Source organism: Acidobacteriota bacterium, from assembly GCA_004299485.1.
Taxonomy (GTDB): domain Bacteria; phylum Acidobacteriota; class Terriglobia; order Terriglobales; family SCQP01; genus SCQP01.
On sequence record SCQP01000002.1, the window covers coordinates 225134 to 282804 of the forward strand.

Consider the following 57671-nt stretch of genomic DNA (forward strand, 5'->3'; position numbering starts at 1 on the left):
ATGCCGCTGGGTTAGAGGCGCGCGGGCGCTTCGGGCTTGGCCGCGGCGGTCTTGGCCTCCGGGGTGTTCTCCCAGGCATCATCAGGCGCGACGCCAGGGTCGAACCAGATCGGCCTCGTCTCACCCTTCCAGGAGACAAACTCCTCGTGGCAGTGGAAGCGAACAATCCGGTTGATCTCGTCGGTGCCCTCCCGGTTGAGGTGCGCGTATAACGGGCGCTCGTGATGGTGTGAGATGAGTATGGCGCGATGCGAGCCCAAGGGCAGGATCACTTCGATTGCCTTTTGCGCAAGTCCAGGGCTTCGGAAAAAGGGCGGTCGCTTATACGCTTCCGGGTTCCACCAGACGCAGGGTTGGTCTGACGTAATGAAGCCGAGCTCGTCGCGTGTGGTTACAACCGTCATCGCCATTGGAAAAGGAGCTCCGGCAGCATTTTCAGAGTCGTGGCGAGATGCACCTGCGGCGCGGCTTGGATTAGCTCATCCAATTCTGAAGTTGCTACCGTGCCGGCTCCGCGGGCTTTTGCGAGGGCGGCAGTTTGATCCCGGAGGCGTGTAAGATTGTCGCGCCAGTGCTCTCCCGCTGCATAGGTGCGTGCGCACATCGCCGCTGCAAAGGTGCACAACCGCGCGCGGTCGTGATCCGTCAGCTTCTCGTAACGGCGCACCCTTGAAAGGACACCGACAAAATCGCCTTCCAGCCTTGAAAGCGTCTCCTCAAGGACCAGCTCCCGCTGACCGTTCGGAAGAGTAATCGTGTAGCGATCGGTTGCGGTGAAGGATTTTTCCGGTGAGCGATTTTTTATTGCTGGTCCGTCCTTCGAAATGTGCCAAACGTATGGCGAGTGACCGGCGGGAGTTTTCGGATCGCACCAAGCCTTCAGGTAGCACTTCGGAATCGTGTGTTGTTTGGAATGGGGCGGCACGCGCAGAATCTCTCACCGTTTGTTGCGTCGTTCTGTATTACGCGTGATCCAGGCTGAAAGCGCAGGCTCCTCGAGATCACCGCTCGCTAAGGACTCGATGACGCGGATGGCGTCGAGTTGGTCGGCGTTCAACTGGCGGTCGTTGATCGCGAGGAATACGCCAATAGCAAGAAATGCAGCGCGCTTGTTGCCGTCGACGAAAGGATGGTTCCTGGCCAGGCCATAGGCGTAGCAGGAGGCCAAGTCGGCGAGAGAGCAGGTGGGTCGATAGGCCTGCATGTTTTGGGGGCGGGCAAGAGCGGATTCGAGCAGGCCGTGATCGCGAACGCCGCGTGCACCGCCGAAGGTAGCGATGCTCTCTTCGTGCAGGAGCAGCAGAGTCTTCGCACTTAGCCAGTTTGGTTCGCGCCTCATTTGGCGAGGGCTTTGAAGGTTTCGCGATACTCCCTCATGAACTGCTGGCCGGCTTGCAACTGGGCTTCGATGGCCGGGTCGTAGGGCGTGAGGAGATAACCCTCGGGCGTCTCAATGGCGTACAAGGTGTCGCCCTTGCTCACCTTGAGGCGGGAGAGCATTTCCTTTGGAATGACCGCGCCAGTCGAGGTCCCGACTGTAGTCAATTTGAGAGCCGTCATACGTATGCTTATTATAATGCCGATGCGAAGCGGGTGCGTATCTGATAGCGGGTGGCGGGAGGGGTGTTGGGGACGGTCTCGTAGAGGTTGAATCCGGAGGCAGTCCAGGTGGCGGGTGCGAAGGGAGTGAGTTGGTCGGGGCGCTGGCCGGGGCGCAGGCGGGCGAGGCTGATGTGCGGGGTGAAGGGGCGCGGATCGGGCGCGAGGCCGAGAGCCGCGAGGCGCGTGCTGATCTCGCCGGCGAGCGCCGTCAGCGGCGGCGAGGGCGCGATGCCGGCCCAGAGGACGCGTGGGCGGCGGAGATCGGGGAAGCCGCCGAGGTGCGTGAGCTGGAGCGGGAAGGGCGGCCAGCGAAGATCGGCGAGCGCGGCCTCTAGCTCGCGAACCCGGGCGTCCGGCCAGGCGCCGATGAAGCGCAAGGTGAGGTGCAGCGCCTCGGGCGCCTCCCAGCGAATAGCCGGCGTTGCTTGCTTCCAGGTCGAAAGGGCGGTGCGCAATTCCTCGCGGTTGGCAGGAATTGCGAGGAACAGCCGCATCGTCTAGCGCTACGCTTTCGGCTTCCAGCGCAGCACGGGATTGCGGGCAGCAGCGACTTCGTCCAGGCGGCTGATTTTGGTGGAGTGCGGCGCGCCGGTTACCAGTTCGGGCTGGGTGCGGGCTTCTTCGGCAATGGCGTGCATGGCGGCCAGGAATTCGTCCATTTCGCGCTTGTTGATGCTCTCGGTGGGTTCGATCATGAGCGCGCCGCGCACCACCAGCGGGAACGAAACTGTATAGGGATGGAAGCCGTAGTCAATCAGGCGCTTGGCGATGTCGCCGGTATGCACGCCCTGCGGCGCCTGGTTGGCGTCGCTGAAGATGACCTCGTGCATGGAGGGCGTGGGGTAGGGAAGCGCGTAGTCGGCTTCGAGCTTTTTGCGGAGATAGTTGGCGTTGAGCACGGCATCATCGGTGGTCTGCTTGAGGCCGTCGCAACCGTTCGCCATGATGTAGGCGAGGGCGCGGGTGAACATGCCGAAGTTTCCGTAAAAGGCGCGCACGCGGCCGATCGAGCGTGGCCGGTCGTAGTCGAGCGCAGGCGCGCCATCGGACTTGCGCGTCAGGACTGGAATCGGCAAATAGGGTTCGAGTTCCTTGCGCACCGCGACCGGGCCGGCGCCGGGACCACCGCCGCCGTGGGGCGTCGAAAAGGTCTTGTGCAGGTTGAGATGCATGACGTCGACGCCGAAATCGCCGGGCCGTGCGCGGCCGACGAGGGCGTTCATATTGGCGCCATCCATGTAGAGCATGCCGCCGCGCTCGTGCACCAGCGCGGCGATGCGCTTGATGTCGGGCTCGAAGATGCCGAGGGTGTTGGGGTTGGTCAGCATCAGCGCCGCCACGTCGCTGGTCATGAGCTGATCGAGGCTGGCCATATCGACCGTGCCGGCGGCGTTGGATTTGAGGTTGGCGACCTGATAGCCGGCAATGGCAGCGGTAGCGGGGTTGGTGCCGTGAGCCGAGTCGGGGATAAGGACTTTGCGGCGGGCGTCGCCGCGTGCGGCGAGGGCTTCGCGCACGAGCAGAATGCCGGTGAGTTCGCCCTGCGCGCCGGCGGCCGGCTGTAGGGTGAGCGCCTCCATGCCAGTGATTTCCAGCAGGTAATCGGAGAGCAACTGCATGATGCGCAGCGCTCCGCGCGAGAGCGACTCGGGCTGCAAGGGATGGCCGTCCCCCAAGCCCTCGATGCGGGTAACGTGCTCGTTGACGCGGGCGTTGTACTTCATGGTGCAGGAGCCGAGCGGATACATGCCGGTATCGACGCCGTAGTTCCAGGTGCTCAAGCGGGTGAAGTGACGGATGACTTCCAGCTCGCTAAGTTCAGGGAAATCCTGGATCTCGGTGCGCGTTTGGGCAAGCGGAGCAGCGGGCACGTCGAGCGAGGGGAGCTGGTAGCCGCGCTTGCCGGGTGCGGAGACTTCGAAGAGTAAGTCTTCGTTCTGGACAATGTGCCGGGAGGCTCGCGTTCCGGCGGCGATGCTGGTTTCGGGCGCAGTGATGGAAGCAGTTTCAGACATGGCTTAAAACAGAGACGAGGCGGTCAAGACGCTCGCGAGGAATGATCTCGGTGGCGCAGACTAAAAGGGCTTCGCCCAGCTCGGGGTAGTCGCGCGTGAGCGGGAGGCCGGGAATGAGTTGATTGCGGTACAGCTCGGGCTCGAGTTGGGCGAGCGGGCGCGGTAGCTTCACGACGAATTCGTGGAAGCGCGGAGCCGGGAAGAGAACATCGAGTCCTGCCTGAGCGCACGCCTGCGCCAGGTAGGCTGCTTTGGCGTGGTTCTGCTCGGCCAGCTCGCGCAGGCCTTGTTTGCCGTAGGTGGCCATGAAGATGCTGGCCATGAGGGCGCACAGCGCCTGGTTGGTGCAGATGTTGGAGGTCGCCTTTTCGCGGCGGATGTGCTGCTCGCGGGTGGACAGCGTCAGCACGAAGCCGCGTCGGCCTTCACTGTCGTGCGCCTCCCCGACCAGCCGGCCGGGGATTTGGCGGACGAATTTTTCGCGGCAGGCGAGAATGCCGGCGTACGGGCCTCCAAAGCCGACCGGAATGCCAAAGCCTTGCAGCTCCATGGCGACGATGTCGGCGGCGGCTGGCGGCGGCAGCACGCCGAGCGAAACCGGGTCGGCGATGACGGCGACCAGCAGTGCCCCGTGGGCGTGAGCGATTTCCGCGGCGGCGTTCCAGTCTTCGATGGTGCCAAAGAAGTTCGGACTCTGGATGGCGACGGCGGCGGTGGCGTCGGTGACCGCGGCACGCAGCGCGGTCAGGTCGATGCGGCCGTCTTTGCTGTAGCCGATTTCGGCGATGGGGAAATGGCGGTTCCGCGTCAGCGTGGCCAGCACCTGCCGGTACTGCGGATGCACGCTGCGGGCGACCACCAGGCCCTCGCGGCCGGTGATGCGTGCGGCCATCAGGCAGGCTTCATTGAGCGCGGTCGAGCCGTCGTACATGCCGGCGTTGGCGACTTCCTGGCCGGTGAGCTGGCAGATCATGGTCTGGAATTCGAAGATCGACTGCAGCGTGCCCTGGCTGATTTCCGGCTGATAGGGGGTGTAGGCGGTGAACCATTCGCCGCGGCCGATGAGATTGTCGAGGTGAGTGGGACGGAAGTGCTGGTAGGCGCCGGCGCCCAGGAACGACGTAAAGCCGGGGGCGTTGTCGCGTGCGGCCTGCTGGAACCAGGCGATGATGTCGGCCTCGGCGCGGCCGGTAGGGATGTGCAGCGGGCGCTCGAGGCGGCAATCATGGGGAATCGAGGCAAACAGCTCGTCGGCCGACGACAAGCCTATCTCATCCAGCATTTCCTGCCGGATGGCATCAGAAGTTGGCAAGTACCGCATGGGTTTAGTGCGCCGCCTCGGCTACGAACTTTTCATACGCGGGCGCGTCCATCAGCTTGTTGACGTCGGCGGGATCGCTCAGCTCCATCTCGACCATCCAGGCCGCGCCCTGGGGGTCCTGGTTGAGGAGTTCGGGCTTCTTCGCCAGCTCATCGTTGATGGCCTTCACCTTGCCGGCGATCGGGGCGTAGACCTCCGAGACCGCCTTGACGGATTCGACCGTGCCCAGCGCGTCGCCGGCTTTCAGCTCAGCGCCGACGGCGGGTAGCTCGACGAAAACGATATCGCCCAGTTGGTTTTGGGCGAAGTCGGAGATACCTACCTTGGCGGTCTTGCCGTTGGGTGCAACCCATTCATGTTCTTTGGTATAGCGATAATTGCTCGGGTAAGCCATGATCGTTCCTTTACCTAACGCGCGCGCTTATAAAAGGGCAGCGGCACCTGTTTGGCCTTGACGGTGCGTGCCCGGATTTGAATTTCAATGCCCGCGCCGGGCGAGGCCAGCTCGACCGGCACGTAGGCCATGCCGACGTTGCGGTTCTGGCCGGGAATGGGGCCGCCGCTGGTGACGTGGCCGACGGGTTTGCCGCCGATCAGCACCGGATAGCCTTCGCGGCCGATGCCGGGTTCGGTCATCTCGAAGCCGACGAGCTTGCGGCGGATGCCTTCCTGCTGTTGCTTCTCGATGACGGCCTGCCCCAGGAATTCGGGCTTGTTCAACTTGGTAATCCAGCCCAGGCCGGCTTCGAGCGGCGTGGTGGTGTCGTCAATTTCGTGGCCATAGAGCGCCATGCCGGCTTCCATGCGCAGCGTATTGCGGGCGCCCAGGCCGCAAGGCAGGATGCCCGAGCTCTTGCCGGCTTCGAGCAGGCCGGTCCAGACCTTTTCAGAGTGTTCCGGATCGAAGTACAGCTCGAAGCCATCTTCGCCGGTGTAGCCGGTGCGGGAGATGATGCACTCCACACCCAGGACCTTGCCGATGGTGAACCAATAATATTTGATCGGCGCCAGGGCAATCGAGGTCAGCGGCTGCAGGATGGCCAGCGCGCGCGGCCCCTGAATGGCGAGTTGCGTGTAGCCGTCACTGACATTGTCGACCTGCGCCTGAAAATGGTTTTGGGCGAGGATGTAGCTGAAGTCCTTCGTGCAGTTGCCGGCATTGACGACCAGCCAATAATGCTCATCGGTGAACTTGTGGACCAGCAGATCGTCCACAAACGTGCCTTGGGCCGTCATCAGGCCGCTGTACTGGGCCTGATCCAGGCTCAGCCGCGAGGCATCATTCGAGGTGACGTGCTGCACCAAGGCCAGCGCTTCGTGCCCGCGCACCGCCAGCTCGCCCATATGGCTCACATCGAACAGGCCGGCGCGCTCGCGCACGGCACGATGTTCAGGGATGATGCCGCTGTATTCGACGGGCATGTCCCAGCCGCCGAACTCGGTCATTTTGCCGCCCATCTGGCGGTGCATGGCGTTGAGCGCGGTTTTGCGGATGGGTGAAGTCGCGGGTGCGGGCGTGTCGCTCAATCAGCCTCCTGGCGGAATTTGTACGTTAGCATGGAGAGTGGCTCCTACACCAGAACCAGCCCAGGCAACGGCAGCCAGCACGGCGGCCTACGCCGCGCGGTTCCCGCAGTTGAGCCGTACCTACCATTTTCGCAAACTTCGGCTGCCGGGACAAAGCGAACCCGTCCAGGTTTCCTCGCTCGGTCTTGGCACCTACCTGGGCGCGCCCAACGATGCCACCGACGCCGGCTATGCCGCCGCCGTGGAAGCCGCTCTGGCGGGCGGCATCAACGTCATGGACACCGCCATCAACTACCGCAATCAGCGCAGCGAGCGGGCGATCGGCCGGGCGCTGCGTGCCACCGGCATTGCGCGGGGCGAGGTCTTCCTGTGCTCCAAGGCTGGCTACCTGGCCGAGAATGCGGCGCTGCCGCCGGGCTTGATCCGGCCCGGCGAGCTGGTGGGCGGATGCCATTGCATGGCTCCGGTATTTTTGGCGCATCAGTTGCAAACCAGCCTCGAAAACCTGGGCGTCGAGGCGCTGGATGTGTTTTACTTGCACAACCCGGAAACCCAGCAAGCCGAGCTCAGCCGGGAAGAGTTTTACCGGAGGGTGCGGGCGGCGTTTGAATTGTGCGAGAAGCAGGCGGCGCAGGGGCGGATCCGGGCGTACGGCGTGGCCACCTGGAGCGGGCTGCGGGTGCCTCCGGACGAGGCGAACTATCTGGATCTGAACCGCATGGTCGGGATCGCCAGGGAACTGGCGGGCGAGGAGCACCACTTCCGCTTTGTGCAACTGCCCTTCAATCTGGCGATGCCCGAGGCCTATTCGCTGCTCAACCAGGTGGTCGACAAACCGCCGTATGTTTCGGCCCTCAATGCCGCCTTCCGCCTCGGGCTGCACACGATGGCTTCGGCCAGCCTGATGAATGGCCGCCTGCTGCCGCTGCCCGACGAGGTCAAGCAGCATTTGCAAGGGTTTTTACCGCCGGCCGCGAGCGATGCGGAGCTGGCCTTGCAGTTTGTGCGCTCGACCGCCGGGGTGACGACGGCGCTGGTGGGCATGTCGAATCCGGCGCACGTGACCGCCAACCTGCGCGCCGCGGCTGTTGCCCCCGCCCCGCCGTCGCAAATTGCCAAGCTGCTGCAACAATAGGCGGCGGTTTCGCTCCCGCGCACGCCTCCAGCACCTCCTCTGGGGCATGCGATGCAGGCTGTAAACTGTAAGCTGTAAGCTGTAAGCTGAGTCGCTTATGCTCCTGAAAAAAGAACGCTTGTTTACTCCCGGCCCCACCGCGCTGCTGCCGCAGGCCCAGGCGGCGATGGCGGCCATGGCTCTGCACCATCGCACTAACGAGTTCCGCGCCTTGTTCAAGACCACGCGCGAGCGCTTGCAGAAGTTTTTGGGCACAAAAAACGACGTCATTCTGCTGACCGCATCCGGCAGCGGCGCGATGGAATCGGCGGTGACGAATCTGGTGTCTCCGGGCGAGCGCGTGCTGGTGATGTCGGCGGGAAAGTTTGGCGAGCGCTGGCAGAAAATTGCCAAAGTCTACGGCTGCAACATCGACCTGGTGCAGTTGCCCTATGGCGAGAGCTTCGGCGCCGAGCACGTCAAGGGCCGGCTCAGCGGTGCGAACGCCGCGCAGGTGCTCATGGTGCAGGCGAGTGAGTCGTCCACCGGCTGTAAGCACGACATTGCCGCGATCGCCCGGGCCGCACGCAAGGAGAATCCCAACGTGCTGCTGCTCATTGACGGCATCACCGGCGTGGGCACGCAGCCGCTCGACATCGACGCCTGGGATTTGGACATCGTGATCGGCGGCTCGCAAAAAGCCGTGATGATGGCGCCCGGCCTGGCCTATCTGAGCGTCAGCGAGCGGGCGTGGAAGGCGATGGAGTCCTCGAAGACGCCACGCTTCTATTTCGATCTGCGCAACGAGCGCAAATCCCAGGTGAACGGCGAAACCTGCTTTACGCCGGCCATCGGGCTCGTGGCCGCATTGAACGCCGCGCTGGAATACATCGAGAGCATCGGCGGCTGCGCGGCGCTGGTGGCGAATGCCGAGGCGCTGGGCGCGGCTACGCGCGCAGCCTTGGAGGCGCTGGGGCTGAAGCGCTTTGGCAATGGCGCGCCCTCGGGCGCACTGACTGCAATCGCCATGCCAGAGGGATTCGATTCCGGGCTGGTGATCAAGGCGCTGCGCGAGCAGTTTGGCACTGTGGTGGCGAACGGCCAGGGCGAGATGAAGGGCAAGATGATCCGCGTCGCCCATCTCGGCTATTACGATTTCCCTGAGTTGCTCTCGGTGGTGGCGCAGTTGGAGATCATCCTGGCGCAGCTCGGCCAGTTCGATCATGCTAAGCTGGGCGCCGGTGTGCGCGCGGCGCAAACCTACTACCTGGCCCAGCATAAAGCGGCAGGCGCAAAGGCGTAACTTCATATGAAAGTCGTCGTTCCGGAGAAGATCTCTGCCCGTGGGCTGAAGGTGTTCGAAGACGCGGGTTTTCAAGTGGCGCAGTTGACGCCGGCCTCGGTGGCGAGCGGCGAGCTGGCGCGCGAGCTGGCCGACGCGGAGGCGCTGGTGGTGCGCTCGGCGGTGAAGGTGACGCCGGAAATTATCGCCGCCGCGCCCAAGCTGCGCGTCATCGGCCGCGCGGGCGTGGGCGTCGATAACGTCAACGTACCCGCGGCTACGGCGCGAAAGATCGTGGTGATGAACACGCCGGGCGGCAGCTCGGTCGCGGTGGCGGAACTGGCGCTGGGGTTGATGCTGGCGCTGGCGCGGCACATTCCACGCGCGGACGCCACCATGCACGCCGGTCAGTGGGAAAAGAAATCGTTGCAGGGCACGGAACTGATGGATAAAACGCTCGGCCTGATCGGCTGCGGCCGCATTGCCCTAGAAGTCGCCAAGCGCGCGGCGGCGTTCGGGATGCGCGTGCTCGCCTATGATCCAGCGCAGCCCATGGAGGCGGCGCGGCAGGCGGGCATCAGTTTGGTGGACTGGGACCAGTTGCTGTCGCAATCGGACTACCTGAGCCTGCATCTCTCGCTCACCGAAAGCTCCCGCAACCTGCTCAACGATGCCGCTTTCGCCAGGATGAAGCCGGGCGTGCGGATCATCAATTGCGCCCGCGGCGAGGTCATTGATGAAGACGCGCTGCTGCGCGCCCTGCAATCCGGCAAAGTGGCCGGCGCGGCGATTGACGTTTACCGCAAAGAGCCGCCTCCGCCCGACGCGCCGCTGCCGCATCATGAGCACGTGATTGCCCTGCCGCACATCGGCGCCTCTAGCGAAGAAGCGCAGGAACGCGTGGGCGTCGCCATCGCCGAGCAAATCCGCGACTACCTCGTTCAAGGCACCATAAGCAACGCCGTCAACGCCTAGAGCGGTTTTAGCATCGCTGTAGCCAGGCGGACCGATCCGACTGCGGCTTCGACACCAGGAGAAGCCGCACGCACCTCGCCGGAGCGAGCCACACCTACGCTAAAACCGCTCTAACCTCCGCCTGGCGCCGCCGGGCCTGCACCCGGTGGCTGGAAGGCGACGGCGAAAAACTGGTTGAATGGATGCTCGACCGGCAGCTTGGAAAAGTTCTTCAGCCCCGCCGCGGCCGTCACCTTCGCGATGTTCCCGGCGCCCATACCAGCGCCATATCCGGCGCCGCCGGATGCCAGCGAGCAGGTCATGCACTGTAACATGCTCACCGAGTAAAACAACTTACCGATGGAATTGATGTTGTCCTCCACCCGGTCGGCCATATTCGGCTCGATGATGAACCAGGTTCCGTCGGCTTTGAGGGCGCCGGCGACGGCGCGTGCCGTGCCTTCCGGCGAATGCATATCGTGCAAGCTGTCGCAGGTCATGATCAGGTCGAACTCGTGCGTCTGCGGAAGCGCATCCGAGGCGCGCAGCTCGAACCGGAGGCGTTCGCCGAGACCCGCCGCCTGAGCTTGCTGGTTGGCATACTGCACGGCCGGTGGGTAGCTGTCGAAGCCCACAAAGCTGCTGCGCGGAAATGCGCGGGCCAGTTCCAGCAACGCCCGCCCGCGGCCGCAGCCCACGTCCGCCACTCTGGCGCCAATCTGCAGTTTGCGGTGTACCTCGGGCATGGCGGGAATCCAGGCCTGGGTCATGAAGTTGGCGTAGCCGGGACCAAACAGCCGCTCCGTACCCTCGAACGTGTCCTGGCTGAAGTCGCTGTACGGAACGCCTCCACCCTGGTGCATGCACTCGCGCAGCTTGGGAAGAAGCCGGTAATGGTCGGGAATCATCTGCGACATGCCGCCGACGAATGCCGGACTGGTTTCGTTGGCCAGCACCATGGCCCGTTCTGGCAGCAGCCAGAGCTTGCCGCTCGCCGGATCGTACGACAGATAGTCGGCGGCGACCATCGCCGCACTCCACTCCCGCAGGTAGCGCTCCTGCAGGCCGGTGGCCTTGGCCAGCTCGGCTACCGTCATCGGCCCCTGGCTGGCGATCGTTTTGAAAAGGCCCTCGCGGTCGCCGAGATAGAGCAGCGGCCCGGACATCGCCGCCGCCAGATCTCCCACCACCTTGAGGCAGAAATCATGAACTTTGTGTAGATCGGCGGGAGCCGCCGCCTTTCCGGCTGAAAGATCAACTGGGGACGTGGACACGCGTGCACCTCCTGGCAAACATATCCTTAGCATATATAACGGATTGAGACCTGCGTCAAGCTCCTGCGCAGGCCGGAGTTGCCCCTCAGCCGAACTTACTGATTCTGCCCTCGCCGCGCCGCTCGCGGCTTCGGGGAGCTAGTGTATCGCGGCGGTGGTGACGGCGTGGGCGGCGGGGCCGGGGAGATCCTTTTGCATGGCAGCAATCACCGCGCCCGGTTCGGTGACCGGCGGGTTGTCGAGGTACTTGCCGAAAAAGACCAGATAACGGCGCCAGCGGTCCTGAATGTGGCGCGGCTCGACGAAGCCGTGATGCTCGCGCGGATAGGTGATGAACTCGACCGGTACGTGCCGGTCGCTGAGGGCACGGTAAAACTCCTGCTGCTGCGCAATGGGTACGCGATGATCCTGCAGGCCGACCATGATCATAGTCGGGGTGGTGACGTTTTCAACGTACTTCATGGCGGAGTGGTCCCAATACTCGGCGCGATCGTCCCACGGATCTTTGTTGCCGAAAAACATTTTCAGGTAGTTGGGGATGTCAGTCTCGGAATAAAACGGATACAGATCAGGCAGGCCCGCGCCCGGCGAGATCGCCTTGAAGCGGTGCGTCTGGGTGTCGATCCAGTAGCTCATGTAGCCGCCGTAGGACCAGCCGAACTCGCCCATGCGGTTCGGATCCACCCCGCCTTTGGCGAGCAGTGCGTCGACGCCGCTCATGTCGTCGTGGTAGTCGCCGCCGCCCCAGTCGTGGAAGTTCAGCGTGGCGAACTTGAGGCCGCGCCCGCTGGAGCCGCGGAAGTTCGGCTGCAGCAGCAGGTAGCCGTTGGCGGCGAAAACCTGATCCTGCGCGCTGAAGGCCAGCATCGAGGCGCCGGTGGGGCCGCCGTGCGGGTTTAGCAGGAACGGGTACTTGTGCCCGGCACGGAAGCCGGCCGGTTCGGTCACGATGCCGTCAATCTCAAGGCCGCCCACTGAGCTGGTCCACTTTACGACGGTGGTGTGGCTGAGGGCGTACTGCGCGAGCCAGGGATTCTGATCGGTGAGGTTCTGCAGCGTCGCGAAGTCGAGGCTGGAGCGGAAAACCTCGCCCGGATGCATCGGGTCGGTCCAGATGCCGATGGCGAAGTGGCCGTTTTTGCTGATGCCGCTGACGCGAACCACAGCCGCCTGGTGACTGAGGCGCTGCACCTGGCCGCTGGCAAGGTCCACGGAGAAGACCGCCATGTCTTCGCGATCGCCGGTATTGAAGTAGATAGTCTTGCCCCCCGGCGCCCAGATCGGCGTGTCCATGCCGAGCGCGAAATCGGCGGCAATCTGACGTGGTGCGCCGCCCGTGGCCGGCACCAGATACAGGCCCGGATGTACCTGCGCTTCGACTTCGTGGTCGCGCGGGGCGGCCAGGAATGCGATCGTGTTGCCGTCGGGCGAGAAGCGGGCGTTCTGGGTGATTTCATCCTTAGTCACCAGGCGGTGCACTTTGCCGGTGGCGACGTTGAGCACGCGCGCGGTGGGATTGCTGCCATCGTTCAGCGAGGGCGTGGGATGAGTAGTGAAGACAATTTGGCGGCCATTGGGCGACCAGTGCGGGTCACTCACCGTGTAGTTGCCATCGGTAAGCTGCCGGGCTTTGCCGCTGGCGATATGCCACAGCCAGAGCTGGGAGAGCGGAAAATCGTGGTCGACCACGGCGGCATCGTTGTGCTCCTTCAGGTCGAGCACATGCGCCGGGTCCGGCTTCGGCCCGGCCACAAGCAGCAGTGATTTGCCATCCGGCGAGAACTCGAAGCCATGCACGCCTCCGGGCAAATCGGTGACCGCCCAGGCCGCGCCACCGTTGAGGTACATGAACCAGACCTGAGGTTTGGCCTGTTCGCCTGTGCCCGAGTTCCGGATAAAGGCCAGTTTGGTTCCGTCGGGCGACCAGCGAACTTGGGAGGCGCTTTGATCGCCGCGTGTGTACTGGCGCGTGGCGCTCGCCGGGCCGTCGGCCGGTGTCACCCAGATCTGCGAGACCGGCTTCCAGGGCTTGTCCTTCGGCTCGAGCGTGGTGCGGACCTCGTAGGCCACTTTCTCGCCATTGGGTGACAGTACGGGCGAGGAGACGCTCGCCAGCCGCAGCGCGGCTGCAGTGCCGAAGAGTAGCTTACCGTTGGCGGCGCGCGCGGGCATTTGCGCGGATGCGGCAACAGCAAAAACGGCGACAACGAGAGCGGTAGTGAGCGTGCGCATAGATCTTCCTTAAAAGCCCCGGCCGGGCGAGGGTTTATGGTGCGGGAAAGGCGTATCGAGTTGCGAAACGTTCCACAAAAACGCGGCCAGCACGGCTGCGCCCTGGTTAGCCTGCTTGGCGTCAACCATCTCGAAGGTATCGATCTGCGAATGGTGTTCCTCGCGGTAATGCGCTTCGGCCTGAACGGCAAGGAATGCCGGGATGCCCTGGCGCTGGAAGGCGACGTGATCGGAAGCGCCGAAGTACTCGGTGCTGATGGGCTGCAAGGCGAAGACCTCCTTTAGCGGTTGGTACACTTGCGAAAGCTCGGGCATGGCGTTGTAAAAGCCTTCGATGGGGATGGACTCGATGCAGCCGGTGCCCACGTCGTCAATCAGCACCGCATCGGTCTTGGGCATTTCCGCAAGGTGGTTTTTGACGAAGGTATCGACCCCGACGCCGCCTTCTTCTTCGCCGGTGAAGAGGATGAAGGTGAGCGTGCGCTTCGGTTTCCAGCCGAGCGCGCTCAAAATGCGTGCGGCCTCGAGCGTAGCCATGGCGCCGGTGCCGTTGTCCACCGCACCCTGGCCGAGATACCAGGAGTCGAGATGGCCGCCCACGATGACCTGCTGGTCAGGCCACTCGGTGCCGGGAATTTGCGCGACGGTGATGGAGGCCGGCTCGGGCCCGGCGCTGAACGTGCCGCCGAGGTTCACCGTCATGCGCGGGTGGTTATGGTAGTTGTGGATCATGCGGTAGAGCAGGCTGTAGTCAGCGTGGCCAAGCGTGGCCGTGGGCACTTGCGAGGGCGCGTAACGGCCGGCGCCACCGATGGAGAACAGACCCCAGGGTTTGCCGCTATCGCGGATAACGACTGCCGCGCCCGCCAGCGGATTCGGTCCGCCGCTCATCATGGCGCGGAACTCGGCCATGCGGCGCTGCATGGCGGCGTAGTCGGGCACGCCCGTGGGCGGCATGATGACGGAATCGTAGGAATTGGGGAACTGCGCGTCCGGAGCGACATTGCGGCTGTTGGGCGGACCTTCGAGCACGATCGCGCCCTTGATGGCAGCGGGATCGACCGGATCGCCGGGGTTGTAGATTACGACCGGGCCCGTGACCGGGCCATCTGTTGATTTGCTCCAGCCTTCCGCGGCAATTGGGATGACTTTGTGCCAGGGGCTGAGGAGCACCGCCGTCGCGACGCCCGGTGTCCAGGAGTGCGCGACGTGGGTGGTTTCCAGATGCGCCTTTAAGCCGTATTTGCGGAACATCTCCAGCGTCCACTGACTGGCGTGCTGCATGTTCGCGCCGCCGGTGAGGCGCGGACCGATCTCGGTGGTGAGGTACTCTTCGTTCTGCATCAGTTGCGAATGGGTGTGGTTTTCGGCTTGAATCGCCAGATCGGCCTTTTCCATGGCATGTAGGTACCGTTCCTGGGCAGGCGTCATCGCCGGGCGTCCAAATTGCGCGCTGGCGGCGACCGCGAACGCGGTGGCAAGGGCAGCGGTATAAAGGGTGCGCATGAGCAGCATCATACCTTTGGTCGCAACCGAAACGCTATAATTGGGGATTCATTTATGGCGCTCGATACCGAGATTTTTGAACAGCGGCAGGCCAAGCTGGCCGAGCTGGCGGCGCAGGGCGGGGAAGCCTATCCGCACCGCTTTGCCTTCAGCCATACCGTGCCGCAAGTGCTGGCAACGTATGGCGAAACCAGCGGCGAGGCGCTCGAGGGCGAGCGCCCGGAGGTCAAGATCTGCGGGCGCCTGATGACCTTCCGGCCGCACGGTAAGGCGGGATTTGGCCACCTGCAGCAGGACGGCACGCAACTGCAGATCTATGTCCGCCAGGATGCCGTCGATGAAGCCTCGTTCACGCTCTGGAAGTCCCTCGATCTCGGCGATTTGATCGGTGTTGAGGGCTATTTGTTCCGCACGCGCACGGGCGAGCTGACCGTGCATGTCACCCGCGTCAAGTTGCTGGCCAAAGATCTGCTGCCGCTGCCGGAAAAATGGCACGGCCTCACCGACGTGGAGGCGCGCTACCGCCAGCGCTACCTCGACCTGCTGGTGAACCCGGAGGTACGCGAGATCTTCTTGAAGCGCGCCAGGCTGGTGGCTAGCTTGAGGGATCTATTCCATCAGCGCGGATACATTGAAGTCGAAACCCCGATGATGCAACCGCTCGCGGGCGGCGCTACGGCGCGGCCCTTCAAGACGCACCATCAGGCGCTCGACATTCCGCTGTATCTGCGCATCGCCCCCGAGCTGTATCTGAAGCGGCTGGTGGTTGGCGGCATGGACCGGGTGTTTGAGATCAACCGCAACTTTCGCAACGAGGGCATCTCGACGCAGCACAACCCCGAGTTCACCATGCTGGAGTTCTATGAGGCCTACAGCGACTACAACGTGCTCATGGACTGGAGCGCGGAGTTGCTGGCGGAAGTGGCGCGCCAAGTGGCCGGCAGCGAGAGAGTCAGCTTCCGTGGTGCCGAGGTGGATTTCGGCAATTTCCGGCGCCTGAGCCTGCGGGATGCAGTTCTGGAGTTCTGGCCGGCCGAGCGTGGGCCCAAGCCGCGCCGCGAGGAGCTGGAGGGCGCGCAGGCGGTTGAGCTGTTCGAGCAGGTGGCCGAGCGGCATCTCGTGCAGCCCACGATCATTTACGATTTTCCAATCGAAGTCTCGCCGCTGGCCAAGAACAAGCCGGACGAGCCGGCCTGGGTCGAGCGTTTTGAGATTTATGCGGGCGGTATGGAGATTGCCAACGGCTACAGTGAGCTGAACGATCCGGAAGAGCAGCGTCGGCGCTTCGAGCAGCAATTGGCGGCGCGCGAACGGGGCGATGAAGAGGCTCATGTGCTGGACGAGGACTACGTCCGCGCCCTGCGCTACGGCATGCCGCCGACGGCAGGCGAAGGCATCGGCATTGACCGGCTGACGATGCTGCTCACCGGCGCGCCTTCGATCCGTGACGTGATTCTGTTCCCGCTGCTGCGGCCGGAGAGCGAGCGTGCCTGACGATTTTCTGCAGCAGGTCAGTGAACGCGTCCTGGTGAGCGACGGCGCCATGGGCACCATGCTCTACGCGCGCGGCGTCTTCATCAACCGCAGCTACGACGAGTTGAACCTGTCGCAGCCGGCGGTGGTGAAAGAGATCCATCTTGCCTACGCGCACGCAGGCGCGGAGATCATCGAAACCAACACCTTCGGCGCCAGTCCGATTGCGCTCGAAAAATACGGCCTGCGTGAGAAGGCCGCGGCCATCAATCGCGCCGGCGTCGCCCTGGCGCGCGAGTGCGCGGGCGATGCCTGGGTGGCGGGGGCCATTGGACCGCTGGGCGTGTATCTCGAGCCGCTCGGCAAGCTGAGTTTTGAGGAAGCGCGCGCGGCCTTCCGCGAGCAGGCCGCGGCGCTGGCGGAATCCGGCGCTGACCTGCTGATGCTGGAAACCTTCGGCCAGGTGAATGAACTACGCGAAGCGATTTTCGGAGCGCGCGACGCCTGCAATCTGCCCATCGCCGCGCAGATCACCATTGACGACGAGGGTCGCGCGCTCGATGGCACCCCGGCGCAGGAAGCCGCACGGCGCATGCACGACTGGGGCGCCGACATCATCGGCATTAACTGTAGCGGCGGCCCGGTGGGCATGCTCGAAGCGCTCGAAGCCATGGCGCGCGCTACCACGCGCCCGCTGATTGCGCAGCCGAACGCGGGCAAGCCGCGCAACGTCGAGGGCCGCAACCTCTACATGGTGTCACCCGAGTATCTGGCCGATTACGCCCGGCAATTCATTACTGCCGGTGCCAAAATCGTCGGCGGCTGCTGTGGCACCACGCCCGAACACATTAAATGGATTCGAAATTACGTGCGGTCGACCACCCCCGGCCGCCGCCGCGTGCAGGTGAATACGGTGGCCAAGCCGGACGCCGAAGAGCGCAAGGTCATTCCTGCGGCGGAACGCTCGGCGCTGGGACGCAGGCTGGCCGAGGGCAAATTCGTCACGCTGGTCGAGATTCTGCCGCCGCGCGGCAGCGACGCTACCAAGGAACTGGAGAGTGCAGCCTTTTTCGAGCAGCATGGCGCCGACGCCATCAACATTCCCGATGGCCCGCGCGCCAACGCCCGCATGAGCAATCAAGCGCTGGCGCTCATGCTGCGCTCGCGGCTGCAGATCGAGCCGGTGCTGCACTACTGCTGCCGCGACCGCAACGTCATTTCAATGCAGTCGGACCTGCTCGGCGGCTATGCCCTTGGCCTGCGCAACCTGATTCTGATCACCGGCGATCCGCCCAAGCTCGGCAATTATCCCGATGCGACCGCGGTGTTCGATGTGGATGCCATAGGGCTGGCGAACCTGGTGAGCAATCTGAACCGCGGCCTCGATCTCGGCGGTAATGCGGTCGGCGGGCAGACGTCGTTTTTGATTGGCGTCGGCGCCAATCCCGGCGCGCTGAATTACGAGGAAGAGCTGCGCCGCTATCGCTTCAAGGTGGAAGCTGGCGCCGACTACATCGTGACCCAGCCGGTCTTCGACCTCGAAGTCATGGAACGCTTTCTGCATGACACCGAGAGTCATCGCCGTCCCTTGCTCGCCGGCATCTGGCCGCTGACCAGCGCCCGCCAGGCCGAGTTCATGCAGAACGAGCTGCACGTGCAGATTCCGCCCGCGGTGCTGGAGCGCATGCGTGCCGCGCGCACCGCCGAAGCCGCCAAGGCCGAAGGGCTGGCGATTGCACAGGAGATGGTGCGGGCGCTGCGCGGTAAAATCGCTGGTATCCAGATCAGCGTTCTCGGCCGCAATCAGGCCGGCGCGGTGCTGCTCGCCACCGCCCAGGAAAATACGGCCGCGGCATGATTTACCCCGACTGGCGCGCCTTTCTGCCCCGGCGCGAGGAACTGCGCCGCGCCGGCCTGAAGCTGGTGTTCACCAACGGCTGCTACGATCTCCTGCATCCGGGCCACCTGCGCACCCTCGCCACGGCGCGCTCCTTCGGCGATGCGCTGCTGGTAGCGATCAACGCCGACGCCGAGGTGCGTGCGTCCAAGGGCCGCAGCCGCCCGATCATTCCTGGGCAGGAGCGTGCCGAAGTTCTCGATGCCCTTGAATTCGTTGACTTCGTCACCTTCTTCGACGACCCCACACCGCTGACGCTGATCACCGCCCTGCTGCCCGACGTGCTGGTCAAGGGCGCGGACTGGGGTCCGGGCGCCGTGGTGGGCGAACCCGAAGTCCTCGCCGCCGGCGGCCGCGTCGAGCGCATCCCCCTCGCCCCCGGCTACTCCACCACCGCCCTCATCGCCCGCGCCCGGCAGACCGCCGGACGCTAGCCGAGCCAGCCGGCAAGATCGGATTGTGTCGCGCGTGCATCGTGCAATATCTTCGCTACGATTCCGCGGCCAAGATCTTCACCGCGGTGCACCGGAACGGTTGCGGTTCGACCATCGGGATGCCGAAAGAACCTGTGGCTTCCCCGCTGGCGGGCCTGGCGGAAACCGAGGCTCTCCAGAAACGCGACCATTTCACTGGGACGAACGGCCCGGAGGCGACTCAAGCATTGACCTCGACCTGCTCTAGCGCGACAAACTTCATGGCGGGCGCGTCCTGTTCCGCCAGGCAGAGAGCGATCACCTCGCGTATGCGCGGCGCCAGGGCGGATAGAGTCCGCGCCTGCGTATAGCAACTCGGGATCGACGGCACGCTGGCGACGAAGTAGCCATCTTCGTCCTGCTCGATGACAACGGTGAATTGCCGCGCCTTGCGCTTCGTTCCAACCTTGCCCATGGCGTGATTATAGCAATGGAATCCGACGTACCGGGGCCGGCATCAAGAGCTACATTGGTAGACACTCGGGTCGTGGTTTGCTTAAAATGAGCCGAGCACGCCTGCGCGCCGTAGCGACCGTGGTGCGTGTGTAGCACGCAATGAACCGCGCACAGGCCACCCCCGGTACAAACGCTCGCGGTGCAAACCCGCTCGCCTGGGCATTGGGCAACCTCGTCCACCTCCCTGCCGCTAATGGCGTGAGGTTCGGCGGGGTCGCCGGTAAGGTCGCTTACATCGCTCTCGGATGCCTCGTAGCCGTCGCGGTCGTGGCTTGGAGGCGCGGTGTTGATTTGTACGTTTTTGGGACGATTGTGGTCATCTTGATCTTCGGGTTTTTGGTGTGCAGTAAGATACTTGCGTTTGCCCAGGCGAACCCGGAGCTCGCTACGCTAGAGGGCGCGGAGATTCTTCGCTGGCAAGAGCAGTCGATAGCTGCCAAGGGTCTCCCCCAGCCCCCTGCCTCCCTGCCAGTCGAGGGAAAGCTCTTGCAAGCGAGCTCGACCAAAGAAATCACGTAAATGCCACGCTATTACCACATCAGCTACATCCTGCCGCCAACTGTGGACCCGAAGGCCGTCGAGTCAGCGATCAACCAGCAGTCGCTGGATTGGCTGCGGTACACAGGCAATTGTTACGTCGTGTGGACTGATGCAGACGCGAGCATGCTCGCCGGCGCTCTCATGACAGTTCCCGGAATGAGCGCGGGAAATTTTATGGTTTTCAAGATGGACATGAGGGCTGATAGCTTCGGGTATCTGCCGAACTGGATTTGGGAATGGCTCCAAAAGGATCGCACGGTTAATCCGTTTGAGTCTTGGAAGCTGCCACCGCCGCCCCCGTTTGTCGAGCAACCCCCACAAAAGTGAGCCGATGCTGGCTGCGCGCTATTCCTGACGCAGGGCTTGCTGGGGGTCGAGGCGGGCGGCACGGAGGGCCGGAGCCAAGCAGGCCAGGATGGTCAGCGCCACAAGACCTGCGGCGGTGAGAGCGGCGAGCGCGGGCGAAAAGCCGCTGAGGCCGGAGACCTGATGGGCGAGGGCGCGCTGCAGCAGCCAGGCGGCGATGGCCCCCAACATGACGGCGGCGAGGGCGAGCCTCAGGCCTTCGCGCAACACGATGCCGAGCAGTTGGCCCTGCGAGGCGCCGAGCGCCATGCGCAGGCCAATTTCGCGGCGGCGCTCGGCCACGCCGTAGGACATCACGCCGTAAATGCCGACCGCGGCCAGCGCCAGCGACGACGCTGAAGATGGCGCTATTGGCGCCAATTCCCAGCGGCAGGGCGAGGATGGCGATGACGCTGACGAGCGGAGTTTTGCGCAGCACGCGCAGCGCGTAGACTACGTCCCTCATATCCGTGGCCTACGCGCACGCCCGTCCCTTAGTTTCGTCTCAAGCGGAGCCGGGGCAGGGGGCCTCCGGCGCAGTGGGCTCCCGGCCTTAATAGGGAGCGGGCCGCGGCGGCAGCGTCGCGCTGGGTGCCCGCGATCAAGGCTATAGTCCCGATTCAGCAGCTCCGGGCAGCGAGGGTCTCCGAGGCGCGCAGCAGCCGCTCACGATGCTGCGGCCCCAGCGCCGCCAGATACGGCAACAGGGCCTGGACGAAGGCGTCCTCAACGATGCGGACGTTGCCCAGATTTGGCTCCAGCAGGCGCGCCACGCTGGTCTCCATCGCCGTGGCCATGCGCTCCAGCGAGGTGAGCGTGGGCGTGGCCTTGTCGTTCTCGATCTTACTGACGTAGGTGCGGGGCACGTGCATGCGCTCGGCCAACTGGCGCTGGCTCAAGCCGCGGCGCTGGCGCCACAACCGGATGGCTCGCGCCACGTCGGGTACGGGGATGCCGGTGGCCTCGGCGGTCTCGATGCCGGGCTCCAGCTCGTCATGAGCCTTGGAAATATGCGCCACGACCGGCTCCGGTTCCGGGACCGCATCGAGCGATTCGTGGCAGCGGCGGCACAGGCTGTTTTGGGTGCGGAATTGCACCAATTGGCATTGGGGGCAACGCAACACTTCGCGCGGGTCTGCGAATCGACCGGCACTAAAAGCCGAAGCAGACACCGATGTGTCTGTCTGTGGGGCGTTGTCCAGAACGGCAGCTAAATTGGTTCCCATGCAAGGATGGGAGAACAGCCAGAGCGAGACTAGAATGTCGTGTTAGGCCGGCAGAGTCAAGAAGAAAGTGATCAGTGGCCGGGGGCCAGGGTCCAGTTGGACTCGACGGCTTGAAAGACCCCTGACAGCGCTGAGTCCAATTGGGCGGGGTCGGCGCCGCCGGCTTCGGCGAGCTCGGGACGGCCTCCGCCCTTGATGCCCGGGAGGGCCTTGAGAATCGCTCCCGCAGGCAGCCGGGGCGCTAAATCCGGCGTGACGGCTACGATCAGGGCGAATTTCTCGCCCTGCACACCGCCGAACGCGACCACGCCGCTGCCCAACTTCTGCCGCGCCTGGTCGGCCAGCACGCGCATTTCGGCGCGGTCGAGATCGTCTACGCGCTGGGTGACTACTTTGATTCCCTGAATCTCGCGCTGCTGGCGTGCCGCGCCGGCGCCGCCTGCTGCCGCTTGCATTTTCAGACGCCGAATCTCCGCCTGCGCCTGATGCAATTGGTCGAGCGAGCGTTCGGCCGCGGCAACCAGTTCCGGTTCGGTGGTGTGCAGCAGGGCCGTCAACTGGTGCACGCGTTGGCTCGCCGCCTGGGCCAGTTCATACGCGCCCAGGCCGGTGACGGCCTCAATACGGCGGATGCCGGCCGCGACGCTGGTCTCGTAAACAATCTTGAACAGGCCGATGTCGCCGGTGTGATGGGTGTGCGTGCCGCCGCAAAGCTCCTGACTGAAGCCGGGCACCGTGACCACGCGCACCTGCTGCTGATACTTTTCGCCAAACAGCGCCATCGCGCCGGTGGCCAGGGCTTCGTCGAGCGGCATGATCCGCGTCTCGACCGGCGCGTTTTTGAGGATCTCGGTGTTTACCAGCCGTTCGATCTCTTCAAGCTGTGCGGGCGAGATCGGGGTGAAGTGGGTGAAATCAAACCGCAAGCGGCCCGGCTCAACCACCGATCCGGCCTGCTTCACGTGCGTTCCCAATACCTGCCGCAGCGCCGCGTGGAGCAGGTGCGTGGCCGTATGGTTGCGCCGGGTGGCGTCGCGGCGCTCGACGTCGACCATGGCCTCGACGTGCTCGCCGGGTTGCAGCGTCTGTTTGGCGCGAATGCGATGCACGTTCAATCCGCTGACGGGCGCATAGGTATCGAGTACCTCGGCCGCCAGGCCAGCGGCGGTGGTCCAGATGCCACGATCACCAATCTGGCCGCCGCTTGCGGCATAAAAGGGCGTGTGATCCAGTACGGCTTCGAGTTCCGCGCCCGGCTCGGCGCTCGCGACCGGCTGGCCGTCGCGCAGCAGCGCCCGAATGGTCGCGTCGGGGCTATCGGTCGATTCGTAGCCGTCAAAGCGGGTGCGCCCGGCGGCCACCAGCTCTTGGTACACGCCGCTGGCGCTCGCCTGTTGGCCACCTTTCCAGCTCGCCCGCGCGCGCTCGCGCTGTTCCGCCATGGCGGTTTCGAAACCGGCCTCGTCAATACAGAAGTGCCGCTCGCCGGCGATCTCGCGGATCACATCCAGCGGCAATCCGAAGGTGTCGTACAGCCGGAAGGCTTCGGCGCCTGCCAGCCGTTTCGGATCGGCGGCGAGCGATTTTTCCAGCTCGTTCAGCGCCAGCGCCAGCGTATGGGCGAAGCGGTCTTCTTCCGCCTTGAGCACTTCAGCCACGCGCGCGCGGCTGTCGTTCAGCTCGGGATAAGCCGGCGCCATTACATCCGTCACTGTGCCGGCCAGTGCATACAGAAACGCCTCTTCGAGCCCTATCGTCCGGCCGTGACGCAGCGCCCGGCGGATAATTTTCCGCAGCACATAGCCCCGCCCTTCATTCGCTGGCAGCACGCCATCGTGAATCAGGAACGTCGACGCGCGCGCATGATCGGCCAGAATGCGAAGCGCGATGTCGCTTTTTTCCCCGACGCCATAGCGCACGCCGGCGCGTTCGCCCGCGGCCGCGATAATTGGCTGGAACAAGTCGGTATCGTAGTTGCTGATCTTGCCCTGCAGCACGGCAGCGAGGCGCTCCAGCCCTGCTCCGGTATCGATCGAGGGCCGCGGCAGCGGCGTCATCTTGCCACTGGCATCGCGCTCGAATTGCATGAAGACCAGGTTCCAGATCTCGACGTAGCGGCCGCAGTCGCAGGGAAAGCGGCAATCCTTGTGCCCCTGCTCGCTGGCCTCGGGACCCTGATCATAGTGCAGCTCCGAGCATGGCCCGCACGGCCCGGTATCGCCCATGGCCCAAAAGTTTTCCGTCGCGCCCAGCCGGAAGACTTTATCCGCTGGCAGGCCAATCTTCTGCCGCCAAATCGCTTCGGCCTGGTCGTCGTCTTCGTATACGGTGGCGTACAAGAGTTTTTCGGGAAGGCCAAAGTCCTTGGTCAGCAGCTCCCAGGCAAAAGGAATCGCTTCATCTTTGAAGTAGTCGCCGAAGCTGAAATTGCCCAGCATCTCGAAAAACGTGTGGTGCCGATGCGTGAAGCCGACGTTCTCAAGATCGTTATGCTTGCCGCCGGCTCGCACGCACTTCTGCACCGAGACCGCACTCACGTAATCGCGCTTTTCCTGCCCCAGAAACACGTTCTTGAACTGGTTCATCCCGGCATTGGTGAACAGCAGCGTCGGATCGCCCTGCGGCACAAGGGATGAAGAGGGGACGGCGCGGTGTCCGCGTGCCTCGAAAAATTCCAGAAAGCGCCGCCGGATTTCGGTGCTGGAAGGCATAAGTTAACAGTTTACAGTTTACAGTTCACAGCAAAACGCCCCGATCTGCACAGGGACCGGGCCGTTGTCGCTGAATTGAGCGCCACGCGGGTGGCGTGGCGCAGCCACGCCAGGCTCCGCGCAGTCAAATGTTTACGGCTGTGAACTGACCGTCACCGGTGCCAGCTTGTTCTGCTGCAGCAGGGCGTTGAAAGCCACGATGTCCTTGGCCTGCAGCTCCCGCCAGGCGGCGAGCTGGGCATCGAGTTGGCTGCGCAGAAGGCTGTAGACCTCAATCGAACCTTGCTGCGGCGCGCAGGTGCATTCTTCGACGCGGCCGCCGAGAACAGCCAGCTTGTTGTCGAGCATGATGGGAAAGTTGAGCGGATCCTCCCCGCTCTTGTTATCGAGATTGCTGATCTTGTAAATCGCCGTGTGCAGCTTGCCGTGCAGCAAGTTGCCCGCTGCCTGCACCGAAGCCGGCGCCGAGGTGTCGACCCGCGCGATCTGAGTTTGCAGGGCCAGCATCTGCCGCACCGCGCCCCAGGCTTGGGTCAGGTCGTGGTTGATCTTTACCGCCAAATCCCACTGGGCGACCAGATCGGCATGCGTGGCATGCAGGCGGGGATCGAGCGTCACCGTCAGCGGTTGGCTGTACGATTGCCCGTCCACCGTCAGCTTCACCGTGTACTCGCCGGTCGGAACAATAGGCGTGACGCCGCCGCGCGCGCCCCACAGCACTTCGCCCTTGATCGGCTCGGGCGCGGTCAGCGCCTCCAGGTTCCAGGTGAAGCGGTTGAAACCCTGCTTATTGGGTACGGTGACGCCGTGCCGGAAAAAGCGCGCGAAGCCGCCGCGTTCGCCGCCGCTATTGGCGCGCGGTTTGGGGTTGTTGGCGCTGCTGAAGCTCTTCATCACTTCGCCCTGCGCGTTGGTGACGGTGATTTCTACCGGCCCTTGCGGCGGCTGCGCGAGGTAGTAGTCAATCACGGCCGGTCCGGGAGGGTTCTGCGCCACGCTGCCGCCGCGCTCAAAGAAGTCGAAGCCGCCGCCAAAGGTGCGTCTGGCCGGCTCGGGCTTAAATAGCGTCGCCTGCGTTGAGGCAGTGGCCGGTTTCCATTGCCGCAGCGGCGTGATGTCGTCCAGGCTCCAGAAGGCGCGGCCGTGCGTAGCCAGCACCAGGTCGTTGTCATGCACCTCGAGATCGCGTACGGAAACGTGCGGCAGGTTCAACTGCAGCGGCTGCCACTGCGCGCCGTTGTCGAAGCTGACGAAGACGCCGCGCTCGGTGCCGGCAAACAGCAGCCCTTTGCGCACCGTGTCGGGCGCAACTTTCTGCACGTAGTAGCCGTCGGGAATGCCGTTGGTGATCTTCGTCCAGGTCTGGCCGCAATCGTCGGTGCGGTAGGCGTAGGGCGCGAAGTCATCGAGCTTGTTGCGCCGCGCAGCCACGTAGGCTGTGCAGGCCGCAAAGGGTGACGCGGCGATGTTGCCGATTTTGGCCCACTGGTGATCGGGCGCTTTGAGATCAGCCGGCGTCACGTCGCTCCAGTTCTTGCCGCCATCGCGCGTGATGTGGATCAGGCCGTCGTCGCTGCCCGCCCAGAGGATGCCTTTTTGCACCGGCGAGACGGCAACCGAGAAGATGACGTCATAATATTCGGCGCTGGTGTTGTCCTGCGTGATTGGCCCGCCGGAGGAGATCTGCTTCGATTTGTCGTTGCGGGTTAAATCCGGGCTGATGATCTGCCAGTGATCGCCCATGTCCGTGCTCTTGAACAGCATCTGCGCGCCATAGAAGACCACATTGGGATTCCAGGGTGAAGTTGCAATCGGCGCCGTCCACTGGAAGCGATATTTCATGTCAATGTCGCCGTGGCCCATGGGGTTATCGGGCCAGGGGCCGATGGGCACCGACAAGCCCATCTTCACGTTGTAGCGCGACATGTCGCCGTCATAGGACTCGCCATAGACGATATTCGAGTCATTCGGTTTGGGTACCAGCCAACCGCTCTCGCCGCCGGAGGCGCCGTACTGATCCTGTGGGCCAATGAAGCCATGATTGGTGCGGCTGGCGATGACCACCGAGCCGGCATCCTGCTTCTCGCCGTAGAGGTGATAGTTCACGTCGTTGTCGGTGGCGATGGAATAGAACTGGCCGGTGGGCTGGTTCAGATTGGTCGACCAATTCTTGCCGTTGTCGAGTGAAATGAAAGCGCCTTCGTCCGAGCTGGTGATGAAGTGCGTCGGAGTTTCGGGATCAATCCAGAAGCCGTGGCTATCGCCGCCATGAATCGTCTTGAATTTCACCCCGCCATCGGTCGAACGGTACAGGCCCGTGTTCTCGACATAGACCATATCGTTGCTCTTGGGATCAGCAAAAATATGCGTGAAGTACCAGGCGCGCTGCCGGTACTGGTCACTGTCATTCACCAGCTTCCAGGTGGCGCCAGCGTCGTTCGATACATACAAGCCGCCGTCCTTGGCCTCTATCAGCGCATAGACGCGCTGACCGTTCGGCGCAGCGGCTACGCCGATTTTGCCCCACACGCCACCCGGCAAGCCATGGCCGGCGACCTGGGTCCAGGTGTTGCCTCCGTCAATCGACTTGTACAGGCCGCTGCCCGGGCCGCCGCTATCGGCGCGCCAGGGCAGGCGGACGAACTGGTACAGCGCGGCATAAAGAATCTGCGGATTCTGCGGATCGAAGACAACATCCACGCCCCCGGTCTTGTCGTTCTTGTACAGGACCTTCTCCCAGGTTTTGCCACCGTCGGTGGTGCGGAAAATGCCGCGCTGGGCGTTCGGGCCGGAAGCGTGCCCCATCGCCGCCACGAACACGCGGTTCGGATCGTGTGGGTCGATGACGACGTGCGCGATGTGCTGGGTGTCGTCGAGGCCGATGTGCTCCCAGGTCTTGCCGCCATCGGTGGATTTGTACATGCCGTCGCCGTACGAGATGTCATTGCGCAGGCAGGCCTCGCCGGTGCCGACATAAATTGTGTTGGGGTCGGAGGGCGCGACTTCGAGCGCGCCAATCGACTGCACCGGCTCGCGGTCAAACAGCGGCTTCCAGCTCTTGCCGGCGTCGGTAGTCTTCCACACTCCTCCATCCACCGAGCCGAAGTACCAGACGTCGGGGTTGCCGACCACCCCGCTGACCGCCTCGGTACGCGCGCCGTTATAGGGTCCGACCAGGCGATAATGCAGGTTCGCCAGGACTTGATTGATGCCGCCGCCCGATTGGGCGTGAGCCGGTAAAGCCCGGGTTCCCATCCAGCCCGCAACCGCGAGTGCTGCTCCGGCCGCCACACCCATGACAATGTTTCGCTTCATGATCGACAGGTCCTCCTGGACAGAAACACCGCTCCAACATCCTATTCCAGACGCGGGATTCAGGAAACAGGATTTTACATCCAACGCCGTCCTCTTTCGAACGCACAAGGGGGAGCCGGCCAGCGGGAGGTGTGGGGCGCAGCCCCGCGTAAAGGCGGCGAGAGCCGCAAACAGGTTTTTGCATCCAAGGCGAACATGGCGAAATCAGCAAGTGTCATCGTAATTACCGGGGCCTCAGCCGGCGTGGGCCGTGCCACTGTACGTCACTTGGCCGGGCCCGGCGTCAAAATCGGCCTCATTGCGCGCGGCAAGCTGGGCCTCGAAGCCGCTCGCTCCGAAGTGGAAGCCGCTGGCGGAACCGGCATGGTCCTGCCCACGGATGTCGCCGAGGCCGCCCAGGTGGAAGCTGCCGCGCAGCGCGTGGAGGATCACTGGGGCCCTCCCGATGTCTGGATCAACGACGCCATGACCTCGGTATTTTCGCCGGTGAAAGAGCTCCATCCCGACGAAATTCACCGCGTCACCGAGGTCACCTATTTGGGCACCGTCTACGGCACCATGGCAGCGTTGAAACGTATGTTGCCGCGCAATCGCGGCGTCATCATCCAAGTCGGCTCGGCGCTGGCCTATCGCGCCATCCCGCTCCAGGCAGCTTACTCCGGCGCCAAGCACGCCGTTCAGGGCTTTACCGAGTCGCTGCGCTGTGAGCTGCTGCACGACCATAGCCGCGTGCGCGTAACTATGGTGCAAATGCCGGGGCTGAACACGCCCCAGTTCGACTGGGTGAAAAGCCGCTTGCCTCATCGCGCGCAGCCGGTGCCTCCAATCTACCAGCCTGAAGTCGCCGCCCGTGCTATTGCGTTTGCCATTCGTCATCCGCGCCGCGAAGTTCTGGTGGGCGGGTCCACCGTCAGTGCGGTTCAGGCCAACAAGCTCGCCGCCTGGTGGCTTGATAACTACCTGGCGCGCACCAACTACCGGGCGCAGCAGACGAACGAACCCGAGGATCCCTCGCGCCCCAACAATCTCTGGCACCCAGTCGAGGGCGACCGCGGCGCCCATGGCCGTTTTGACGACCGTGCTCGTGACCACAGCCGCGAGCTCTGGGTCGCCCGTCACCGTCCCGCCGGCTGGGGCTGGTTGCTGGTCGGTGCCGGCGCTGCCGCCGTGGCCGGCGCCCCGTTGCTGCTGAAAGCGAGCAACAAGCTTCCCGAGCTCGTCCGCCGCGCCGCCTAAGCAGATTCGGTTATATCCTAACGGCATGGAAACGAATTGGGTCGAGCTGCCTGTTAGCGATGAAACTGCTATGGCGGCATTTATAGCCAAGCCCGACGCCGCCTCGCGCCGCGGGGTTCTGGTTTTGCAGGAAGCCTTCGGCGTCAACGGCCACATTCAAGAGGTGGCGCAGCGGCTGGCGAAGCTGGGCTACTGGGCGATCGCGCCCGATTTGTTTCATCGCACCGCGCCGCGCTTTCAGGGTGACTATGGCGACTTCCGTCCTGCGATGCCGCACATGAAGGCGATGAAATACGAGGCGACCGCAGCCGACGTCCGCGCCTGCTATGACTGGCTGGTGCAGCAGAGCGCAACCGACGTGAGCTCGATCGGCTTCTGCATGGGCGGCCGCGTCTCAGTGCTCGCGGCTCAGGTTCTGCCCCTTAAAGCTGCGGTGTCGTTTTACGCCGGCAATATCCTGAGCCTGCGCGGTCACGTTGCCGAGACGCAAGCGCCGCTGCTCCTGGTATGGGGCGACCGCGACCAGCACATCCCGCGCGAGCAGCGCGACGAGTTCGCCGGTCTGCTGCGCGCCGCCCACAAGAGCTTCGTCGAATGCACCTTCGGCGACGCCGGCCACGCCTTCTCCAACGATCAGCGCCCCAGCTACCACCCCGCCTCCGCCCGTCTCGCCTGGGCCCTGGCCACTGCCTTCCTGGCGCAGCCGTAGACGCTGGACTTAGACAAAAATGTGACATTGTCGGCCTCGGCAGACGGATTTGCTGAGTTGTGCGCCAAAACACTCTGTCCCAGCGCGACATATACCTTGACAGACCTCATTTACGCGCTGATTCTTACCGCATGGAACGCGAGGCCCTTCTTTCGTTCTTTCATAGCATTTCGCCGGAGAAAGATCATGGCGTATTGCATTAAGCTGATCTACCAGGAGACCGTCGCAGTCCTTTCGGTTGCGCCGCGCGCGGCTGCGGACGAGGTTGCCGGGAAGTTAGGCGTTGATCGACACACCTTGCACAGGGCGGTGCGGGCGTGCGGTACGAGCTTTCGGGAACTGCAGCGCGCAGCTACGCTCCGCGCACTCGAGCGGATCGCTGAGTCTGGGCCGCCGCGCTCGGCAAAGCTCATCGCCTTCGAGATAGGGTTTCCTTCCGCCGCTGCTCTGGCGCACTATCGCGTGCGGAATGCGCCTCAAATGTCCGGTTTTGCGCCCAAACGTCATCTTGACACCTGCTGACCCGGGCGGACAATTGCAAGTATCGTGGCGTTAGATCATGCGGTGACACGGCGCGGTTTCCTTGGCGCGGCCGGAGCGGGGCTGGCCGCCGTTAGCCTGGCTGCGCAGCCGATGCTTGCTGGCGACGCGGGCGAAGATGCCCGCCGCGAGCACAGAAGCTTTGAGGTCCGCGAGCGCGCGGCGCGGAGCGAGCTGCGGGCAGATGCTGAACCCCAGGTCAACAACGGAGATGAGGCGCTCTATCCAAATTTCATCGCCTCCTACTCCAAGGGGTTGCCGCATAACACGCTGGACGAGGTGGACGCTGCGGCTTACCGCACCCTGCTCCGCGCCCTGAGGATGCTTCCGGACACCTCCGTGCTATCCGGACTGCGGCTCGGCGGCAGCGAAAAACTGATCAACCCCATGGCGGGCGTGGCGTTTGATCTGGAGGGCATTGACATTCAAAAACTGGCGGCGCCGCCCGCGCACACGCTCGCCAGCGCCGCGCGGGCGGCGGAGATGATCGAGCTTTACTGGATGGCGCTGTGCCGCGACGTGCCGTTTTGTCAATACAGCTCCCACCCGCTTGCGCTAACCGCTTGCCGCGCGCTTGGAGTCACGTCCGGCGACCTCTTCCGCGGCAACCTGCCGGGCGACGTTATCGGCCCATACGTGTCGCAGCTCATGCTGACGCCGTTCAGTTACGGCCAGTACCAGCTCGACGGCCGGCTGACCACATTTCCGGCAGGAGCCGACTACCTCGCCGGGCCGGACGCGTGGCTCGCCTGCCGCAATGGTCAAGGCCCGTTCCCGGCGCCGCAGACCGATCCGGTTCCGCGCTACTTCCGCTGCGGCCGCGATCTCGCCGCCTACGTACACAGCGACAACGCCTGCGAAGGCTTCTACAACGCCGGCCTGCGCCTGTACGCGCTCCACGCGCCGCTAAATCCAGGCAATCCGTATCTGGCGCTGCGTGATCAGTCGCCGTTTGCGACCTTCGGCGTTCCATCTACCCGTTGCACCCAAGCGTGCTCTCATCCGAAGCTGCGGCGCGCACCGCCGGGCGCTGGGGCTCGTGGCTGCTGCCGCAGGCATTCCCCGAGGGCTGCCCGCAGCACCCCTCTTACACGCAGGCGCACGGCGGGGTTGCGGGCGCCTGCGCCACGATCCTGAAGTGCGCCTTTGACGGTTCGACGCCTTGGGTGTCGCTGGCGCCGGCGTTGCTGCAGGCGAGCGCCGATGGCCTCAGTCTCGAAGCCTACGCTGGCGCCGATGCGGCCCAGGTCACCGTGAACGGCGAGATCGGGAAGCTGTGCGGCAATATCGCGCTGGGCCGCAATTTCGCCGGCGTGCATTGGCACTCGGATTATTTTCAGGGCCTGCTGTTGGGCGAGGCCATGGCGCTGACGATTCTCGCCGACCAGCGCCCTACCTTTGGCGAAGCGTTTTCTGGTTTTGTGATTACCAAATTTAACGGCACCACGGTCACCGTCTGAGTAGGAGGGTTGTCATCCATGTCGCGTGAAAGCAGGAACGGGTTGGGGACCGCGGTCATTCTCGCGGCCGCGTTCTTTCTGGTGATGATGGTGGCCGCGCGCCGCGCGCCCACGCCGCCGCGGGCGCCAGAACCGCCGCAGCGGCCATCGCCGCCCAAGCCAGCGCAATATCCTCCCATGCCGCAGACGCTGGTGGGCGAGGCGTGGCGCACGGACGGGAATTTCGTAGCCAAAATCCACATACAGAACGTGCTTGCGGTGGCGGCGCTGGACGTTACCGTGACTCTCTACATGGCTGACGGTACACCCTACCAGCTCCCGGCGATAACAATCCCGAAGTCGGGGGAAGCCGATGTCAACATCAGCCAGGCGCTGGCGGGCGCGCCTGGCTCCCTGCTCGGTCATACGTCCACTTTTGGCAGCGCGACGCTGAGTTACGTGTGGAATTCTCCCGGGCACCTCGCCGCGGTGATTGAGAACAAAGACGTGCCGGACAGCCTCATAATTACGAATTCCTTCGAGCCAGCGCCCATGGCGGCGCCCGAACAGAAGCTCGCAGCGTCCATGCGGCGGATGGAGCAGAGTGCACCCTTCCACCTGGCGATGCCTTCCGGGATGCCTTCCGGGATGACCACGGCCCCGTCCGGCACCGCGATGCCCCCGATGGCTTGGATCGAGCAGGGGTTGTGGTGGCGGCACGACAAAGGCGTACAGGCCACGCTGGCGCTCGCGAACGCCGGACCCGTGAGCACCTCGGGCCGCTGGCGTCTGAGCAGCGCAAAGGGCGCGGAGGGGCCATGGAATAACATCGAGCTTGGGCCCCACTCCACAAGTGAGGTATCGCTGGACGCGGCCATCGACGCGCTGCCTCCCCGGCTGCGCCAGGCGGGCGGCGTCGAGGTGCAAGAACTCGAGGCGCCCGATATGCCCGCCTCCGGTAACTTGCTGGTCGCGGGCTGGTTGATCAACCCCGGCAACGGCTTTTCCGCCGACATGAACTTCACCATGACCATGAACTCCAAGCCGGCGCCAATGACCTTCGCCGCTCCGGGGATGATGCTGGGCGCGCCCATGGCCAGGGATCACTTCCCCGACGGCATACGTTTTCACCCCTATGGTTACCTGCGTAACGCGACCGCGCGACCCTTGGAGGTGACCTTGACGGCTGCGCTGGGCATGCCCATGGGCAGGAGCGCGGCGCCCGCGGCGGCCTCCCATGCCATTGAGCTGGGGCCGGGCGAAACCCGGCGCATCGGCCTGGCTGCCTGGGCACACCGCCTTCAGCGGGGCCCAGCTCCGCCGGGCGAGTCGCTGAATTGGTCGGCCAGTTTCGAGGGCGCTCCCGGCGATTTGGTGATGACTGCGGGCAGCGTAGACAGAAGCGGGAGCTACGTTTTTCAAGTGATGCCGCAGAAGGTGGGTGTCAGCGCGGGCGAGCAGTTGCCCTACTGGACGACCGTCGGCGGCAACAACACCATGTACTCGCTTTGGAACCCGACCGGCAGCGAGCAGGACTTGGTGCTCATGCTCACGCCCGCAGACGGAACGAACGCCTACGAAATGGCCATCAGCCTTGCGCCAGGCGCCTCGACCATGGTGGACGTCGGAATGCTGCGGGCCGAGGGCATGCCCGACCGCAAGGGGAATCTGCTGCCAGCGGAGGCCAACTCCGGTAGCGCCATGCTCGAGCCGGCGGGCATTCCCGCGCCCAACCGCCAGGGCGTTATCATAATGCCGAAGAGCGGGATTCCGGTGATGACAGTGGCCGTTTCAACCGGGGTATTCAACGCGCAGGAGGCGACCTGCAGCGTGTACTGCGGGCGCTGCTGCGCCTACGGCAACCAGGTGGTCACGACGAGCGCTTCCACGATCAACCAGGGCCAGACCTTCAGCGCCGAATATTGGGCAGTCAATTGCGATGGCCACAGCGTTGACCTCACCAACACGGCCAACTGGGGCGGCGCCCTCGGCGCCACGTTTGATGGCTACGACGCCTATGGCGACCCGCTGTTCACAGGCAGTAGCCCTGGGCAGGTGGAAGCCTGGGCCGACATCCCGAATGTCATCCAGAACCCTGGTTCGGGCTACCCTTGTAGCTGCGGCTGCTGGTCGTCGGACTTCTTCGGCTCCGCCGATGTCACCGTCGATCCCGTGATTACCGGCCCGACCGACTTCTGGTGGTTCGGCGGAGTCAACCCCAGCGGCTATGCTACTTCGGTCACGCTGAGTGCCTCGTCGGGTAGCGGCTATCAGTGGAGCGTTGACTCAAATCCGGGTGAGGTGGACACCTCCTCGCTGACCGGCAGCTCGCTAACGGTTACTGCCTCGGGAGGTCCGCTTACTGCGGCAACGGTCGCAGTCTCGGTGGTTGTGAACGGGGCGAGGTCCGGCGAGTTCTACCTTCAACCGCATGAGCCCTACAAGCTTAGCGCGCTTGGCCCGCTCGATTATGCGGACTCAACTTATGGCTACAGATCCTTCGTGCAGTACGACATCCTAGATCAAACAGGCGCTCCCATGCCTAGCCCGATCCCGCTTCACGAAGAGTGGTGCAGTAGCACAGTCGAGGATTACTCAGGGACAAATTGGGGCTGGGGGTTGGCCGGAGGCGCCACCACCGCCGCGACGACGCCCGATTATTTTACTGATTAAATTACGCCGCCGCCGCTTTCGGACGGATTAATTCCCGTCCCCGGGTACACCGGCGGCTCACCGGTCACCCCCGTGCAGCACACGTGCCAGACTTGGTGGATTGGCACACAGTCTGCCGGCGCGGGATTCGAAGTACAGCAGGACCAGCTTCAAAAGTACATCAATGCAGGTCGCCACCTTTCTATCCAGACTCCATTCCCATAGCCGCGCTGCGATCCTTGCGCTGACTATCGCCGCTCCGGCACTCCTGTGCTCGGTCGCGCGCGCCCAGAACTGCGGGGGGCCCAAGCCAGGGTTCTGGCTGCAGGACGCTGTTGCGAGATCGCAGGTGATCGTGAGCGGTGTATATCTCGGGACTACGGGCCGACCGAGGATAACTGGTAGCAACCTAAGCGGGCAGCTCGGCCATTTCCTAGCGCGGGAGGTCATAAAAGGCCGCGCGCCCCTAGGGCCGGTTGTCATCGAGCTAGGCCCCGCGAGCCATGGAACCGCCGGGCAGTACGAGGTCGCGTTGCTAACCCGGTCAGACGGCTCGTTGGTTCCGGTGACTCTCAATTTATTCTGCGGTCGCTTTTCGCTGCTTCCGGCCGATCCCCGTGATTTTTCTGCACAGCGGACGGCGCTGGAGGAGGTTGTTCACGAAATCGGCAATGTGATGCTTGACGACCACGCACACCGGGCGACACGCCTCGAGGCGCTTCAGTACGTTTGTCTTGAGCCCTCGGCGGCACCGCAACTGATTGAGGCTAGCTCCGGCAAGGATTCGGAGGTCGAATACAGGGCGATGGGCTGTCGCATTGACCAGGGCGACGTCGGGCTCCTGGAGCGGCTTGCTGACAGCTTTGCGGCGGCGAACCCACCGCCCGCCGCGGTCCTTCTCGCACCGGCGATTGCCGGGATCTATTCCCACGGCAAATTCGGGGTACAGAAGCCGGGGCCGATCACCGCGCTGGCGAAGATGGCGCACGCGCGTCTCCCCGCGCTTCGATTGGCCGCCCTGCGCGCTCTGGGCCAGTGTGAATCGCTGCTCACGGTCCCGGCGCTGCGTCCGATTCTGCTGCATAGCCCAGATCCAGAAGACCGTTTCATGGCAGCTTACGCGCTGTGGCAAACCGTCGGCGGCATTTGGCCAGCGCCGACCGAGGCGGATTTCCGGGCGGACCCGTCAGGGATCACAAAGATTCTGCTCGACCGTGCAGCGTGCATGGAAAAGCACGAGGTTTGCGGGCCTGGATAGGCAGTGCCGCTTCGCCAGCCCGCGGTCGGAGCGGCCAAGGGTGGACATTGGGATGCTACAGGCCGAGGGCATGCCCGACCGCAACGGGAATCTGCTGCCTCCGGAGGCCAACTCCGGCAGCGCCATGCTCGAGCCGGCGGGCATTCCCGCGCCCAACCGCAAGGGCGTTATCATCATGCCGATGGCGGCAGCTTGGAGGAGCCCTGAGCGCTAGCGGGCGGACCCTGCCGGGAATCGGTGAAATCGGCACATCGCCGGCCGCGTCCAACCTGCGTGCCGCGCTCAAGACTGAACGGGACGCTTCAGTGCGCCACGCCATCGGCGCGTCGCTCAACGAAATCCTGACGCGCCCGAAGCCGCACCCGGCGAACCATTAAACTGAGGCGCCGCGGGATCCCGGGCGGCCGCCGCCACCCCTCCGGTGGGCGTGAACGGCATGTGCGCGCTCAAGGCGTACGCACTCAAATCGATTGATAAAATAGCATCGAGCGCAGGTAATGGCACGATCAGTACTAACTTTTAGGCGCCTTCTCTTGCTTATTCTGGCGTCGTCCGTTTGGTTCGCGGCAAACTTGTCTGCCCAGGCGCGCAGCGGCGCCCAGAACCGAAGTTCGATTTCTAAGCTGACCGCGGTTGCTCGACGCGAGGTCCGGCGCCTTGGATCGCAAAACCAAGCAACAGCAGGCTCCGCGCAGAAGCGGCTCATGCAGCTTGCGTGGGTATCACCCAAGGCAAGGGACAAGGTGATCGAACTGCTCATGCTGGCACTTGTCACGAGCATGGAAGACCAGGCGAAGTTCAGCAAGGTCGAGAGGATCACGCAGATTCTCGGTAAGCTCGAAGCCAAGCGCGCGGTGCCTGTCCTTGCCGTCAATATTGGATGGCACGGTTTAGTTTCGGACCTTTCACTTCGGCCATACCCATTCGCGCAGGCCTTGGTTGCGATAGGGCCGCCGGCGGTGGGCGCGGTGGGCGCGGTCCTAAGGGACGCAACGAGGCCAAGGGAGCGGGCCCTCGCGGCGGTCGTCCTCGGCCGGATCGGCAACAGCGCCGCCGCTGACGCTCTCCGCAGCGCTCAGCCCCGTGAGCGCGATGCCGACGTACGCCGCGCAATCGTCGCCTCGTTACGCGAGATCGGTCGAGCACCGCACGAAGGGCAGTAACGCGCCGCCCGTAGGCCTGAGTGGCGAGAAAGCCGACCGCCTCGGGGTGGACGGGAGACTAAAGCAGTTCCAGACCAGCTATAGCCCGGCAGACCGCGCGTTTGCGGCGTTGACATCAGGAAACACCGCTCGTTTTAACTCGGAGCGGGTGACACCAAGTCTGGAACTGCTTTAGAACCGTGCCTCGTCACGGAGGCGCCGTAACCAGACTGAGCTGGGCTCGTCGCTCGGTTTCTGGCGCGCGCGGAGGGCGTCAACGCGGTTCAAAAAGTGGCGAGCCACTCAGCGGCTTGACCGGCTCCTAGCGCGGCACCCAGGTGCGCCCGGCATCGCTTGTGCTCCAGCTTTGGCCGTTGGCTGCGGTAATGAGGCCGTGCTGCGCGTCGAGGAAGACGATACTGCGCAGCAGCACGCGGTGCGGGGGAAGGCCGGGCAGGGAAACGCGCTGCCAGTGCTTACCGCGGTCGATCGAGGTGTACAGCTCGTTGGCGTCGCCGCCGGCCCAGACGTGGCCCTCACGCACGTAGATCACATGCACTTCGACACCAGGCACGAACGGCACGGTGTGCCAGAAACCGGCGGTTACGGCTTTGAGCAGAGCGCCACTGCGCGAGATCGCCCAGCCTAGCTCGGCGGCAAGCTGCGGCGAATCGGGCGCCGGCACGGCGGCGGAGCTGGAGCTCGCAAAGCTGGCCGCCAGTGGAAATGCGGATGCGGGACTCACGGAGGGCAGCGCAGCCTCCAGAGGCGGCACGACGGCCAGCGTCGCCTGCGTACCGGATAATATCGGTTGCGCTCCGGTGACGCCGCCCCAATCCACCAAACTGCTGGACGTGCGCGCAGGCACTGCCTGATCTCGGAACCCAGCGCGTAGTGAAGCAAAATCAAAGTCCGCAGCGGGCTGCGCGGCGGGAGCAGTGGGCTGCGCTGGCCGCGTTAGTGCGGGCGGAGGACCCGCAAGTTTGGCCCATACCATGGGGGGCGCGGCGGGAACGGGCGCACCGGCCACCCTAGGCTGCGCAGGTGCAAGCTGGGGCGGATTCGTCTGCGAGACGGCTTGGGGCTCGGTGGCAGTGTGCCGGGCTGCCGGCGGCCGAACCCACCAGACGGCGCCCGCCACCAGAATGGCGCTGGCTGCCAGAGCCAATGGCGCCTGCCAGAGCCAATGGCCCGGCTCGCAGTGTGCGCGGGTCTGCGCCTGTAGCGCTACACCGGCGCAAGCCGCCAATTCGCGGCAGGGGGCGCAGGTGCTCAAGTGCGCTTCCAGGCCGCGCCGGTCGCGGGCGCTCAAGCCGCCCTCGAGGTAGGCGCCGACGGCGTCGGCATCGGGATGCGGGTTACAGAACACGCGGCCCTTCCTGCGGCTGCGCGCGCAGCGAGCGGCTCACGTCGATCTGCAGCCAGCGCGGATCGATATGCAGCGCTGCCTCGGCGGCTGCGGGACGCAGGCCCAGCCCCGCCAGTTCGCGCCGCATCTGCCGCCGCAATTGCCGCAACACGCGATCGAGCCGCCGGCTGACGGTGGACTCATGCACCCGCAATACCGCTGCGATTTCCGCCAGCGTGCGGCTGTCGAGAAAGTACAGGCACAGCAGCAGCCGCGCCGGTGCCGCCGCGGCGCGCAGCACGCGCGCCAGCGCTACGTCTACCGCGTTCCGGGCCGCAGGCGAACTGGCGGGCCAGCCGCTGTGCGGCGCTACCAGCAAAGCTTGCAGGCCCGCGCAATCTTCCAGCGCTACTTGCCGGCGCTCGCGCCGCCAGGCGTTGACGTGCGCCTGCGCCAGCAGCGTGCAGAGCCAGGCATCGAGGCTCCCCAGGCCGCTGTAGGCAAACAGTTTCGAGCGATGGCGCCCGTCGCCCTCCTGCGGCGCGTAAAGGTCGGTTAAAAGATTGTCCGCCAGCTCATCGGCACGCTCGGCGTTGTGGGTCAGTGTGCGCGCGGCGGCGCGCAAGCGCGGCTGACAGCGTCGCCATAGTTCTTCCCACGCCGCTTCTTCTCCCAGCGCGCAGGTCCGCGCCAGCATGAGGTCCGCCAGGTGCAGCCGCTTGCGGAAGCGTTGCCGCTCGGCGGCCGAGCTGCGTGGCGGCAGATGACGTTCTTCCACCTGCTCGATCCAGGCGTTGGCTTGCACCGGGCCGATGCGGAAGCGTTCGGCGCCGCTGGCGCTATACCAGTCCTGGCTCGTTCCACGCGATGACCGCACACGAGGCAGCATAGGAGGTTGCCCTCATCCTAGCAGTTCTGCTGCGGCCGGAACCTCAAAATTAAGGCAAAAAATAGATTGCAAGAGCCAGAAAAATGGGCGTTCTTACACGAAACGGCGGAAAACTTTGACCGGTTCCCGCCCATATTGGCCAGAGAGAAGTAGCCCGCGGCACGGTAGGCAGGTGCCGCGGGTGCTGGCCGTTCCAGCATGCCCATGCTAACGCGCCTTCCAACCCGCAGCCGAATCAGCGCCATCCTGGCCCTGGCGCTCCTTTTGGCAAGCTTGGCCGCCTTTTTTTACAGCCTGCGCCTACGGCGCCGGGACTGGAGCGCGGCGCCTCGCACCCGGCTGACGACGCTGATTCCCCCGCCCCCCGTCCGGCTCTAGTGGCGCGCCAGAGCAGCAGCTAAAATAAGGCTGCTGTGCCCCAAATATTTAACACATTGATGGAACGCGGGCGCCCAGCCGAGCTTCGCTCGGCGGCCCGCTTGTCGCGACCGCGGAGGTGGCGCCGGGGCCCCATTGGCCCCAGCGCCTCGGCCTGATGCCGCAGATATTCAGCACATCCCGCGCCGAAGCCGCCGTCTTTCGTTTTCCGGCGGTGTTTATTCCGCTGCTGGCGGTGGTGGCGCTGGTGCTGCAGACCTATCTGCCGGTGGTGTTCCACGCCGCAGTCTATTTGGATCTCCCGCTGCTCGTGGTGATCTATTGGGCCATCACGTATCGCCGGCCGCGCGGAGCATCGCTCGTGGGTGCCGTGTTGGGTCTCGCTCAGGACAGCCTGTCGCACACGGCACTGGGCGTGAACGGTATCTCCAAGACCGTCATCGGCTTTCTCGATGCCTCGCTTGGCAGCCGCTTCGATGCCGACCACCCCGGCGTACGGCTGCTGGTGGTGTTAGTTTGCTATGAGCTGAACCGCGCCATCCTTTATGCCCTGCAGCGTTTCCTGCTGGGCACCCCCGTCCTGTGGCATGGATGGATTACGCTGGTAGCAGCACTGGTAAATGGCCTCCTGGCGGTGATCCTGTTTCACGGTTTTGACCGCTTCCGGCACTGGGTGTAACGCAGACCATGGCGGAGATTCTCGATCGTAAAGACAAGCTGCCAGAAGGCCGCATGCGGCTGGTGCAGGTCTGCATCCTGATCGGCTTCATCGCCCTGGCCGGCGGCCTGTGGCAACTGCAGATTTTAAACGGCGTCAAATATGCCGAACTGGCGCGCGAAAACCGGGTCCGCATCATTCCCGTTCCTGCTCCCCGGGGACGACTCTACGACCGGCGCGGACGCCTGCTCGTGAGTAATTATCCTTCCTTCACCGCCTACCTGGTCCGGGAAGCGAATAAGCACTGGCGTGGCGATTTGCCCGCGATTGCCAAAGGGCTGTTTGTGCCTTTAAGCGATGTCGAAGCCGCCATGGACAAGTACGAATCCGCGCCTGCCTATCAACCGATTCCCATCAAGCAGGACATTACCATGGCCGACCAGGACTTCATCGCCGCGCATCGCGATCAGTTTCCGGAACTGGAGCCGGTGATGGCCAGTCGCCGTCTCTACCCGAAGAATGGCTACGCCGCCAATCTCATCGGCTATGTCGGCGAGCCCACGCCCCGCCAGGTGCGCGCAGACAATTTGCGTCCGGGCGCAGTGGTCGGCCAGTCGGGTCTGGAGGCCTTCTATAACAAGCGGCTCACGGGCGTGGATGGCGAGCGGCGGGTGCTGGTAAACAGCCGTGGCCAGGTCATGGGCCAGCTTTCCGAGCAGCCCCCCATCTCCGGCCACGATCTGCGTCTGACAATAGACGAAGACGTGCAGACGGCTGCGGAAGAGGCGATGGGCAACCGTCCGGGCGCAGTAGTCGCGCTCGATCCACGCACTGGTGCGGTGCTGGCGCTGGTCAGCCGGCCGACGTTCGATCCCAATGCGTTTGTGCAGGGCGTCTCGCCCCAACAGTGGCAGCGGTGGATTACCGACCCCGAGCATCCGCTCATGGATAAGGCCATCCAGGCGCAGCTCGCACCAGGCTCGGTTTTCAAGCTGGTGATGTCGGTCGCAGGGCTGCAGACCGGCATTGCGGAGAATCTCAACGTCGACTGCACCGGCGTCTTCTACTACTACGGCCATCCCTATCGTTGCTATATCTACACCGAAACCCACCACGGTCACGGCGTGCTCAACATTGCCCAGGCCATCACGCATTCGTGTGATTTCTATTTCTACACGCTCGGCAGCAAGCTCGGCATCCAGACCATTGATCAGTACGCCACCGAACTCGGCCTGGGTCAGCATACCGGCATCGACTTGCCCCATGAAGCGGCCGGCCAGATTCCCTCACCGGCGTGGCAGATGAGGCGCTTTCATCGCGCCTGGTATCGCGGTGAAACCATCAATGTTTCCATCGGTCAGGGATCCGTGACCACAACTCCCATTCAATTGGCCCGTCTGGCCGGCGGCATCGCCAGTGGCGGCCACTTTGCCCGCCCGCACCTGGATGCGGACGCTCCCAACACCGCAGGATTCAACGTGCCACTCAGTCCGATTACGGTCAGTGACATCCTGACGGGCATGCGCGGCGTGACCGAACCCGGCGGCACCGCCGCCAGCGCGCATCTCGTGGGCGTGAGTTGGGGGGGCAAAACCGGAACCGCGCAAACCATCTCCGATGCGGCCCTGCGCCGCCTCACCGGCAACACCAGCCGCTTCACACCCAATGTCTGGTTCGTGGGCGTCTCGCCCCTGCAAAATCCCCAAATCGCCGTCTGCGTCTTGTTCCAGCGCGGCTATGAAAGCTCCTATGCGGCCCGCATCGCCGCCCGCGTGGTCCAGGCTTACTGGCTGGCGGAAGCCAAAGAAGGGCTGCTGACGACCGAGACCGCTTCCAATTCGACCGCGGCCCACACGGCCACGGCGCCCGGGCAATTACCGCAATGACCAAATGGCGGGATCTGGATTGGGTGCTGCTGGCGTTGCTGCTGGCCATTTCGCTGCTGGGCATCCTGGAAATTCACAACGCCACCATTGCCACCAGATTTGCCCCTCTCTGGATCAAGCAGGTCTATTACCTGATTGCCGGCATCGGTTTGCTGCTGGTCTTCAGCCGGATTGATTACAAATTGATTCTGGAATCGAGCCCCTGGCTTTATTTGGCCTCCGTGGCGGCGTTGGGGCTGGTGCTGGTGGTCGGGCGGGCGATTTTCCATTCCCGCCGCTGGATCCCAGTGGCGGGAACGCACCTCCAGGTTTCCGAATTCGTCAAAATCGTTATAATTGTGGTGGTTGCGCGGTACTGCGGGTCAGCCCGCCTTTCCCTCGCCTGGTCCGATGTGGTGAAGGTAGGTGGTCTGGTCGGCATTCCAGCGGCGCTGGTGCTGCTGGAGCCGGATTTGGGCACGGCCCTCACCTACATTCCCGTAGCCATTGTGGGCTTGCTGCTGGGAGGCTTGCGCTGGCGCCAGGTTCTGGTGCTGGGACTGGGTTTCCTGCTGATGTTGCCCATTGCCTGGCATGAGCTTCATCCCTACCAACGGGACCGTATCATCGGGTTTTTGCAACCCCAGGCGGATCCATTAGGTAGCGGATACCAGGTTTTGCAGTCCAAGATTGCAGTAGGTGCAGGAGGAGTTTTGGGCCAGGGTATGGCCCAGGGTTCGCAGACGCGGGGCCAATTTTTGCCGGTTCCGCAGGCCGATTTTATTTTTGCCGCCTTTGCCGAAGAGTACGGCTTTGCCGGCGCGCTGTTGCTGCTGGGTCTGTATCTGCTGCTGCTGTTGCGGCTGATGCAGAACGCGCACTTGGCGCCGGACCGATACGCCGGCATGGTGGTGATGGGCGTGGTGGCGATTTTGACTTTTCACGTCCTGGTCAACGTGGGTATGGTGGTGGGCTTCATGCCGGTGACCGGCATCCCGCTGCCGCTGATGAGTTCCGGAGGATCGTCGTTGCTGTTCGTGTTCATTGCTATGGGCATTGTGATGAATATCCGCATGGCCCGCTTTGTGAACTGAGCAGCGTTTCTGTATTTTTGACTTTTTGATCGCCTGCTGAGCGCTGGGAGCGCCGCGGTGCGATCCGCTCGAGAGGAGCGAATGAACAAGGAATTGTATGTTTCGTCCACCCCCCATGAAACGCGTTTGGCCCTGGCGGAAGATGGGGAAATTGCCGAAGTCTATTACGAACGCGAAAAAGAGTATTCGCTAGCCGGTTCCATTTATAAGGGTCGCGTGACGCGGGTGCTGCCCGGCATGCAGTCTGCCTTTGTGGATATTGGCTTGGAGCGGGACGCGTTTCTCTACGTTTCCGACTTTTTTGAAGACAGCGAAGAGTACGACCGCGTCGTCAGCGAGGCCGAAAGCGCGGTGGCGCAACTGGAGCGGCCGGCCGCCGGGCCGCCGGAACCCTCTGCTGCAGCCGAACCGCCGGAAGCGCCGGCAGGCGGCGAGTTGCGCGACGATCGCCGGGGTCGCCGCGGGCGCCATCGCGGCCGCCGGGGCCGCAGCGGTATTCCGGAAGAAAAATTCGCTCGCCCCTCCGATGCGGGTGCACCGGAGCCGGCTGCGCTGGAAGAGAACGCACCTGCGCCTGCGGCTCCTGCCGCGGCCGCGGCATTCGTGCTGCCGGGTGAGTCGCTGGCCAAATATCGCCATCCCTTGCCGCCACCGCAGGCGAAAGTTGAGCCAGCGCCTGCGCCCGCGCGCCCAGCGGAAAAACCTCCGGCGCCGGCGCCCGCATCCGCTGCGGCATTCGTGCTGCCGGGGGAATCGCTGGCCAAGTATCGCCACCGCCAACAAACACCTGAAGAACCCGCCATCGAGCCAGAAGCCGAGCCGGAAGTGGTAACGCCCCCGGTGCTGGCTGAGATCGAAGCCAACGGTGGCGAAGCCGAGCCTGACGATGCCATGGCTGCCGCGGTCGCCGGCATAGAGGCGGAAGAAGACCAGTTCCAGCCCGATGCTCCGCTGGCAGCCGGGAAAGGGGAAGAAGACGAAACCGAGGAGGTAGCCGAGGCTGGTGAAGAGTTCGAGGCGGAAGATCCCGGCCAGGAACCTGGGGACAGCGATGATGCCAGCGCCGCCGTCCGCGCGCCCGAGCCCGAAGCCCGCTTGCAGGCGCCCGCGCGCGGCGACGAGGAGCGGCGCCGCGAACGCCGTGGCGGACGTCGCCATCGCCGCCGCCGGGGCGAAGGTCCTGCCACCGGCGCTGCGGCTGCTCCGGCTGAGGCGTCGGCGCCCGCGCCGGTGACGCGCGAGCCGCGCGAAGGCAAAAATGAATCGTCCCGCCTGATCAGCGACCTGCTGCACGAAGGCCAGGAGATTCTGGTCCAGATCGCCAAGGAGCCCATCGGCAAAAAAGGCGCGCGCATCACCAGTCATCTGGCGCTGCCCGGCCGTTATCTCGTCTACATGCCGACGGTGCATCACATCGGCGTGTCCCGCCGCATCGCCTCCGACGAAGAACGCGCCCGCCTGAAGCGCATCATTCTCGAACATACGCAGGAGCTGCCCGGTGGTTTCATCGTCCGCACCGCCGGCGCCGGCGCCAGCGAGGAAGAGCTGCGGGCCGACATCCGGCTGCTGGCCAATCTCTGGAATGATCTGCGCACGCAGTTTGACAGTGTGCGCTCGCCCGCCCTGTTGCATCACGACCTCGATCTGGTGGAGCGCACCCTGCGCGACCAGCTCTCGAAAGACTTCACCCACATCTGGGTCGACGCGGACGAGCAGTTTCAGCGCGTGTCCAAATTCGTGAGCCTGTTCATGCCGCAGTTGGTCGACCGGCTGCGCCTGTACACGCGCGAGGAGCCGATGTTCGAGCACTTTGGCGTGCAGGAAGAGATCAACAAGGCCTTACACAGCAAGGTTTGGCTCAAATCCGGCGGCTACATCGTCATCAATCAGACCGAAGCATTGGTGGCGATTGACGTCAACACCGGCAAATACGTGGGCAAATCCAACCGCCTCGAAGACACCATCGTCAAGACCAACGTCGAAGCGATCAGGGAGATTGTCCGCCAAATTCGACTGCGCGACCTGGGCGGCATTATCGTCATCGACTTCATCGACATGGACGAGCGCAAGAACCGTCAGAAGGTGCTGCAGGCGCTCGATGAAGCCATGCGGGCCGACCGTGCGCCCTCCAAGGTCCTGGCCTTCAACGATTTCGGTCTGGTGGCGCTCACCCGTAAGCGCGTCAAGCAGTCCCTCGAACGCACCCTCGGCAGCCCCTGTCCCTATTGCGAAGGAGTCGGCCTGGTGAAGTCGCCGGTGACGGTCTGCAATGAGATTTATTCCGAGGTCAAGCGCCTGGCGCCCTCCATCGAGCGCGACGATTTGGTGCTGCGCGTAAACCCGGAAATCGCCAAGCTGCTGAAAGCGCAGAGCGCCCAGCGCTTGCGCGAGATGGAAGATTTGGTGCGCAAGGCGATTTCGGTGCGCCCCGATCCGCAAGTCCACCAGGAGCGCTTCGAGATTTACTGATCCCGCGCCTCCCGATCCCTCTCCGTCTGCGAAAGCCAAACTGTAAGCTGTAAACTGTAAACTGTAAGCTTTTTTCTTATGTTCATCGAGAAACTGGAGCCTGTGGCGGCGCGCGCCGCGATTGCGGCCGGCCGTCAGGTGTACGAATGGAAAACTAAGGATCCGCATCAGTTGCCGATTGTGGGTCCCGCCTACGACGACCACCCCGGCCGTAACCGGGCCAAGCGCGAAGGCCGCTATGCGGAAACCCTCGAGCAGGCGCAGGCTGTGGCGCACACCATGAATACGGAGATAGTGCAGGCCTTCTTTCTCTCGGAGTAGAGCCGTGGAAACCACTAATTTACGTCTGAAAACCGGTCTGGCAGAGATGCTCAAAGGCGGCGTCATTATGGACGTCACCGACGCCGCGCAGGCCAAAATCGCCGAAGCCGCCGGCGCAACCGCGGTGATGGCGCTGGAGCGCGTGCCCTCTGACATCCGCAAAGAGGGCGGTGTGGCACGCATGGCCTCGATCCGCAAGATCCGCGAGATCATGCAGACCGTCTCGATTCCGGTCATGGCCAAGTGCCGCATCGGCCATTTTGTCGAGGCGCAGATTCTGGAAGCCCTGGGTGTCGACTACATCGATGAAAGCGAAGTGCTCACGCCGGCCGACGAGCAACACCACGTCGACAAGCACGCCTTCACCGTGCCCTTTGTTTGCGGCGCCCGCAACCTGGGCGAAGCCCTGCGCCGTATCGCCGAAGGCGCGGCCATGATCCGCACCAAGGGCGAGGCCGGCACCGGCGATGTGGTGCACGCCGTCCGCCATATCCGCACCATCGTGCAGGAGATGAAGCAGCTCACCATCATGAGCGAGCAGGAACTGTTCGCCCGCGCCAAGGAATTGGCCGCGCCCTATGAGTTGGTACGGCTGGTGGCGCGGGAAGGGAAGCTGCCGGTTCCGAACTTCTCCGCCGGCGGCATCGCCACTCCCGCCGATGCGGCGCTGGTGATGCAGCTTGGCGCCGAGGCGGTGTTCGTCGGCTCCGGCATTTTTAAATCCGAGGATCCCGCTGCGCGTGCCCACGCCATCGTGCGCGCCGCCACGCATTTCCGCGATCCCAAGGTACTGCTCGAAGTCTGCGAAGACCTCGGCGAACCCATGCGTGGCATCAACGCTGCCGCCATGCCCGTGGAGGAGCAGCTCCAGACGCGGGGCTGGTAAGTCCCGGTGTCTCCGAAAATTGGCGTCCTGGCCCTGCAGGGCGATTTTGCCGCCCATGGCGATGCCTTGCGCCGCGAAGGCTGCGAAGTCGTGTGGGTGAAGCGCTCTGCGGATTTGAAGGACCTTGCCGGGCTGGTGCTGCCCGGCGGCGAGAGCACCACCATGCTGAACTTCCTCGCCGAGAACGGTTTCGATCAGAAGCTGCGCGAGGCGGCCAGCCGCCTGCCCACCCTGGCGACCTGCGCGGGCGCCATTCTACTGGCTAAGCGCGTGCGTGCGCCCGAACAGCCTTCCCTTGGCCTGCTGGACGTGACCGTGGTGCGCAATGCCTACGGCCGCCAGCGCGAAAGCTCCATTCGTACCGCCGAGGTCGATCCCGCGTTTCAGGAGACGCTCGGCGCGAAGCAACTCGAGGCAGTTCTGATCCGTGCTCCGCAGTTCGAGGAGCTGGGGCCTGCGGTCCAGGTGGTGGCGCGCGCCGAAGGCCTGCCAGTTCTGTTGCAGCAAGGCAATTGGATCGCCGCGAGCTTTCATCCGGAACTCTCGCCGCGATCGCAGGTGCATCGCTGGTTCTGTAAGCTGCTAAAATCCGCGTAATGCCCCTGCACCCTCATCGCCGCGTCCTCGCTCTCGTGTTGGCGGGCGGACGGGGCGACCGGCTGCAGCCGCTCACGCGCTTCCGCTCCAAGCCCGCAGTGCCCTTCGGCGGGCGTTATCGCATTATTGATTTTGTCCTCAGCAACCTGGTCAATTCCGGCATCACCGCCATTTACATCCTGACGCAATACAAGGCGCAGTCGCTCATCAGCCATGTGCAGCGGGCCTGGTGGTTTGTCGGTGGTGGCCAGGACTCGTTTGCCACCATCGTTCCGGCGCAGATGCAGCTTGGCAATCTCTGGTATCGTGGCACCGCCGACGCCATCTATCAGAACCTCAATCTCATCGAGCAATATGGCGCCGATGCCGTTGCCGTCTTTGGCGCCGATCATATCTACAAGATGAATATCGGCCAGATGGTGGACTTCCATTTCGAGCACGGCGCCGAGGCCACCGTCGCCTGTATGCCGGTGGCCGCGGAGCAGGCGCCCGGTCTGGGCATCGCCGAAGCCGATACCGAGGGCCGCATCCGCGCCTTCGTCGAGAAGCCCGCGCCGGAAGCCGCGCCCCGCATTCCCGGCGACCGCGACCGCGTCCTGGCCTCGATGGGCAACTATATTTTCGATACGCGGGTATTGGTCGATGTGCTGCTCGATGACGCCAGCCGCCCCGGTGCCCACGATTTTGGCCGCTCGATCCTGCCCGCCATGGCCACCTCGCGCCGCGTCTACGCCTACGATTTTTTCAGCAACCGTTTGCCGGTGCATCACGGTTTCGGCCACGAACGGCCGTACTGGCGCGACGTCGGCACCATCCCGGCCTACTTTGAAGCCAACATGGACCTGCGCAGCGTCACCCCGGAGTTGAACCTGTTCAACTGGTCCTGGCCCATCATGAGCGCCAATTTCAACCAGCCGCCGGCCAAATTTGTTTTTGACGAGGACGGCCGGCGCGGTCTGGCCCTGCAATCGCTGATTTCGGGCGGTTGCATCCTGGCCGGCGGCTTCGTGAAGGATTCCGTTCTGGGCCACAACGTCGTGGTGGACGAACGCGCCGAGGTTACCGAATGCGTGGTCATGGATAACGCCGTAATCGGCCGCGGCGCCCGTCTGCACCGCGCCATCGTCGACAAAAACGCGCACATCGCGCCTGGCGATACCGTCGGTGTCGATCCCCAGCACGATCAGGAATTGGGCTACACCCGCGACCCGAGCGGCATTACTATCGTGCCCAAGGCCCCGGAAACGCCAGAGAGCCGCGTCCGCTACCGCTAGTGGCTGTCAGCGATCAGCGTTCAGCCATGTCCGGCCGCCTCCGGCTGATGGCTGATGGCTGATCGCCGACGAGCGCCTGGCTATTGGCGGGCGGTCTGCCGCTCCGACCGCGCCAGGCGCTGCAGGAAGGCAATCATATCCGGCGAGGTCCAGTTGGCCACGCTCACCAGTTTGCGCACTAACCGGCCATTGGGACCAATGATGTAGGTCTCGGGAATCTGCCGTGTTCCATAGCGGTGCATCACCTTCTGCGAAGGGTCGCGCGCAGTAGGATAGCGGATGTGGTAGCGCTCCAGAAAGGTGCGATAGGCCACCGGATCTTCATCAATCGACACACCCAGCACAACGACTTGGCTCGAGGGGAGCTGCTGCGCCATGGTGTTCAGCGCCGGCGTCTCCTCAACGCAGGGCGGACACCAGCTCGCCCAGAAATTCAGCACCAACACCCGGCCGCGATAGCTCGCCAGCGTAACTTCCTTGCCGTTCAGCAATCTAAGCTGAAAGCTGGGCACCGTTTGGCCCAGCCGCGCGCGCGAGCTGCAGCCACTCAGCCCAACCAGGCTCAGCAGTGCGGCTGTCGCGAGTGCCATTTGCAGAGTTCGTCGCAAATCTCAGAATACAATAGCGATATGCCTACCGAACTTGCGCCCAGGGCAAATACAGACTTGGTCCGCTCCCTGCTGGAGCAGTTGGGCGAAGATCCCAGTCGCGAAGGCCTGCAGCAGACCCCGGAGCGTTATGCCAAGGCCATGGCCTACCTGACCAGCGGTTACCGCACCGACCTGAACGCCATTCTCAGTAGTGCGCTGTTCACGGTGGATTACGACGAGATGGTCATCGTGCGCGACATCGAGGTGTTCAGCCTCTGCGAGCACCACTTGCTGCCGTTTTTTGGCCGCTGCCATGTGGCGTATCTGCCCAAGGGCAAGGTGCTGGGGCTGAGCAAAATCCCCCGTCTTGTGGACGCCTTTGCCCGCCGCCTGCAAGTGCAGGAGCGCCTCACCACCCAAATTGCCGAAACCTTGCAGGATTGGATTCAGCCGCGCGGCGTCGGGGTGGTGATCGAAGCCCGGCACCTGTGCATGATGATGCGCGGGGTGGAAAAGCAGCACTCCTCCGCAGTGACCAGCCACATGCTGGGCCTGTTTCGCACCTGCGCCGAGACCCGTAGCGAGTTCCTCTCGCTCATCCGCAATAACAGCCCAGAGCGGAACTAGCCCCCCGCATTTGTGGGATACCCGCCGCCCACCTGAATCTCTAATCTGGTCCCCATTCCGGAAGTCATATGCGGAATTGGGCTCTCGGCATCGGTGTCCTCGCACTGTTGGCGGTTGCAGCGCCGGCGCAGTCACCCACCTGGACTTGGGCTGGCCCGAAGCAGCTCAGCCGCACGAGCCCAGCGCAGACCATGCTGGGCGGTCCTCTGGACGCGGTTGCAGCCTCAACCAGCGCCGCGGGAACGCCGCTCATCTTTGCCGCAGGCGACGGAGGCATCTGGATCTTGCAGAGCGGTGTCTGGACGCCGACCCCTGAGGGCGCGCCCATCACCGCGCTGGCGGTGGGGGGCGCGCCGGGTGCCGTCTACGCCGGCACGCAAACCGGCATGATCGCCAGTAGTGATGGCGGCCAAACCTGGACTGCGCTCGTTGCGGCCGGCCTGGGCGGTTTCCCGATTCGTTCCCTCGCCTCCTATGGCAGCCAGTTGTTCGCTCTCACTTCCTCCGGACTGTATGATTCGAGCGATGCGGGCGCCACCTGGAGCCTGGCGTTAGCCGGCAATTACGCCAGCATGGCCCAGCAGGGAAGCGCGATCCTGCTGATCGGCGCAGCGCCGGTGGAACTGCCGCTTCCGCTGGCTTCCGCACCGCTGCCGGTGACAGGCTTGCCGGCAAGCTGGGCGTATGCTGCCGCTGCGCCTGCACCCAGCGGCGGCTTCGCTCTGGTGCTGACCAATGCCGATAGCAGCAGCTCGCTGTGGACAGTGACCACGGCCGGCGCCGCAACCGAAGTTTCTTTGCTCCCGCCTTTACCCGGGGAACCGGCGCTGGCGCTGGCAGTCACCTCCGATGGCGTCCTCTGGATCGCAGTTAGCCAGGGCCTTTGGGCGTGGCAGCCTGCCACTGGTTTATCCGATGAAAATTCCGGCTTGGCCAATGCCGCGCCTCTGGGTCTCGTCCTGGACACGGCAGGTGTAATGGCTACCCTGGATGACGGCCAATTCGCCAGCGGCACCGCAACGGCATGGAATGAATCGAGCGAGAGTACGTCCAAACTGACGGCGTTGGTGCAGTCCGGCGGCGTCCTGACCGCCATCGGCGGCGGGGCGCTCTGGCAGTCGTCCAATGCCGGCGTCTCCTGGTCGCCGCTCGCTATAACCTTCAGTGGCGGCGCCACGCCCACGGCGCTGGCCGCCTCGGCGGGCCTCTGGATCGGAACCAGCAGCGGCAGCCTCGTCGCACCGGGCGGAACCAGCGATCAGGTTTGTGCCGGGCCGGTGACTGCTCTTGCAGTGCAAGGCACCTACCGCTGGGTTGTCTGCGGCGCCGCGATCTACCGCAGCGCCGATGCCGGTGCGAGCTGGCAGCAAACGGCAACCCTTGCATCGCCTGTCGTTGCCTTGGCCCTCGAAGCCTCCTGGCCGGGGTTAGTCGTGGCCGCCGGCGGTGCCGGCCTGCAATGGTCGGAAGATTACGGGACCACCTGGTCGAGCGCGGTCCGGCTGCCCGATGGCGGCGCGCCCGTCACCGCGCTGGCCTTTGATACGAGCCAGACGCTTTGGGTGGCGACCCTGGGCCGGGGCATCTGGACCGCGAGTTTCGTTCCGCCTCCGGCAGAAGTCGTTTCGATCTCCGCGCCCGCCAGCGCGGCTGCGGGCACAGCGGTGACGGTGCAGGCGACGGTGGAGTCGGGCGGTGCACCCGACTCCGGCGCAACCGTCAGGTTCGCCGCCAGCGAGAATAACCGCTCCCTTTGGTCTTCGACTGCTGTGACTAGCGCCAATGGCGTGGCACAAGCCAGCTTCACGCCCACCCAAGCCGGCGCGGTCACTGTCCTGGTATCGGATTCCGCCAACTCACAATACCAGGCGCAAGCGATGCTCTCCGTTTCGCCGGCGCCCGCAGAAAAGCTTATCCTCCTCAGCGGCGCCGGTCAGTCGGAAGTTGCTGGCGATCTGCTCACAACCCCGATCGTGACTGAGGCCGACGATGCCTATGGCAATCCTGTTCCCGGTGTCAATGTCGCGTTTACCGGCGGGCAGTTCAATCCTGCGAGCGGCAATACCGGCTCCAACGGTCAAATCCAAACTCAAGTTACGCTCCCTTCGGCGCCGGGCACCATCACGTTGACGGCGACGAGTTCCGGCCTGCCGCCACTGACCTGGACGGAAACGGCTCTCGTGCCGCCCGATTTTTCGCTTGCGATTTCGGCGCCCGTCAGTCCCGTGCCCCCGGGGCAGCTCGCCACTTTGACGGTCAGCGTCACCAGCCAAGGCGGCTTCAATCAGCCGGTTTCGCTTCTCTGTGAGCAACCCGCTACCGCGTGCTCGATTTCGCCGGCGACCATCTCGCCTGGGGGCGGCGCCAGCATCACCATCTCCGCTCCCGCCAACCAGGCTTCGCTGCTGGTCGAGGTGGTGGGCAGTTCGGCTGCGCTGGGCCGGCAGCATACCGTGTCCGCAACGCTCTCCCTCGAAGCCTTTAGTTTCGCTGCGCCCAACCCCACGCTCAGTGTCACTGCGGGAACAACCAGCGCGTCCATTCCGCTCAGCCTGATTCCGGAGAATGGCCTGAATGGCCCAGTTGCTTTTTCGGTTCGCCAGGCCGATGGGACCTCTTTGCCCGCGAGTCTTTCACCGCAGTTTCAACCCAGTTCCGTCGCCCTGGCCGCCAGCGGTGACCCCACCCAGGTTCAGTTTGCGATGGCGGCAGCGAGAGCTGCGGGCAGCCGTCTCCTCCTCCCGCAAGGCCGCCGCCCGCCGCCTTGGTTGCCATTCGCCTGGAGCCTGGTCTTGCTGATCCTGGCCGCCGTCTGCCTGCGCCGCCGGCGGCGCACGCTCGCCTTCGCGGTTCTGGCTCTAACGCTGGCCGGCTGTGGGGGCGCGCCCGCGGTCGCCCCACCGCCCAAACCGGTAGCGCCGCCTCCTCAGGTGAGCACTTACGATCTGGAAGTGACAGCCACCGTTGATAAGCTGACCGCCTCGGTACCAATCATACTGACTCTGACCACCCCCTAGGAGTATGCGCGGAAGAATGAGTGGATAACGACAGAAGCGAGAACGTGCGACCGTCGCGAGCCGCGCCTCCCACGCCATAACGGCCATCTTCTTCCGCATCCTCCCGCTGTGCCTGCCGCATCAGCGCAGCGATTTCGCCACGCGGTCGCCGCACCTGGTTCATCACCGCGTGCTTGCTCGCGTTCGCCGGGATAGCAGGCGAGATGCCTATCGGAGGCCTCCCGCGAATCCTGGGCTGGTCCACGAGCGCGGCAACGCGCCGCCGAGGGCACGGCATCCATAAACGCGGGGGTATTTATGACCGTGAATCCCGACCGCTTCATTACGGCGACTAGCGCCAAAATCACCTACTGCCTCGATCAAGTCTGCTACTACGAGATCGAGAACGACCACAAGATCGAGCTGCACTTTTCCGACGGCAATTCGAAGGACATTGAGGGATCGGACGTTCGCGATTTCCTGTCCGCCATCGGCCGGGAGCCCATGGCACCAGGTCGCGCGGCGTAGCTCCGGTGGTCGGGGCGGCCCAAGTTGATCGCTGATTGCTGATCGCTTATGCGAGCGCCTGCGCGAGGTCGGCTTCGATGTCTTCGGCTTCTTCGATGCCGACCGATAGCCGCACCATGCCGTCGGTGATGCCAATGGCCGCGCGTCCTTCGGCACCGATGGCGGCGTGGGTCATCGTTGCCGGGTGCGAAATCAGCGTTTCCACTCCGCCCAGACTCTCCGCTAGCGAGCACAGCCGCACCTTGCGCAGGATCTTCTGGGCGTTGTCAAACGAGCCGGTTTCGAGGGTGATCATCGATCCGAAGCCTGACATTTGCTTGCTGGCCAGCGCATGTTGCGGATGGCTTTCCAGTCCCGGATAGTAAACCGCCTTCACCTGCGGCTGCCGCGTCAGCCATGCCGCCAACCGCCGTCCATTGGCATCGTGCTGCCGCATGCGCACCGCCAGCGTCTTGACGCCCCGCAGTAGCAGGAAGCATTCGAACGGGCTCAGAATCGCGCCGCTGGCTTTCTGCAGAAAGCGGAAGTCCTCGGCCTGCTTCTCGTTTGACGCCATCACCACTCCGCCCAGCCCGTCGCTGTGGCCGTTCAGAAACTTTGTCGTCGAATGTACTTCCAGGTCCGCGCCTAGCGCCAGCGGCTGTTGAAAATACGGACTCATAAACGTGTTGTCGACCGCGAGTTCCGCGCCGTGCTTGTGCGCGATGGTGGCGCAGGCACGCAAATCGCACAGCTCCATCAGCGGATTCGTCGGCGTCTCGACAAACACCAGCCGTGTTTTCGCCTCAAATGCTTTTTCGATGCGTTCCGGCTCGCGCGTGTCCACGTAGCTGAAGCGCAGGCCAAACCGCGCCAGCACCTGATTGAACAGCCGGGGTGTACCGCCGTAGACGTTGCTGCCGCAGATCACATGGTCTCCGGCCGAAAGCCGCATCAGCACCGCGTGAATCGCCGCCATGCCGCTGGCAAATACATGCGCGCTGTGGCTGCCGGCGACCGCGGCCAGGTTCGTCTCCAGCGCGGTGCGCGTGGGATTGCTGACGCGCGAATACTCATAACCTTTGTTTTCGCCAATTGCCGCCTGCACGTAGGTTGAGCTGGCAAAGATGGGCACGTTGACCGCGCCAGTCGAAGGATCAGGCGTTTGTCCTATATGAATGGCGCGTGAGGAAAATCCAAGTGGGGTCACGCCTATAATTGTAGCTGTTGAAGCGCCTTTTACCCATATTCCTGGGATTGGCACTGGTGACCGCCGCGGCCCAGTCGCCAAAACCCGCAAGCGACAGTGGCGCTGGCGCCCGCTGTCTGGTCATCCCCTTCCGCAACCGCTCCGGCGACACCAATCTCGGCTGGATGGGCGAAAGCTTTGTCGTCGCCTTCCGCCGCGCCCTGCGCGGCGCCGGCCTTATGGTGCTGACCCGCGCCGACCGCCTCCGCGCCCGGGCGATTCTGGGTGCTCCCGAAGGCGTCGATCTCAGCCATGCCTCGCTCATGCGCCTGGCGCAGGACGCCGACGCACGCTGGCTAGTGTTGGGTTCGTTCGACTATGACGGCGAGCAGCTTTCCGCCACGGCCGCGCTTGTCGATCTGCAACGCGAGCACCTCGTGGACCTCGCGCCGGTAAAGGGGCCGCTGCGCTCCCTTCAGGCCTTGGAGGCAACCTTGGGTTGGTCCCTGCGCCAGCAAGTCGATCCGGTTGCGGTAACATTACCGAAGCCCGCGCCCGATCCGGCGATGCCCATCAGCGCCTACGAGGATTTCGTGCGCTCGGGCTTGGCCACCAAGCCCAGCGACCAGGTGCAACTGCTGCGCGTGGCCGAACAGTTGGCTCCCAACGACGACCGCATTCTGCTTGCCTTGGGCCAGGCCTATTTTCGCGCCGTAATGGATGCGCCCGCGGCTTCCGAGCTGGAAAAGATCCCGGCTTCTTCGCCCGATTATCCCCAAGCCGCTTTCACCGCCGGCCTCGCTGAATATGGCCTGGGCCATTACGCTAAGGCCATGCAGCAGTGGCAGGAAGTCGAAAAAACCCTCCCTCTGCCCGCCGTTGTGCACAACCTCGCCATCACCAAAGCTGCCGCCCAGGGCAACCCCCATCCCGGCGCACTGGAAACCGAATTTCCCGCCGAGGAGTTCCTACAGCTTCAGCATGTGGTCACCCGTTTCGATGCCAACAAGCTTGCCGGCATGTCCGCATCGGAACAGGTCCGCTACGAGCTGCAAACCGGCGAGCGTCTCCTCGATCAGGGTGGCTGGGCCGCCGCCGCCGATGCGTTTCAGAAAGTGATTGCCCTGGCAGCCGCCGGCGCGGCACCGCAGCCCCAGGCTCTCGGTACGGCCCATGCGGGCCTGGCCGCAATTTGGTATGCTCGCCACGATAGCGTACGAGCGGCCAAGGAGGCGGCGGCAGCTCTGGCCGCCGATCCGAAAAATGCGCAAGCGCAGCAACTCGAGCAGAAGCTTAAGGTCAGCGGTCAGGGGCCAGGGGCCAGGGGCCAGAAGCCGAACCGATAACTACCTCTGGCTGCTCGGCGTCGTCGCGGGAATTCTCCTGGTCACGGTCGGTGCGCTCGGGGCGCTTGCTCCCTCCGCTCGGCTGGCATCCGAGCCTTCCCGGGCCCCTGACCCCTCGTCCCTGGACCCTGTAGTCATCATCGACCTGCATGACACCGTCAATACCATCAGCGCCGAGTACGTCGTCCGCGGCATTCACTCCGCCGCCCAGCGGCATGCCGCCGCGGTGGTTCTGGAGCTGGGCACGCCCGGCGGCCTCGGCACCGCAATGCGCAACATCATTCAGGCGATTCTGTCTTCGCCCGTGCCCGTCATTGGCTACGTAGCGCCCAGCGGCGCGCGCTCGGCTTCGGCCGGCTTTTATATCCTGCTGAGCTGTGATGTCGCTGCTATGGCGCCGGGCACCAACACCGGCGCGGCGCATCCGGTCGTGCTGGGCGCGACCGTCGGCAAAATCGAAGCCGAAAAAATGCAAAATGATGCCGCCGCCTACATCCGCAGCCTGGCCTCGCGCCGGCATCGCAACGTCGAGCTGGCCCAGAAGGGGGTGCTGCAAAGTCTCTCCTTCACCGATCAGGAGGCGCTGAAAGACAATCTAATCAATCTCATGGCGCCCGACCTGCCCCATCTGCTGGCGCAACTCAATCGCACCACCATCACCCGCATCAATGGCCAGCAGCAAACCCTACAGCTCACCGGCCCGCAGGAGGCTTTCTCCATGAGTCTCCGTGAGCGCGTGCTCGATACCAGCGCCAGCCTGGCGTTTATCCTGCTGGCCATCGGCGCGCTGCTGATTTACATCGAGTTCACCCACCCCGGCGCCTTCGCCCCAGGCGTTATCGGCCTCATTTTGATCGTCTTCTCGCTCTTCGCGCTATCGTTGCTGCCTATCAACTGGTCCGGCGCTGGCTTGATCATCGTCGCTTTCGTCCTCTTTGTGCTCGAGGCCAGGTTCCCCACCCACGGCATTCTCGCCGTCGGCGGCGTCATCGCCCTCGCCCTCGGCGGCGTCCTGCTGGTGAATTCTCCGATTCCGGCCATGCGTGTCGATCTCAGCGCCGCCCTCGGCGTCGCCATCGGCTTTGGAGTGGTTTCGCTCTTTCTGGTGCATTTAGTCGTCCAGGCGCAGCGTCGCCGTGTCGTCACCGGCGCGCAAGGCCTGCGGGGCGAACTCGGCCTCGCCTTGACCGCCCTGGCCCTCCAGGGAACCGTCCTGGTGCATGGCGAGCGCTGGACAGCCAGTGCCCGCACGCCCGTCGCCCCGGGCCAGCCCATCCGCGTTTTGGCGGTACACGGCTTGAAACTAGAGGTAGAAGCTGTAGCGGAGTAGAATCATCGAGAGGTCCTGATGGCTGGAATCATCGTTGTCATTATCATCGTTGTGCTCTTCCTGCTCTCCGCCATCAAGGTGCTGGCGGAGTATGAGCGCGGCGTCGTGTTCCGCTTGGGCCGGGTTCTGGGCGCGCCCAAAGGGCCCGGTGTGGTCCTGATTTTTCCCATCATCGATCGCCTCGTTCGCATCTCGCTGCAGATCGACACCCTCGATGTCCCGCCACAGGACGTAATCACCCATGACAACGTCACCTGTACGGTCACCGCGGTCGTCTATTACAAGGTGATCGATCCGGAAAAGGCCGTCATCGAAGTCCGCAATTTCCGCTTCGCCAGTTCGCAGTTCGCGCAGACCACACTGCGCGCGGTTCTCGGCGAAGTGGAGTTCGACGACTTGCTCTCCAGCCGTGAAAAGCTGAATGCCCGCCTGCAAAGCATCCTCGACGAGCGCACCGAACCCTGGGGCGTGAAGGTTACCGACGTGGTCATCAAGGCCGTCGACCTGCCCGAGTCCATGCAGCGCGCCATCGCCCGCCAGGCGGAAGCCGAGCGCGAAAAGCGCGCCAAGATTATCCACGCCGATGGCGAGTACGAAGCTGCCTCGCGGCTGTCGGAAGCTGCCGCCATCATTGCCAGCGAGCCCATCGCCCTGCAGTTGCGCTATCTCCAGACTTTGCTCGAGATCGGTTCGGATAAAAATACGACCGTCGTGTTCCCCCTGCCCCTCGATTTGATCGATGTCTTCATGCAGGCGCGTCCGGGAACTAAGACCGTGCCAGGCGGGTCAGGGTCCTCCAATCCATGAAACCCGCCGCACAGCGCTACGAACGCGAGCCCCACAAGCCGAAGCCGCAATATCAGTTTGAAATGGGCACCAAATCTTTACTGGCTGCGTTCTTCGCCTTGGCAATCGTCTGCGGCCTGTTCTTTGCCTTCGGCTACACCATCGGCGAGCACACCATTCCCGCAACGTTTACCCTGGGCGCCGCGAAGCCGCCCTCCGCTCGCGCTATGGCGAGTCCCATCGCTCCCGGTGTGCAACCACCCAACCCGCAACAACTGGGTG

The 57671-nt window shown here is 64.0% G+C and carries 50 protein-coding genes (1 of these 50 cut by a window edge); 28 read left to right on the forward strand and 22 right to left on the reverse strand.

The window, feature by feature from the left end; all coding sequences use genetic code 11:
- Positions 1 to 11: 11 nt before the first annotated feature.
- From EPN33_03905 to gcvT, 9 genes are read right to left on the reverse strand one after another with little or no spacing between them, the layout of a single operon-like run.
- Positions 12 to 410 (reverse strand): DUF4238 domain-containing protein, encoded by a 399-nt coding sequence (locus EPN33_03905; protein TAN23971.1) that lies wholly within the window; start codon positions 408 to 410, stop codon positions 12 to 14.
- A complete protein-coding gene (locus EPN33_03910) occupies positions 401 to 934 on the reverse strand; it encodes a DUF4238 domain-containing protein (GenBank protein ID TAN23972.1) in 534 nt (177 codons plus the stop codon). The genes EPN33_03905 and EPN33_03910 overlap by 10 nt, the downstream gene beginning before the upstream one ends.
- A 3-nt stretch (positions 935 to 937) precedes the next feature.
- The gene (locus EPN33_03915; GenBank protein TAN23973.1) at positions 938 to 1339 is read right to left on the reverse strand and encodes a type II toxin-antitoxin system death-on-curing family toxin; all 402 of its coding nucleotides are present in this window, start codon (positions 1337 to 1339) and stop codon (positions 938 to 940) included.
- Complete coding sequence (locus EPN33_03920; protein ID TAN23974.1) at positions 1336 to 1560, reverse strand: AbrB/MazE/SpoVT family DNA-binding domain-containing protein; 225 nt, start codon at positions 1558 to 1560, stop codon at positions 1336 to 1338. The genes EPN33_03915 and EPN33_03920 overlap by 4 nt, the downstream gene beginning before the upstream one ends.
- Positions 1561 to 1571: 11 nt before the next feature.
- Positions 1572 to 2096 carry an RNA 2',3'-cyclic phosphodiesterase gene (gene thpR / locus EPN33_03925; GenBank protein ID TAN23975.1) on the reverse strand — a complete coding sequence of 175 codons (525 nt, stop codon included), beginning with the start codon at positions 2094 to 2096 and terminating at the stop codon, positions 1572 to 1574.
- A gap of 9 nt (positions 2097 to 2105) precedes the next feature.
- Positions 2106 to 3617, reverse strand: a complete 1512-nt coding sequence (locus EPN33_03930; protein ID TAN23976.1) for a glycine dehydrogenase subunit 2 — start codon at positions 3615 to 3617, stop codon at positions 2106 to 2108.
- Positions 3610 to 4938 carry an aminomethyl-transferring glycine dehydrogenase subunit GcvPA gene (locus tag EPN33_03935; protein TAN23977.1) on the reverse strand — a complete coding sequence of 443 codons (1329 nt, stop codon included), beginning with the start codon at positions 4936 to 4938 and terminating at the stop codon, positions 3610 to 3612. Before EPN33_03935 ends, EPN33_03930 begins: the two co-directional genes overlap by 8 nt.
- Positions 4939 to 4942: 4 nt before the next feature.
- A complete protein-coding gene (gene gcvH / locus EPN33_03940; GenBank protein TAN23978.1) occupies positions 4943 to 5332 on the reverse strand; it encodes a glycine cleavage system protein GcvH in 390 nt (129 codons plus the stop codon).
- 14 nt (positions 5333 to 5346) lie between these two features.
- The gene (gene gcvT, locus EPN33_03945) at positions 5347 to 6465 is read right to left on the reverse strand and encodes a glycine cleavage system aminomethyltransferase GcvT (GenBank protein TAN23979.1); all 1119 of its coding nucleotides are present in this window, start codon (positions 6463 to 6465) and stop codon (positions 5347 to 5349) included.
- On the opposite strand from gcvT, the gene EPN33_03950 reads away from it, so the two are divergent.
- From EPN33_03950 to EPN33_03960, 3 genes are all read left to right on the forward strand, one after another.
- Positions 6359 to 7600: an aldo/keto reductase gene (locus EPN33_03950; protein TAN23980.1), complete on the forward strand. Its 1242-nt coding sequence runs from the start codon at positions 6359 to 6361 to the stop codon at positions 7598 to 7600. The genes gcvT and EPN33_03950 overlap by 107 nt on opposite strands.
- Positions 7601 to 7697: 97 nt before the next feature.
- Complete coding sequence (locus EPN33_03955) at positions 7698 to 8882, forward strand: alanine--glyoxylate aminotransferase family protein (protein ID TAN23981.1); 1185 nt, start codon at positions 7698 to 7700, stop codon at positions 8880 to 8882.
- Positions 8883 to 8888: 6 nt separating this feature from the next.
- Complete coding sequence (locus tag EPN33_03960) at positions 8889 to 9836, forward strand: hypothetical protein (protein TAN23982.1); 948 nt, start codon at positions 8889 to 8891, stop codon at positions 9834 to 9836.
- A 110-nt stretch (positions 9837 to 9946) separates the two neighbouring features.
- Here EPN33_03960 and EPN33_03965 read toward each other — a convergent pair whose 3' ends face one another.
- The 3 genes from EPN33_03965 to EPN33_03975 all read right to left on the reverse strand — a co-directional run bounded on the left by EPN33_03965 (position 9947) and on the right by EPN33_03975 (position 14839).
- The gene (locus tag EPN33_03965) at positions 9947 to 11122 is read right to left on the reverse strand and encodes a methyltransferase domain-containing protein (protein ID TAN23983.1); all 1176 of its coding nucleotides are present in this window, start codon (positions 11120 to 11122) and stop codon (positions 9947 to 9949) included.
- Between the two features lie 105 nt (positions 11123 to 11227).
- Complete coding sequence (locus tag EPN33_03970) at positions 11228 to 13321, reverse strand: S9 family peptidase (GenBank protein TAN23984.1); 2094 nt, start codon at positions 13319 to 13321, stop codon at positions 11228 to 11230.
- Positions 13322 to 13330: 9 nt separating this feature from the next.
- Positions 13331 to 14839 (reverse strand): M20/M25/M40 family metallo-hydrolase, encoded by a 1509-nt coding sequence (locus tag EPN33_03975; GenBank protein ID TAN23985.1) that lies wholly within the window; start codon positions 14837 to 14839, stop codon positions 13331 to 13333.
- A gap of 42 nt (positions 14840 to 14881) precedes the next feature.
- Between EPN33_03975 and EPN33_03980 the strand changes: the two genes are divergently transcribed.
- Genes EPN33_03980 through EPN33_03990 form a run of 3 tightly spaced genes read left to right on the forward strand, consistent with a single transcriptional unit; the run spans position 14882 to position 18631 of the window.
- Positions 14882 to 16321, forward strand: coding sequence for a lysine--tRNA ligase (locus EPN33_03980; protein ID TAN23986.1), 1440 nt, complete (start codon positions 14882 to 14884; stop codon positions 16319 to 16321).
- On the forward strand, positions 16314 to 18158 hold the full coding sequence (locus EPN33_03985; GenBank protein ID TAN23987.1) for a bifunctional homocysteine S-methyltransferase/methylenetetrahydrofolate reductase: 1845 nt from the start codon (positions 16314 to 16316) through the stop codon (positions 18156 to 18158). Before EPN33_03980 ends, EPN33_03985 begins: the two co-directional genes overlap by 8 nt.
- The gene (locus EPN33_03990; protein ID TAN23988.1) at positions 18155 to 18631 is read left to right on the forward strand and encodes a D-glycero-beta-D-manno-heptose 1-phosphate adenylyltransferase; all 477 of its coding nucleotides are present in this window, start codon (positions 18155 to 18157) and stop codon (positions 18629 to 18631) included. The genes EPN33_03985 and EPN33_03990 overlap by 4 nt, the downstream gene beginning before the upstream one ends.
- Here EPN33_03990 and EPN33_03995 read toward each other — a convergent pair.
- Together EPN33_03995 and EPN33_04000 are read right to left on the reverse strand one after the other, a co-directional pair.
- Positions 18628 to 18855: a type II toxin-antitoxin system HicA family toxin gene (locus EPN33_03995; GenBank protein TAN23989.1), complete on the reverse strand. Its 228-nt coding sequence runs from the start codon at positions 18853 to 18855 to the stop codon at positions 18628 to 18630. The two genes, EPN33_03990 and EPN33_03995, sit on opposite strands and share 4 nt — an antisense overlap.
- Positions 18852 to 19085, reverse strand: coding sequence for a type II toxin-antitoxin system HicB family antitoxin (locus EPN33_04000; GenBank protein TAN23990.1), 234 nt, complete (start codon positions 19083 to 19085; stop codon positions 18852 to 18854). Before EPN33_04000 ends, EPN33_03995 begins: the two co-directional genes overlap by 4 nt.
- Before the next feature lie 560 nt (positions 19086 to 19645).
- Here EPN33_04000 and EPN33_04005 point away from each other — a divergent pair.
- Positions 19646 to 19993: a hypothetical protein gene (locus EPN33_04005; GenBank protein ID TAN23991.1), complete on the forward strand. Its 348-nt coding sequence runs from the start codon at positions 19646 to 19648 to the stop codon at positions 19991 to 19993.
- Positions 19994 to 20011: 18 nt separating this feature from the next.
- Here the strand turns inward: EPN33_04005 and EPN33_04010 are convergent, their stop codons facing one another.
- The 4 genes from EPN33_04010 to EPN33_04025 all read right to left on the reverse strand — a co-directional run bounded on the left by EPN33_04010 (position 20012) and on the right by EPN33_04025 (position 27263).
- Positions 20012 to 20392: an FtsX-like permease family protein gene (locus tag EPN33_04010; protein ID TAN23992.1), complete on the reverse strand. Its 381-nt coding sequence runs from the start codon at positions 20390 to 20392 to the stop codon at positions 20012 to 20014.
- A 239-nt stretch (positions 20393 to 20631) separates the two neighbouring features.
- Entirely contained in the window at positions 20632 to 21237 is a 606-nt protein-coding gene (locus EPN33_04015) for an XRE family transcriptional regulator (GenBank protein TAN23993.1), read from the reverse strand.
- A gap of 71 nt (positions 21238 to 21308) precedes the next feature.
- A complete protein-coding gene (alaS, locus tag EPN33_04020; protein TAN23994.1) occupies positions 21309 to 23948 on the reverse strand; it encodes an alanine--tRNA ligase in 2640 nt (879 codons plus the stop codon).
- 132 nt (positions 23949 to 24080) lie between these two features.
- Positions 24081 to 27263 (reverse strand): glycosyl hydrolase, encoded by a 3183-nt coding sequence (locus EPN33_04025; protein ID TAN23995.1) that lies wholly within the window; start codon positions 27261 to 27263, stop codon positions 24081 to 24083.
- Between the two features lie 195 nt (positions 27264 to 27458).
- Here EPN33_04025 and EPN33_04030 point away from each other — a divergent pair, with 195 nt between their 5' ends.
- From EPN33_04030 to EPN33_04060, 7 genes are all read left to right on the forward strand, one after another.
- Positions 27459 to 28499 (forward strand): SDR family NAD(P)-dependent oxidoreductase, encoded by a 1041-nt coding sequence (locus tag EPN33_04030; protein TAN23996.1) that lies wholly within the window; start codon positions 27459 to 27461, stop codon positions 28497 to 28499.
- Between the two features lie 25 nt (positions 28500 to 28524).
- A complete protein-coding gene (locus tag EPN33_04035) occupies positions 28525 to 29208 on the forward strand; it encodes a dienelactone hydrolase family protein (GenBank protein TAN23997.1) in 684 nt (227 codons plus the stop codon).
- A 546-nt stretch (positions 29209 to 29754) separates the two neighbouring features.
- Positions 29755 to 30885, forward strand: coding sequence for a hypothetical protein (locus tag EPN33_04040; protein TAN23998.1), 1131 nt, complete (start codon positions 29755 to 29757; stop codon positions 30883 to 30885).
- Between the two features lie 29 nt (positions 30886 to 30914).
- Positions 30915 to 31208 (forward strand): hypothetical protein, encoded by a 294-nt coding sequence (locus EPN33_04045; protein TAN23999.1) that lies wholly within the window; start codon positions 30915 to 30917, stop codon positions 31206 to 31208.
- A gap of 18 nt (positions 31209 to 31226) precedes the next feature.
- Entirely contained in the window at positions 31227 to 33860 is a 2634-nt protein-coding gene (locus EPN33_04050) for a hypothetical protein (GenBank protein TAN24000.1), read from the forward strand.
- A 535-nt stretch (positions 33861 to 34395) separates the two neighbouring features.
- On the forward strand, positions 34396 to 35097 hold the full coding sequence (locus EPN33_04055) for a hypothetical protein (protein TAN24001.1): 702 nt from the start codon (positions 34396 to 34398) through the stop codon (positions 35095 to 35097).
- A gap of 704 nt (positions 35098 to 35801) precedes the next feature.
- On the forward strand, positions 35802 to 36260 hold the full coding sequence (locus EPN33_04060; GenBank protein TAN24002.1) for a HEAT repeat domain-containing protein: 459 nt from the start codon (positions 35802 to 35804) through the stop codon (positions 36258 to 36260).
- A gap of 301 nt (positions 36261 to 36561) precedes the next feature.
- Here EPN33_04060 and EPN33_04065 read toward each other — a convergent pair whose 3' ends face one another.
- Entirely contained in the window at positions 36562 to 37608 is a 1047-nt protein-coding gene (locus EPN33_04065) for a hypothetical protein (protein ID TAN24003.1), read from the reverse strand.
- Positions 37598 to 38476, reverse strand: a complete 879-nt coding sequence (locus EPN33_04070; protein ID TAN24004.1) for a sigma-70 family RNA polymerase sigma factor — start codon at positions 38474 to 38476, stop codon at positions 37598 to 37600. Before EPN33_04070 ends, EPN33_04065 begins: the two co-directional genes overlap by 11 nt.
- Positions 38477 to 39011: 535 nt before the next feature.
- Between EPN33_04070 and mreD the strand changes: the two genes are divergently transcribed.
- From mreD to glgC, 8 genes are all read left to right on the forward strand, one after another.
- The gene (gene mreD / locus EPN33_04075; protein ID TAN24005.1) at positions 39012 to 39533 is read left to right on the forward strand and encodes a rod shape-determining protein MreD; all 522 of its coding nucleotides are present in this window, start codon (positions 39012 to 39014) and stop codon (positions 39531 to 39533) included.
- An 8-nt stretch (positions 39534 to 39541) separates the two neighbouring features.
- Positions 39542 to 41398, forward strand: coding sequence for a penicillin-binding protein 2 (gene mrdA, locus EPN33_04080; GenBank protein ID TAN24006.1), 1857 nt, complete (start codon positions 39542 to 39544; stop codon positions 41396 to 41398).
- Positions 41395 to 42471, forward strand: a complete 1077-nt coding sequence (gene rodA / locus EPN33_04085; GenBank protein TAN24007.1) for a rod shape-determining protein RodA — start codon at positions 41395 to 41397, stop codon at positions 42469 to 42471. Before mrdA ends, rodA begins: the two co-directional genes overlap by 4 nt.
- An 81-nt stretch (positions 42472 to 42552) precedes the next feature.
- Positions 42553 to 44940, forward strand: a complete 2388-nt coding sequence (locus EPN33_04090) for an Rne/Rng family ribonuclease (protein TAN24008.1) — start codon at positions 42553 to 42555, stop codon at positions 44938 to 44940.
- A gap of 78 nt (positions 44941 to 45018) precedes the next feature.
- A complete protein-coding gene (locus EPN33_04095) occupies positions 45019 to 45261 on the forward strand; it encodes a hypothetical protein (protein ID TAN24009.1) in 243 nt (80 codons plus the stop codon).
- A 46-nt stretch (positions 45262 to 45307) separates the two neighbouring features.
- Entirely contained in the window at positions 45308 to 46147 is an 840-nt protein-coding gene (gene pdxS, locus EPN33_04100) for a pyridoxal 5'-phosphate synthase lyase subunit PdxS (protein ID TAN24093.1), read from the forward strand.
- 6 nt (positions 46148 to 46153) lie between these two features.
- Positions 46154 to 46744: a pyridoxal 5'-phosphate synthase glutaminase subunit PdxT gene (gene pdxT / locus EPN33_04105; protein ID TAN24010.1), complete on the forward strand. Its 591-nt coding sequence runs from the start codon at positions 46154 to 46156 to the stop codon at positions 46742 to 46744.
- A complete protein-coding gene (glgC, locus tag EPN33_04110; protein TAN24011.1) occupies positions 46744 to 48018 on the forward strand; it encodes a glucose-1-phosphate adenylyltransferase in 1275 nt (424 codons plus the stop codon). The genes pdxT and glgC overlap by 1 nt, the downstream gene beginning before the upstream one ends.
- Positions 48019 to 48098: 80 nt before the next feature.
- Here glgC and EPN33_04115 read toward each other — a convergent pair whose 3' ends face one another.
- Complete coding sequence (locus EPN33_04115) at positions 48099 to 48608, reverse strand: TlpA family protein disulfide reductase (protein ID TAN24012.1); 510 nt, start codon at positions 48606 to 48608, stop codon at positions 48099 to 48101.
- Positions 48609 to 48647: 39 nt separating this feature from the next.
- Here EPN33_04115 and folE point away from each other — a divergent pair, with 39 nt between their 5' ends.
- The 3 genes from folE to EPN33_04130 all read left to right on the forward strand — a co-directional run bounded on the left by folE (position 48648) and on the right by EPN33_04130 (position 52759).
- A complete protein-coding gene (gene folE, locus EPN33_04120) occupies positions 48648 to 49235 on the forward strand; it encodes a GTP cyclohydrolase I FolE (GenBank protein TAN24013.1) in 588 nt (195 codons plus the stop codon).
- A gap of 68 nt (positions 49236 to 49303) precedes the next feature.
- The gene (locus tag EPN33_04125; GenBank protein ID TAN24014.1) at positions 49304 to 52252 is read left to right on the forward strand and encodes a hypothetical protein; all 2949 of its coding nucleotides are present in this window, start codon (positions 49304 to 49306) and stop codon (positions 52250 to 52252) included.
- A gap of 297 nt (positions 52253 to 52549) precedes the next feature.
- A complete protein-coding gene (locus tag EPN33_04130; protein ID TAN24015.1) occupies positions 52550 to 52759 on the forward strand; it encodes a hypothetical protein in 210 nt (69 codons plus the stop codon).
- 46 nt (positions 52760 to 52805) lie between these two features.
- Here EPN33_04130 and EPN33_04135 read toward each other — a convergent pair whose 3' ends face one another.
- Positions 52806 to 53957, reverse strand: a complete 1152-nt coding sequence (locus EPN33_04135; protein ID TAN24094.1) for a PLP-dependent transferase — start codon at positions 53955 to 53957, stop codon at positions 52806 to 52808.
- A 1143-nt stretch (positions 53958 to 55100) separates the two neighbouring features.
- On the opposite strand from EPN33_04135, the gene EPN33_04140 reads away from it, so the two are divergent.
- The 3 genes in view from EPN33_04140 to EPN33_04150 are tightly spaced (at most 18 nt apart) and all read left to right on the forward strand, a layout consistent with a single transcriptional unit that may run on beyond the window.
- Entirely contained in the window at positions 55101 to 56603 is a 1503-nt protein-coding gene (locus EPN33_04140) for a nodulation protein NfeD (protein TAN24016.1), read from the forward strand.
- Positions 56604 to 56621: 18 nt separating this feature from the next.
- On the forward strand, positions 56622 to 57410 hold the full coding sequence (locus tag EPN33_04145) for a slipin family protein (protein ID TAN24017.1): 789 nt from the start codon (positions 56622 to 56624) through the stop codon (positions 57408 to 57410).
- Positions 57407 to 57671, forward strand: partial view of an SPOR domain-containing protein gene (locus tag EPN33_04150; GenBank protein ID TAN24018.1) — the 5' end (the start) only. 518 nt of this gene lie beyond the right edge of the window; only the first 265 of its 783 coding nucleotides appear in the window; it begins with the start codon at positions 57407 to 57409; its stop codon lies off the right edge, out of view. Before EPN33_04145 ends, EPN33_04150 begins: the two co-directional genes overlap by 4 nt.

Coding starts and splice junctions, on each gene's coding strand:
- EPN33_03905 (TAN23971.1), bottom strand. CDS start 410: ATGGCGATGACGGTTGTAACCACACGCGACGAGCTCGGCTTCATTACG.
- EPN33_03915 (TAN23973.1), bottom strand. CDS start 1,339: ATGAGGCGCGAACCAAACTGGCTAAGTGCGAAGACTCTGCTGCTCCTG.
- EPN33_03920 (TAN23974.1), bottom strand. CDS start 1,560: ATGACGGCTCTCAAATTGACTACAGTCGGGACCTCGACTGGCGCGGTC.
- thpR (TAN23975.1), bottom strand. CDS start 2,096: ATGCGGCTGTTCCTCGCAATTCCTGCCAACCGCGAGGAATTGCGCACC.
- EPN33_03930 (TAN23976.1), bottom strand. CDS start 3,617: ATGTCTGAAACTGCTTCCATCACTGCGCCCGAAACCAGCATCGCCGCC.
- EPN33_03935 (TAN23977.1), bottom strand. CDS start 4,938: ATGCGGTACTTGCCAACTTCTGATGCCATCCGGCAGGAAATGCTGGAT.
- gcvH (TAN23978.1), bottom strand. CDS start 5,332: ATGGCTTACCCGAGCAATTATCGCTATACCAAAGAACATGAATGGGTT.
- EPN33_03950 (TAN23980.1), top strand. CDS start 6,359: ATGTCCCAGCCGCCGAACTCGGTCATTTTGCCGCCCATCTGGCGGTGC.
- EPN33_03955 (TAN23981.1), top strand. CDS start 7,698: ATGCTCCTGAAAAAAGAACGCTTGTTTACTCCCGGCCCCACCGCGCTG.
- EPN33_03960 (TAN23982.1), top strand. CDS start 8,889: ATGAAAGTCGTCGTTCCGGAGAAGATCTCTGCCCGTGGGCTGAAGGTG.
- EPN33_03965 (TAN23983.1), bottom strand. CDS start 11,122: ATGCTAAGGATATGTTTGCCAGGAGGTGCACGCGTGTCCACGTCCCCA.
- EPN33_03970 (TAN23984.1), bottom strand. CDS start 13,321: ATGCGCACGCTCACTACCGCTCTCGTTGTCGCCGTTTTTGCTGTTGCC.
- EPN33_03975 (TAN23985.1), bottom strand. CDS start 14,839: ATGATGCTGCTCATGCGCACCCTTTATACCGCTGCCCTTGCCACCGCG.
- EPN33_03980 (TAN23986.1), top strand. CDS start 14,882: ATGGCGCTCGATACCGAGATTTTTGAACAGCGGCAGGCCAAGCTGGCC.
- EPN33_03990 (TAN23988.1), top strand. CDS start 18,155: ATGATTTACCCCGACTGGCGCGCCTTTCTGCCCCGGCGCGAGGAACTG.
- EPN33_04000 (TAN23990.1), bottom strand. CDS start 19,085: ATGGGCAAGGTTGGAACGAAGCGCAAGGCGCGGCAATTCACCGTTGTC.
- EPN33_04005 (TAN23991.1), top strand. CDS start 19,646: ATGCCACGCTATTACCACATCAGCTACATCCTGCCGCCAACTGTGGAC.
- EPN33_04015 (TAN23993.1), bottom strand. CDS start 21,237: ATGGGAACCAATTTAGCTGCCGTTCTGGACAACGCCCCACAGACAGAC.
- alaS (TAN23994.1), bottom strand. CDS start 23,948: ATGCCTTCCAGCACCGAAATCCGGCGGCGCTTTCTGGAATTTTTCGAG.
- EPN33_04025 (TAN23995.1), bottom strand. CDS start 27,263: ATGAAGCGAAACATTGTCATGGGTGTGGCGGCCGGAGCAGCACTCGCG.
- EPN33_04030 (TAN23996.1), top strand. CDS start 27,459: ATGGCGAAATCAGCAAGTGTCATCGTAATTACCGGGGCCTCAGCCGGC.
- EPN33_04035 (TAN23997.1), top strand. CDS start 28,525: ATGGAAACGAATTGGGTCGAGCTGCCTGTTAGCGATGAAACTGCTATG.
- EPN33_04050 (TAN24000.1), top strand. CDS start 31,227: ATGTCGCGTGAAAGCAGGAACGGGTTGGGGACCGCGGTCATTCTCGCG.
- EPN33_04060 (TAN24002.1), top strand. CDS start 35,802: ATGCAGCTTGCGTGGGTATCACCCAAGGCAAGGGACAAGGTGATCGAA.
- EPN33_04070 (TAN24004.1), bottom strand. CDS start 38,476: ATGCTGCCTCGTGTGCGGTCATCGCGTGGAACGAGCCAGGACTGGTAT.
- mreD (TAN24005.1), top strand. CDS start 39,012: ATGCCGCAGATATTCAGCACATCCCGCGCCGAAGCCGCCGTCTTTCGT.
- mrdA (TAN24006.1), top strand. CDS start 39,542: ATGGCGGAGATTCTCGATCGTAAAGACAAGCTGCCAGAAGGCCGCATG.
- rodA (TAN24007.1), top strand. CDS start 41,395: ATGACCAAATGGCGGGATCTGGATTGGGTGCTGCTGGCGTTGCTGCTG.
- EPN33_04090 (TAN24008.1), top strand. CDS start 42,553: ATGAACAAGGAATTGTATGTTTCGTCCACCCCCCATGAAACGCGTTTG.
- EPN33_04095 (TAN24009.1), top strand. CDS start 45,019: ATGTTCATCGAGAAACTGGAGCCTGTGGCGGCGCGCGCCGCGATTGCG.
- pdxS (TAN24093.1), top strand. CDS start 45,308: ATGCTCAAAGGCGGCGTCATTATGGACGTCACCGACGCCGCGCAGGCC.
- glgC (TAN24011.1), top strand. CDS start 46,744: ATGCCCCTGCACCCTCATCGCCGCGTCCTCGCTCTCGTGTTGGCGGGC.
- EPN33_04115 (TAN24012.1), bottom strand. CDS start 48,608: ATGGCACTCGCGACAGCCGCACTGCTGAGCCTGGTTGGGCTGAGTGGC.
- folE (TAN24013.1), top strand. CDS start 48,648: ATGCCTACCGAACTTGCGCCCAGGGCAAATACAGACTTGGTCCGCTCC.
- EPN33_04125 (TAN24014.1), top strand. CDS start 49,304: ATGCGGAATTGGGCTCTCGGCATCGGTGTCCTCGCACTGTTGGCGGTT.
- EPN33_04130 (TAN24015.1), top strand. CDS start 52,550: ATGACCGTGAATCCCGACCGCTTCATTACGGCGACTAGCGCCAAAATC.
- EPN33_04140 (TAN24016.1), top strand. CDS start 55,101: ATGCGGGCCTGGCCGCAATTTGGTATGCTCGCCACGATAGCGTACGAG.
- EPN33_04145 (TAN24017.1), top strand. CDS start 56,622: ATGGCTGGAATCATCGTTGTCATTATCATCGTTGTGCTCTTCCTGCTC.